Annotated in this window: 43 protein-coding genes and 1 riboswitch (1 of these 44 running past the window's edge); of the genes, 22 read left to right on the plus strand and 21 right to left on the minus strand. The window is 56.1% G+C overall.

Annotated elements, in window-relative coordinates; translation table 11 throughout:
• Positions 1-91 precede the first annotated feature (91 nt).
• The 8 genes from AL01_RS08630 to AL01_RS08665 all read right to left on the minus strand — a co-directional run bounded on the left by AL01_RS08630 (position 92) and on the right by AL01_RS08665 (position 9,048).
• Complete coding sequence (locus tag AL01_RS08630) at positions 92-514, minus strand: organic hydroperoxide resistance protein (protein WP_077397150.1); 423 nt, start codon at positions 512-514, stop codon at positions 92-94.
• A 172-nt stretch (positions 515-686) separates the two neighbouring features.
• Positions 687-2,849, minus strand: coding sequence for a glucans biosynthesis glucosyltransferase MdoH (mdoH, locus tag AL01_RS08635; protein WP_143280749.1), 2,163 nt, complete (start codon positions 2,847-2,849; stop codon positions 687-689).
• A 5-nt stretch (positions 2,850-2,854) separates the two neighbouring features.
• Entirely contained in the window at positions 2,855-4,390 is a 1,536-nt protein-coding gene (locus AL01_RS08640) for a glucan biosynthesis protein (RefSeq protein WP_077397152.1), read from the minus strand.
• 135 nt (positions 4,391-4,525) lie between these two features.
• Entirely contained in the window at positions 4,526-5,197 is a 672-nt protein-coding gene (gene bioD, locus AL01_RS08645; RefSeq protein WP_077397199.1) for a dethiobiotin synthase, read from the minus strand.
• A gap of 5 nt (positions 5,198-5,202) precedes the next feature.
• The gene (locus AL01_RS08650; RefSeq protein WP_077397153.1) at positions 5,203-5,979 is read right to left on the minus strand and encodes a methyltransferase; all 777 of its coding nucleotides are present in this window, start codon (positions 5,977-5,979) and stop codon (positions 5,203-5,205) included.
• A complete protein-coding gene (locus AL01_RS08655; RefSeq protein ID WP_241502789.1) occupies positions 5,976-6,614 on the minus strand; it encodes an alpha/beta fold hydrolase in 639 nt (212 codons plus the stop codon). The genes AL01_RS08650 and AL01_RS08655 overlap by 4 nt, the downstream gene beginning before the upstream one ends.
• Positions 6,611-7,795, minus strand: a complete 1,185-nt coding sequence (locus tag AL01_RS08660) for an aminotransferase class I/II-fold pyridoxal phosphate-dependent enzyme (protein ID WP_077397154.1) — start codon at positions 7,793-7,795, stop codon at positions 6,611-6,613. Before AL01_RS08660 ends, AL01_RS08655 begins: the two co-directional genes overlap by 4 nt.
• Complete coding sequence (locus AL01_RS08665) at positions 7,792-9,048, minus strand: adenosylmethionine--8-amino-7-oxononanoate transaminase (RefSeq protein WP_077397155.1); 1,257 nt, start codon at positions 9,046-9,048, stop codon at positions 7,792-7,794. The genes AL01_RS08660 and AL01_RS08665 overlap by 4 nt, the downstream gene beginning before the upstream one ends.
• Positions 9,049-9,305: 257 nt before the next feature.
• Here AL01_RS08665 and AL01_RS08670 point away from each other — a divergent pair, with 257 nt between their 5' ends.
• The 3 genes from AL01_RS08670 (at position 9,306) to AL01_RS08680 (ending at position 11,008) form a co-directional block, all read left to right on the plus strand.
• Positions 9,306-9,827, plus strand: a complete 522-nt coding sequence (locus AL01_RS08670; RefSeq protein WP_077397156.1) for a hypothetical protein — start codon at positions 9,306-9,308, stop codon at positions 9,825-9,827.
• A gap of 27 nt (positions 9,828-9,854) precedes the next feature.
• Positions 9,855-10,382: a DUF5384 family protein gene (locus tag AL01_RS08675; protein WP_077397157.1), complete on the plus strand. Its 528-nt coding sequence runs from the start codon at positions 9,855-9,857 to the stop codon at positions 10,380-10,382.
• A gap of 86 nt (positions 10,383-10,468) precedes the next feature.
• The gene (locus tag AL01_RS08680) at positions 10,469-11,008 is read left to right on the plus strand and encodes an invasion associated locus B family protein (RefSeq protein WP_158075965.1); all 540 of its coding nucleotides are present in this window, start codon (positions 10,469-10,471) and stop codon (positions 11,006-11,008) included.
• Positions 11,009-11,057: 49 nt separating this feature from the next.
• Here the strand turns inward: AL01_RS08680 and AL01_RS08685 are convergent, their stop codons facing one another.
• The gene (locus tag AL01_RS08685) at positions 11,058-12,542 is read right to left on the minus strand and encodes a protein adenylyltransferase SelO (protein WP_077397159.1); all 1,485 of its coding nucleotides are present in this window, start codon (positions 12,540-12,542) and stop codon (positions 11,058-11,060) included.
• Positions 12,543-13,000: 458 nt separating this feature from the next.
• Between AL01_RS08685 and AL01_RS08690 the strand changes: the two genes are divergently transcribed.
• From AL01_RS08690 to AL01_RS08720, 7 genes are all read left to right on the plus strand, one after another.
• The gene (locus AL01_RS08690; RefSeq protein ID WP_077397201.1) at positions 13,001-15,151 is read left to right on the plus strand and encodes a peptidase domain-containing ABC transporter; all 2,151 of its coding nucleotides are present in this window, start codon (positions 13,001-13,003) and stop codon (positions 15,149-15,151) included.
• Positions 15,148-16,653, plus strand: coding sequence for an HlyD family type I secretion periplasmic adaptor subunit (locus AL01_RS08695; protein WP_241502790.1), 1,506 nt, complete (start codon positions 15,148-15,150; stop codon positions 16,651-16,653). Before AL01_RS08690 ends, AL01_RS08695 begins: the two co-directional genes overlap by 4 nt.
• Positions 16,654-16,667: 14 nt before the next feature.
• Positions 16,668-18,473, plus strand: coding sequence for a tetratricopeptide repeat protein (locus AL01_RS08700; protein ID WP_077397160.1), 1,806 nt, complete (start codon positions 16,668-16,670; stop codon positions 18,471-18,473).
• 2 nt (positions 18,474-18,475) lie between these two features.
• Complete coding sequence (locus AL01_RS08705) at positions 18,476-21,460, plus strand: glycosyltransferase (protein ID WP_077397161.1); 2,985 nt, start codon at positions 18,476-18,478, stop codon at positions 21,458-21,460.
• A 114-nt stretch (positions 21,461-21,574) separates the two neighbouring features.
• On the plus strand, positions 21,575-22,474 hold the full coding sequence (locus tag AL01_RS08710; protein ID WP_241502791.1) for a hypothetical protein: 900 nt from the start codon (positions 21,575-21,577) through the stop codon (positions 22,472-22,474).
• A gap of 67 nt (positions 22,475-22,541) precedes the next feature.
• Positions 22,542-23,777 carry a glycosyltransferase gene (locus AL01_RS08715; protein ID WP_241502792.1) on the plus strand — a complete coding sequence of 412 codons (1,236 nt, stop codon included), beginning with the start codon at positions 22,542-22,544 and terminating at the stop codon, positions 23,775-23,777.
• Positions 23,778-23,779: 2 nt separating this feature from the next.
• A complete protein-coding gene (locus tag AL01_RS08720; protein WP_143280751.1) occupies positions 23,780-24,313 on the plus strand; it encodes a hypothetical protein in 534 nt (177 codons plus the stop codon).
• A 166-nt stretch (positions 24,314-24,479) separates the two neighbouring features.
• On the opposite strand, the gene dps is transcribed toward AL01_RS08720, so the two are convergent.
• Positions 24,480-24,986 (minus strand): DNA starvation/stationary phase protection protein Dps, encoded by a 507-nt coding sequence (gene dps / locus AL01_RS08725; protein WP_408735445.1) that lies wholly within the window; start codon positions 24,984-24,986, stop codon positions 24,480-24,482.
• 88 nt (positions 24,987-25,074) lie between these two features.
• On the minus strand, positions 25,075-27,579 hold the full coding sequence (locus AL01_RS08730; protein ID WP_077397165.1) for a glycosyltransferase family 2 protein: 2,505 nt from the start codon (positions 27,577-27,579) through the stop codon (positions 25,075-25,077).
• 261 nt (positions 27,580-27,840) lie between these two features.
• Between AL01_RS08730 and pstC the strand changes: the two genes are divergently transcribed.
• The 4 genes from pstC to phoU all read left to right on the plus strand — a co-directional run bounded on the left by pstC (position 27,841) and on the right by phoU (position 31,260).
• Positions 27,841-28,785, plus strand: a complete 945-nt coding sequence (gene pstC, locus AL01_RS08735; RefSeq protein ID WP_077397166.1) for a phosphate ABC transporter permease subunit PstC — start codon at positions 27,841-27,843, stop codon at positions 28,783-28,785.
• A gap of 86 nt (positions 28,786-28,871) precedes the next feature.
• On the plus strand, positions 28,872-29,690 hold the full coding sequence (pstA, locus tag AL01_RS08740; protein ID WP_143280754.1) for a phosphate ABC transporter permease PstA: 819 nt from the start codon (positions 28,872-28,874) through the stop codon (positions 29,688-29,690).
• Between the two features lie 20 nt (positions 29,691-29,710).
• Positions 29,711-30,517, plus strand: a complete 807-nt coding sequence (pstB, locus tag AL01_RS08745; protein WP_077397168.1) for a phosphate ABC transporter ATP-binding protein PstB — start codon at positions 29,711-29,713, stop codon at positions 30,515-30,517.
• Between the two features lie 17 nt (positions 30,518-30,534).
• Positions 30,535-31,260: a phosphate signaling complex protein PhoU gene (gene phoU / locus AL01_RS08750; RefSeq protein WP_077397169.1), complete on the plus strand. Its 726-nt coding sequence runs from the start codon at positions 30,535-30,537 to the stop codon at positions 31,258-31,260.
• A gap of 113 nt (positions 31,261-31,373) precedes the next feature.
• Here phoU and AL01_RS08755 read toward each other — a convergent pair whose 3' ends face one another.
• Positions 31,374-32,798, minus strand: coding sequence for an amino acid permease (locus AL01_RS08755; RefSeq protein ID WP_077397170.1), 1,425 nt, complete (start codon positions 32,796-32,798; stop codon positions 31,374-31,376).
• 171 nt (positions 32,799-32,969) lie between these two features.
• Positions 32,970-33,599: a TetR/AcrR family transcriptional regulator gene (locus AL01_RS08760; RefSeq protein WP_077397171.1), complete on the minus strand. Its 630-nt coding sequence runs from the start codon at positions 33,597-33,599 to the stop codon at positions 32,970-32,972.
• Between the two features lie 336 nt (positions 33,600-33,935).
• Between AL01_RS08760 and AL01_RS08765 the strand changes: the two genes are divergently transcribed.
• The 4 genes from AL01_RS08765 to AL01_RS08780 are packed head-to-tail and all read left to right on the plus strand — an operon-like array spanning position 33,936 to position 40,056.
• Positions 33,936-35,036 (plus strand): efflux RND transporter periplasmic adaptor subunit, encoded by a 1,101-nt coding sequence (locus AL01_RS08765; protein WP_229709369.1) that lies wholly within the window; start codon positions 33,936-33,938, stop codon positions 35,034-35,036.
• A 6-nt stretch (positions 35,037-35,042) separates the two neighbouring features.
• Entirely contained in the window at positions 35,043-38,186 is a 3,144-nt protein-coding gene (locus tag AL01_RS08770; RefSeq protein WP_077397172.1) for an efflux RND transporter permease subunit, read from the plus strand.
• A 2-nt stretch (positions 38,187-38,188) separates the two neighbouring features.
• On the plus strand, positions 38,189-39,676 hold the full coding sequence (locus AL01_RS08775; RefSeq protein ID WP_143280756.1) for an efflux transporter outer membrane subunit: 1,488 nt from the start codon (positions 38,189-38,191) through the stop codon (positions 39,674-39,676).
• A 26-nt stretch (positions 39,677-39,702) separates the two neighbouring features.
• The gene (locus tag AL01_RS08780; RefSeq protein WP_077397173.1) at positions 39,703-40,056 is read left to right on the plus strand and encodes a hypothetical protein; all 354 of its coding nucleotides are present in this window, start codon (positions 39,703-39,705) and stop codon (positions 40,054-40,056) included.
• 25 nt (positions 40,057-40,081) lie between these two features.
• Here AL01_RS08780 and pnuC read toward each other — a convergent pair whose 3' ends face one another.
• Genes pnuC through AL01_RS08795 form a run of 3 tightly spaced genes read right to left on the minus strand, consistent with a single transcriptional unit; the run spans position 40,082 to position 44,173 of the window.
• Positions 40,082-40,654, minus strand: a complete 573-nt coding sequence (gene pnuC / locus AL01_RS08785; protein ID WP_077397174.1) for a nicotinamide riboside transporter PnuC — start codon at positions 40,652-40,654, stop codon at positions 40,082-40,084.
• 4 nt (positions 40,655-40,658) lie between these two features.
• Positions 40,659-41,783, minus strand: coding sequence for a phosphotransferase enzyme family protein (locus tag AL01_RS08790; protein WP_077397175.1), 1,125 nt, complete (start codon positions 41,781-41,783; stop codon positions 40,659-40,661).
• Between the two features lie 2 nt (positions 41,784-41,785).
• On the minus strand, positions 41,786-44,173 hold the full coding sequence (locus AL01_RS08795) for a TonB-dependent receptor (RefSeq protein WP_241502794.1): 2,388 nt from the start codon (positions 44,171-44,173) through the stop codon (positions 41,786-41,788).
• A gap of 80 nt (positions 44,174-44,253) precedes the next feature.
• Positions 44,254-44,369: riboswitch (TPP riboswitch) on the minus strand.
• Positions 44,370-44,520: 151 nt separating this feature from the next.
• On the opposite strand from AL01_RS08795, the gene rpe reads away from it, so the two are divergent.
• Positions 44,521-45,198, plus strand: a complete 678-nt coding sequence (gene rpe / locus AL01_RS08800; protein ID WP_077397176.1) for a ribulose-phosphate 3-epimerase — start codon at positions 44,521-44,523, stop codon at positions 45,196-45,198.
• A gap of 36 nt (positions 45,199-45,234) precedes the next feature.
• Positions 45,235-46,845, plus strand: coding sequence for a heparinase II/III family protein (locus AL01_RS08805; RefSeq protein WP_077397177.1), 1,611 nt, complete (start codon positions 45,235-45,237; stop codon positions 46,843-46,845).
• Here AL01_RS08805 and AL01_RS08810 read toward each other — a convergent pair.
• The 5 genes from AL01_RS08810 to AL01_RS08830 all read right to left on the minus strand — a co-directional run bounded on the left by AL01_RS08810 (position 46,842) and on the right by AL01_RS08830 (position 55,029).
• Complete coding sequence (locus AL01_RS08810; RefSeq protein WP_077397178.1) at positions 46,842-48,068, minus strand: GIY-YIG nuclease family protein; 1,227 nt, start codon at positions 48,066-48,068, stop codon at positions 46,842-46,844. The genes AL01_RS08805 and AL01_RS08810 overlap by 4 nt on opposite strands.
• 4 nt (positions 48,069-48,072) lie before the next feature.
• On the minus strand, positions 48,073-50,151 hold the full coding sequence (locus AL01_RS08815) for a DEAD/DEAH box helicase (RefSeq protein WP_077397179.1): 2,079 nt from the start codon (positions 50,149-50,151) through the stop codon (positions 48,073-48,075).
• Between the two features lie 4 nt (positions 50,152-50,155).
• Positions 50,156-52,909, minus strand: a complete 2,754-nt coding sequence (locus AL01_RS08820; protein WP_077397180.1) for a class I SAM-dependent DNA methyltransferase — start codon at positions 52,907-52,909, stop codon at positions 50,156-50,158.
• A 126-nt stretch (positions 52,910-53,035) separates the two neighbouring features.
• Positions 53,036-54,286 carry a tyrosine--tRNA ligase gene (tyrS, locus tag AL01_RS08825; protein ID WP_077397181.1) on the minus strand — a complete coding sequence of 417 codons (1,251 nt, stop codon included), beginning with the start codon at positions 54,284-54,286 and terminating at the stop codon, positions 53,036-53,038.
• A gap of 47 nt (positions 54,287-54,333) precedes the next feature.
• Positions 54,334-55,029, minus strand: a complete 696-nt coding sequence (locus AL01_RS08830) for an alpha/beta hydrolase (RefSeq protein ID WP_077397182.1) — start codon at positions 55,027-55,029, stop codon at positions 54,334-54,336.
• Positions 55,030-55,351: 322 nt separating this feature from the next.
• Between AL01_RS08830 and AL01_RS08835 the strand changes: the two genes are divergently transcribed.
• A complete protein-coding gene (locus AL01_RS08835; protein ID WP_077397183.1) occupies positions 55,352-56,560 on the plus strand; it encodes a cysteine desulfurase family protein in 1,209 nt (402 codons plus the stop codon).
• Positions 56,550-57,671 carry the 5' portion of a cysteine desulfurase family protein gene (locus AL01_RS08840; RefSeq protein WP_077397184.1) on the plus strand. Its footprint extends 45 nt past the window's final position, so only the first 1,122 of its 1,167 coding nucleotides appear in the window; its start codon is at positions 56,550-56,552; the stop codon falls past the right edge of the window. Before AL01_RS08835 ends, AL01_RS08840 begins: the two co-directional genes overlap by 11 nt.

Raw genomic sequence — 57,671 nt, forward strand, 5'->3', positions numbered from 1 at the left:
TAAATCCAACTCGCTCCGTTGAATCGGTAAAGCGTGGGTGTTTCTATATGCAGAGAAGAAGGGCTCCATATTAGGAGCCCTTCTTTATGTCTTAGACCAGAGTAACAGTGGTCTTGATGTTACCCTTTGTAGCGTTGGCGTAAGGGCAGACGAACTCTGTCTTCTTTACCAGCTCAACAGCCTTAGCTCGATCCATCCCCGGCAGGGAGACTTCAATGGCAACTTCAAGGCCAAAACCCCCATCGGAGCGGGGACCAATACCAACCGTTGCCTGAACATGCGTATCAGCGGGAATTTCAATTTTTTCTTCGCCAGCAACAAACTTCATGGCACCAAGGAAACAGGCTGAATAACCAGCAGCAAAAAGCTGTTCTGGATTATTCCCCTTGCCGTTACCCCCCATCTCTTTGGGTACACCGAGATCCACACGGAAGCTACCGTCAGTGGTCTCGGCAAAGCCGTCCCGACCACCGGTTGCACGTGCAGTAGTTTTGTAAACAACGTTGATGGACATAAACCTACTCCCACCCCGTATATAGGGCCTGTTATGGTTACAGGAGCCCCCGGCCTTCGTAAGATTACCAGTCAGGACTTCTGTTCTAGAGATGGGCGTTATGTCAGGCCAGACAATGGGGCTGCCTCATAAAAAATATTAGGTCAGCCCCGCAAGTGGGAAAGAGCGGCTGTTAATGACTAGCCGGCTCGTCTGTTAGATTAGGAGAGGTAACAGGCAGGTCCGCTAGAATGGCAATGTCACTGCCACAGCTTAGGATAGCTGCCTTCTCGGCGAGTGTTAGTTGCGCTAGTGCGTCTTCCAGTGTTGCGCTTTCTTGGAGTTTAAGAGACCCCGTCAGCAGCGGTACGGAAATAGGCTCTCCAACTTTTCGGGGAGCTGGGAGCGTCCTTAGATGCGCATGCCTTAGTTCCGTATTGCTACGGAGCGCATGAAAGGCCTCTGCAATCACGGGGTGTGGATGGTTCCGCTCCTCAAGGGCGCGTTGAATGATGGGGGGTGGTGTCGTTTCTTCCGGAATGAGAAGAAGCCCCGCCTTACGCATAGCTTGTCCGATGTGGCTGCTGCTAGTGAAACCAACCAGAGGAATGGCGAGCAACAGCCCGATAAGAACAGGCAGCATCCACAGAAACAGGGAAAGAGAGACCGACCATGCTGCTGCACTTAGAATGATACCGAACAGGCTATAGAACCAATATTTCCGGATGGTATCTGCCCAAGGGAGGCTGCCATCATCACGGTTCTGTGCTTTCCAGCCGGAATCTCGCCCTAATAAAATAGATAGAATGGCGGATGTCTGGATCAGCATAGCAATTGGCGCAATCAACGCACCAATCAGAGTTTCTAGTAAAATGGACCAGCCAAGCCGCATTACACCTCCAACCTCTTTACGCCCTGTTGGGTCGAGACAAATGGCGAGGAAGGCCAGAGCCTTAGGTGCGAGAAGCACAATCATGGTCTGAATGAAGACCAATCGGGCCAGAATGGGATCCACATGCGGCCAATGTGGATAGAGGCTACGTTGAGTGCTGAAATATTCTGGATGATAGAAGTGCGCCTGTAGGGCAATGAGAATGCCAAACAGTAAGAACAGCAGCCAGAGAGGCGACATGATGTAGGAGCCAATACCTACTAACATGTGAGAGCGGCTAACCCAGTGCATCCCTTTGGTGAAGAGAATACGAGCATGCTGGAGATTCCCTTGGCACCAGCGACGGTCTCGTACGGCAATATCTGTTAGGGAGGGAGGGCTTTCCTCATAGGAGCCACTCAGGCCCGGGACCATATGGATGGCCCAGCCACCACGGCGCATCAAGGCAGCTTCGATGAAATCATGGCTCAAAATATGCCCGCCAAAGGGTGGTTTCCCGGGCAGGTGCGGCAGACCGGCTTGCTCGGCAAAGGCTTGCGTGCGGATGATGGCATTATGACCCCAATAATTGCCTTCAGAGCCATGCCACCAAGCAATACCCTGCGCAATTAAGGGACCATAGACACGCCCAGCAAATTGCTGCATCCGAGCAAAAAGCGTGTTCCCCCCCACAATGACGGGCAAACTCTGGATGAGTCCAACCTGTTCATGCTGCTCCATGGCGGCTGCTAAACGAACAATCAGCCCGCCATCCATCAGACTATCTGCATCAAGGGTGAGCATGGCAGGGTAGGCACCGCCAAAGCGGGTCACCCAATCGCCGATATTTCCTGCCTTGCGGTCCGTGTTTTGAAAGCGGCGGCGATAGAAAAGATGCTTGCGGGCATAATCCTGTTTGTGAAGGTCTAGAACAGCTTGCTCTTCCTGCACCCAGATGTCCGGATCCGTTGTATCGGAGAGGATGAAGATATCGAAATGTTCGCCCCGCCCTGTCTCCTGAAGGCTCTTGAGCATGGCCCGGAGATTGATCATCACCCGTTGGGGTGGCTCATTATAGGTCGGGAGGAGAATGGCAGTTTTACCGGAAAGCTCCGGCAGGGGGCCAGTGCGGCGGATGCCAAGGCCCAGCCCGCCATGCCGTAACATGGCCCAGAACCCGCCCAGTGCAGAGGCACAGGAAAGAGAGATCCAAAAGCTGAGGATGGTGAACAGCCCCAGCATGATGATGCCGAGCGTACTCGTTCCCAGCGAGTTGAAGACAGCATTAATCTTCACCACGCTGTAGCCAGTCAGTAGGAAGGCTACCCCAAAAACGGCCAGTCTCCGTAGCCAAAGCAAGGATGGCGTTGTTGGAAGCCGCCAGAAGGACCGACCATGGCGGTTCGGTGCTTTGTGCAGGTCCTGCACAGGCATGGCCAGTGGAGATTCAGGGGGGAGAAAGGCGTTATGCTGTGGCGTGGTCATCACTCTTACGGGGTCCAACGATATAGCCATGTTTCGGAAACAGGCCCTTGCGCATTAGCAAGCTGAACCTGAAGCTCGCAGAGTTTCGCCCCGCCCGGGTCAAGCTGGAAGAAGGCACGCATGCCGTTGATCTCTGGGTTAGGCATGATTGTGATGCCCTCGATACTGCCAGCTGATGTCTGGGCGATCAGATGATAGGCGGCGGGGTCAGAGACAGTGTGGAATGGTTCGCCGTCAAAATCCAGAACGAATTGTACCTTGTCGGGATGGTCCGTTACGGCCCCGGCCCGGGTATCATGGATGCGGGCCTGATGGGTCGGCCACGGCGTATCCCATCCCCAGTACATGCGATAGGTGAAATTATAGGTCTGCCCGGCTTTCATAGGGGTTTGGGGACGCCAAAATGAGACAATGTTATCGTTGACCTCACTGGGTGTGGGGATTTCCACTAGGTTGACACTGCCTTTTCCCCAGTTGCCGACTGGCTCTACCCACAGGGAGGGGCGTTTCTCATAATGCAGAGCAAGGTCTTCATAATCATGGAAAGACCGTTTGCGCTGCATCAGCCCGTAACCATACGGTCCTGCATCGCTGAAAGAGGAGAGCTGAAGGTCGGTCGGGTTTGTTAGTGGGCGGTAAATGTTCTGGCTGGCACCTGTCCATATCTGGAGGGCTTCACTGTCATGAGCGGCAGGCCGCCAGTCATTCACATGCACCCGGTCATTAGCATCGAAATAATACATACCCGTTAGCGGGGCGATCCCCCCTGCCGATATGTCCGCACGGGGGAAAAAGGAGGATTGTACATCAAACAGGGTTGTTTCACCCGGCCGGATGGTAAAGCGGAAGGCCCCTGTTAGGGAGGGGCTGTCCATCAGGGCGTGCAACACAAGGGACTGGCTGCCTGCGGCTGGTTTTTCCAACCAGAAGGCACGGAAAACGGGGAACTCCTCCCCAGTCGGAGTGCCTGTATCCTTGGCAAAACCACGGGCGGATAGACCATAAGTCTGCCCCTTGGCAACAGCTCGGAAGTAGGAAGCCCCGAGGAAGACCGCACATTCTTCCATGACGCCGGGTTGATTGAGAGCATAGCGGATACGCAGGCCAGAAAAGCCCGCCTCGGTGCTGATGTTTAGCGAGGCATCCCGGCTGCTAAACGTGTCGGGCGTACATGTGACGGGGTGGGCCGAACCGTTTATGACCTCAAAAACATCAACATTCTGTTTATAGAGATAGCCACGGGGAAAGAATTGGACATCAAACGCCAGATGGTCCTGCCCCCAGAGGGTCTTTTCATTATTGAATTGGACGGATGAAAACTGGTCAAACGTCATGTGTGCTAGAGAGTCGGGCAGGTCTTTTTGTGGGGCATGGTAGCTTTTACTGGCCAGATTCTGGGCCAGAGAGCGGACGGTGCCGTCATCAAAACGTGTCGGGGCTACGTCCACGGTCTGCGCCTTCAGGGAGTGTCTTCCTGCAAAGGTTAGTCCAGCTCCAAAACCCAGACCCGCTTTTACAATGTCACGACGATGCAGTTTCATAATAAGATTTAAAAACCCTGTCAGTCTGTAATGTGGACTCTGTCTACCCCGTCATCGAAGGGCGGGGGAAATGGTATTTTCATGGCAGACTACGTTAGAGAGTGTAGTTTCTGCACCATTGAGAGGCCCAACATCTTACCACAGGCTGTCCCATGAAGGAATCTGTGCGGCTATCTGGCTGATATCATCCGGCCCTGGTGTTCCGGGTAGGAGAGGGATGTGATGGAGGGCGCGGCACTGGCCCAGTTTCTCTAATGTTTGGCTATTTTCCGGGGATTCCGGCCCATTGGTGATAAACCCTAGGACGGGAATCCCCCGCTGATACAGTGCTTCAAGGCTAAGCAGCGTATGGTTGAGCGTCCCCAGCCCGCTGCGTGTGACAAGAATAACGGGTAGCCCCAAACGAGCGATGAGGTCGATCATCAACATGTTATCTGTCAGGGGCACCATGAGTCCGCCCGCCCCTTCTACGATCAAGGGAGAATGTGTTGTTTGGGGTAGGGTGATATGTTCAGGCTCTAGCGTGACACCTTCCAGAGCACTGGCAGCGGCAGGAGAAAGGGGGGCCTGTAGGGCGTAGGTTGGGGGCAGGATGTGATCTGCGGATAAGCCTGTCAGGTGCCCAATGGTGGGCGTGTCCCCGGCTTCTTCCGCAAGGCCGGTCTGAAAGGGTTTCCAGTATGTTCCCTGCCACGATTTCGTCAGTATAGCACTGGTGAGGGTCTTGCCAATGCCGGTGTCTGTCCCGGTGATGAAGACGCCCTTAGGAGCGGTCTGTGGTAGAGTGGGTGGAGCCTGAAGCAGCATGGGAATCAGCATCCTTTCAGGAAGATACCAAAGGCAGTTTGATAGGTTACATGGCTAAAATTGGTGTCAAAATGATGCATGGCCCTGCGCAGCCCGTGGGCGGGTCGGTGTCCGTCCCGTGGTAGGGAGGCACCAATCATGCGGAGGCCTTTTAAGAAGTGCCGTGCCGAAGGTGTAGGATCATGAAGCGTGCAGACGTCCCATTCTCCACGCCCCCCAGTGGGCCAGTCCTCTTGGAGTTGGGCAAGGCTGGGGTAATCGGGCACACCGCAGGCTATAGCGGCGTTTTTACAGCTTTCTTGCCATTCATGCAGGCTACCCGTCAGGAGGGTGCTGACTATCATCTCTCCCCCGGGGCGTAATAGAGCGGCAAGGTCACGGAACGCTGCGGCCCGGTCTTCAAACCACTGCAGGCAGAGGCTGGAGGTGATGAGGTCGAATCCTTCTGTTGCCCCCTGTGGCTGCGGATTTTCCCCATCCATGACATAAAGGTGCACGGTTGCCGGGAGAGGAGCCAGATGCTGACGGGTCCGTTCCAGCATGGCAGGGGAAATGTCCGTGAGGTGAAACTCTGCCTTTGGGAAGGCAGAGACCAGTTCTCGGCTTAGCAGGCCCGTGCCGCAGCCAAATTCCAGAATCCGGCGGGGTGGGTGCGTAGCCAGATGCTGGCGGATGCGCTCGGCCAGCATCCGGGCGCATTGCTTCTGGATGAAAGCAGCCCGTTCATAGTCGTGGGCGGCATCAAAACGGGCGGCGATGATGGTCTTGCGGCTGTCTGTCATACAGAAGAAGCGTTCTTAATGATGCGTGTCAGAAAGGTGGCGCAGTCCTGTGGGTGAGTGCGTGGTAGCAGGTGCCCGCCGGGCAGGGTAATGCTGGGTACATCCGCCCCCATCCCATTTCTAGCAGGAGAAAGCGGGTCATCTGGGCTGTGTAGGCTGTGTAGCCGTCCTTTCCAGCGGGGTAGGAGAGGGCGGTGTTCCATCTCTGCCAGTGTGGTGAGGCCATTTTTCAGGGCGTCACGATCCAGAGTGCTGGGAAGAATGGGGGCAGCCTCTCCGCACATTTGGCGGAACTGGTGAAGGACTGGGGCTGGTTGACGGTCTAATTGTCGGATCATGCGATGCAGGATGCGTTCTGGCACGCCTTCCGGAAAATCCTCGGCCTTGGTGAAGCGGGCAAAGCCATTGATGCTGATGATGCCAAGGCAGTGTGGTGCCTCCAGAGCCAGCAGAGAACAGGCCCCGGCAGAGTGCCCCACCGCCCAGAAGGGGGATTGAGGCAGGTCAGACCGTGCCTCCGCCCCAAGATAGCCCGCATCGGCACAAACATGCTGGAACTCCGGTAGGTGGCTCTGCAAGGGCATCCAGAAGTCGGCATCATAGCCCCAACCATGTTGAAAATAGAGTGTCATCATTGGGGCGTTACACTCCGCAGGCTGTCCAGCAGGGCATCACCGAGCTGGTCTATGATCGTGGCGGAAAGGCGACTTTCTAGGGCAATTCGTAGGCGGGCCGTGCCGGGTGGGACGGTCGGCGGGCGGATAGCGATGCTGAGGAAGCCTTTCTCTTCTAGAGAGCGGGCAACATGCAGGGCCGTTTCACTATCTCCAATCATGATTGGAATGATTTGCGTGCTAGAAGCCCCGGTCTTCCAGCCTGCGTCATTCAATCGTTGGCGCAGACGGTTCGCTTGATGCTGGAGATGCTGGCGTTCAGCCTCTAATGAGGGGACAATCTCAAGGGCAGCATCTAGTGCCCCGAGGCAGGCAGGGGGCAGGGCCGTACTGTAGATGAAACCGGAGGCCTGGTTGACCAGATAATCGCAGAGAGCCTGACTTCCCGTGACGAACGCTCCCATGCCACCAAGGGCTTTGCTGGCGGTACTCATGGTGATGTCCGCCAGTCCGTTGGAAAGGCCGCATCCCCCCGGTCCCAGCACGGCAGTGGCGTGGGCTTCATCAACATAGAGGAAGGCACCGTAACGGTCTGCCAGTGCCCGCAGGGCGGGGATGTTGGCCCGGTCTCCATCCATGGAGAAGACACTCTCGGTGATGATGAATTTTAGGCCCTTCTGATCGGCATGGCGGTCTAGCAGGGTTTCGAGATGGGCAAGGTCATTGTGGTGGAAGCGTACCTGTCGCAGTCCGGCTGCCAGACAGCCATGATGCAGGCTGGCGTGGTTTAGGCGGTCCATGAAGAGGGTGGCCGGGTGGCCCATCTGTTGGCGGGACAGGTGGTTCAGGGCAGGCAGCAGGGACGCATTGGCTTGCCACCCGGTGGCGAACAGCAGGGCGGCCTCGCTTTTTTTAAAGCGAGCTAGCTTTTCTTCTAGCCGCGTATGTAGGGGCAGGGTGCCGCTGACAAGGCGGGAGGCCCGTGCGCCCGTGCCGTAGCGTTCTGCCCAGTCTGCCGCTCTCTGGCGTAGCAAGGGATGGTCCGCAAGGCCCAGATAGTCGTTGGAGGTGACATCAATCAGCTGGCGTTTCTGACGGAGCAGTGAGCCGGTCTGTCGTTCCACGGGGACGAGATGGCGGCGGGCATGTTGGTGGTCCCGCTCATGCAGGGCTGCCCGGAGGGCCGATTGGAGGGCGTTCATCCCAGATGGTCCTTTAGGACCTGATGGATGCTGCTGGTGAGAGTGCTTAATTCATCGGGTGTGATGGTGAAGGCAGGTGTGAGATAGACAATGCGCCGGAAGGGCCGCACCCAGACGCCTTTTTCGATAAAGGCCCGCTTAAGGGCTTCTGGGTCATCCAGTGTGTCCAGTTCCACAACGCCAATGGCTCCCAGAACGCGGACATCCCTGACGCCGGGCAGGGAGCGGCAGGCCTCTAGTTCGGTGGTCATTTGGGCACTGATGGCCCGGACCTGTTCCAATCGTGGCTCTTGATCGAATAAGTCGAGCGAGGCATTGGCCACGGCGCAAGCTAGCGGATTGGCCATGAAGGTTGGGCCATGCATGAGGGCATGGAGCGGATCATCCGACAAAAAGGCCTCGAACACATGTTTCCGGGCAATGGTGGCAGCAAGGGGCAGGGTGCCGCCTGTCAGAGCCTTGGAGAGGGCCACAATGTCCGGCGTGATCCCTGCCTGCTCGCAAGCAAAGAATGTCCCTGTCCGTCCAAAGCCGGTGAAGATTTCATCAATGACGAGCAGGATATCATGGTCATCACAGAGGCGGCGGAGATGGCAGAGGGTTTCCGGCTCATGGAAGAGCATGCCACCCGCTCCCTGCACGAGGGGTTCGGTGATGATGGCGGCAATCTCGTGCCCCCGTTTGGAGAGTAAGGCTTCCAGTGCTGCCAGTGTCTCGGGCGTGGTGGGGAGGTCGGCAATAATTTGTTGCGGTAAGGCGTCCCCGAAGAGGCGGTGCATTCCTTCTTCCGGGTCGCAAACGGCCATCATGGCTAGCGTGTCGCCATGATACCCACCTCGGAAGGAAAGTAGTTTGTGCCGTCCCTCCCGTCCCTGATTGAGTTGGTATTGGATGGCCATTTTGGCCGCTACTTCCATTGCCACCGACCCTGAATCGGTGAAGAAGACCCGTTCCAGATCGCCCGGTAGCCGGTCTGACAGACGCTGGGCTAGTGTTAGGGCGGGTTGATGGACCATGCCTCCGAACATGACATGAGGCATGGCCTCAGCCTGTTGGATGAGGGCCTGCCGGATATGGGGGTGATTATAGCCGTGGCAGGCTGTCCACCATGAGGCGATGCCATCAATAAGGGTGCGTCCATCCGCAAGAGTGATCGTGCTGCCAGAGGTGGCGGCAGCCTCTACGGGCATGGGAGCGGTCTGCATCTGGCTGTAGGGTAGCCAGAGATGGGGAAGGTTGCTGGCAGTGGTCATGTCTTGAATGTCAGCCTGACAGTCATGGAGGGAGAACCCTCTCACTATCGAACAGGGAGTGTTCCGTAAAGTTGAGGCTGGGGCAAGGGGGACAGCCGCCTTGCGAAAATCTGACTTGACGATGAGGTATCTATTTCTGGAAAAAGGATAGGTTATGAAGCCTGCGGGAGGTCATGACATACGGGCCTAGAAGAAAGGCTTTTTCATGTGGTGCCGAGTGTGCCCGTGGTGGATTGTTCTGGAGATATGGAGAAACCATGCTGAAAACTCGTGGCCTGATGGCTGTCATGATTGTGCCTTTTCTGACACTTGGCGCCTGCACGACGCCCGGGCAGGAATCACGGCCTGATGTTTATGACCAGTCTCAGGTCAATACCGTGCAGAGAGGCCGTGCAGTGCAGATCATTTCCGTATCTGCCGCTCGGGTGAATGTGGATAATTCCACTAATCACGACACCGCAAGGGTTGTTGGTGGCCTTCTGGGGGCTGCCCTCGGCACGGGTCTGGCCGTTGGGGCTGGTCATGCAGGCTGGGGCGGTGGTCTGGCAGCCGGTGCTGGCGGTGCTCTGGGTGGTACCCTTGTTGGGGGACAGATTGCGGGTGGCCATACACTCGTTAGCGGCGTGACGATCGCTTATCAGGACCGTGCTGGCGGGGATGTTCTGCTTTCTACGCAGGTGGGCAAAACATGTGAATACAAGCCCGGTACAGCACTGCTAGTATCAACTGGTGGCAATGGAACTCGTGTCCAGCCTAATGCGGCCTGCCCGCAGCGTTAAGAAAGCGGCCTTCCGGAGGAGGATGGAATGATACGTCCAGATAAATGGCATGTTGGGCTATTGTGTTTGACTCTGGGAGGCATCAGCCTGTGTAGGGTAGTACCTGCTGCCTATGCACAGGCAACGGACCCTGCCCAGCTCGAAGCACTGGCTCATGTTCAGGATGGTCAGGACCAGCGCCGTGTGGCGCTGGAGGCCGCCCAGCAACAGGCTGCCCAGCAGGCGCAGCAGCAGGAGAGAAGGCTGCAAGCACAGGCTTCAGCTAATGCGGCCCGTATTGCTGCGGCTCGTAATGCTCAGAATGAAGCAGATTGGCAGGATGACCGGCGTTACAAAGAAGCCAGCCGTGAGCTTGAGCTGAAAGAACAGCAGCTCAAGCTGAAAATGTTGGAGGCCCGTGCCAGCCGGGAGGATGATCTCATCAAAGCCGAGCTTGCCCACAAACAAGCGGAAACGGATAGTCTGCTTCAGAGTTCGCAAGGTGATGCAAAGCTGAAAGCGGATGTGGGTGAGGCAACCAAAATGAGCCAGCGGCATTGGTGGGAAGGGAACTGAACAGGCTGGTGACCAGTAGGTTCCAATGGTCTATAAGGCCGGACGGCAAAAATAGTGCAGGGGCAGGAAAGAGCATGGCAAAATGCATGAGGATAGTGCAGCTGTTGGGAGGTCTCTGGGGGGTTGTGCTCCTGTTGGGAGGGTCCGCCCATGCAGCAGCTAGCCTACCGAATGGGGCGAGCATCCTGCGGGAACGCTATCAGGACTGGGAGGTTATCTGTCAGGCCCCGGCTGAAGGTGCGGCTAATGGCGGTAGTGTGCGGTGCGCCACGCAGCAGCAGGCGTTGGAACCCCGTACACGCAGGCGGGTCATGACCATCCATTTTGAACCCGATGGCACGCAGGTGCATGGTGTGGTGACGGTGCCTTTCGGGCTGGACCTCGTCCGGGGTTTAACACTGACTAACGCTTCCCAGCCTGTAGGGGATGTCTATTCCTTCTCAACGTGCCTCCCGGCTGGCTGCTTAGTTCCCCTGACATTTGATGATCAGCAGTGGGCCACTTTGCTGAAAGAGCCAAAGGCTGTTTTCACGGCCATGACATTTTCTGGCAAGCCGATGAGGCTCATTTTCTCGACTAAAGGGCTGAGTCAGGCCCTGCAGCGTATCCAAAGCCTGACGCATTGATGGTGCCTCTGCCCCCTCTGTATCGATGGGGGCAGAGAGATGATTGGTCTTATGTGCCACAAAATGTATGGTGGATTTCCTCCTCTTGTTTAGGTGCGGCAGCAAGTCCGTCATTGGCTTCCGCAAAAGGGGTTTTCAGAGCGTCATGCAGGGTATGGAAGAGCCAGCAATCGCCTTCGATCGCCTGTGATAGAGCCGCTTCGACCTGATGGTTTCTGGGGATGATGCGGGGATTGGTTGCCTGCATGGCTTGCTGGCGCACTTCAGCGGGGCGTTTTTCGAGTGTTAGGCGATGAAGTATTTCTGTCCGGCAGAGGTCGAAATGGCCCTTATTGCCAGGGAACAGCTCCCGCAGGGCTGAATAATCGTCCCGGATGGCAACGTCTGGCGAACTCAGCATACGGAAGGCATTAGTAAAGTCTGCCTGCCCGGTGTGCATGGTTTCCAAAATATGTTCTAGCAGGCGGATATCGTGCTCGTCTTGCTCCTCTAGCCCCAGCTTGCGCCGGAACCCCGCCAACCAGGCGTGATGGAACAGCTGATCGTAGCCTTGTAGAGCGTCTTGTGCTTTCTCGATGGCTTTATCTTCATCGTCATCAAAAAGTGGGAATAGACATTCCGCTAAGCGGCTGAGATTCCACAGGGCTAATGCAGGCTGGCGACCATAGGCATAGCGGCCGTCCTTATCGATGAAGCTGAAGCGTTTCATCGGGTCGAACCGGTCCATGAAGGCGCAGGGACCATAATCCAATGTTTCACCGGAGAGAGCGCAATTATCGGTATTCATGACCCCATGAATGAACCCAACTTCCATCCAACGGGCTACCAGCTGTGCTTGTTGTCGGATGGCGATTTTCAGCAAGGACAGATAGCATTCTGGCCCTTCGTTGGTGAGGGCGGGGAAGAGGCGTTGGATGGTGAAATCCGCTAACTGGCGGACATGGTCTAGGCCGCCATGTGCTGCTGCATATTGGAAACTGCCAACCCGAACATGACTGCGGGCTACCCGGACGATTTGAGCCCCGGGGGTAGGTCCCTTATCCCGCTCTACCATGTCCCCGGTGGTTAGTACGGCGAGTGCTCTTGTAGTGGGGATGCCAAGGGCGTGCATGGCCTCACTGATAAGATACTCCCGTAGGGCTGGCCCTAGTGTGTTTCGACCATCGCCGTGGCGGGAGAAGGGCGTGGGGCCTGTTCCTTTTATCTGAAGTTCCAGCTGGTGGCCGTCTTTAGTCTGGCAGTCAGCAATGAGGGCCGCCCGACCATCCCCTAGAGATGGTACAAACTGGCCGAATTGATGCCCGGCATAGGCCGTAGCAACGGGTCCTGATGAGGCCTCATCCCGGTGGGGCAGTATTCCGCGGGAGAGAAAGGCCAGCCCTTCGGCAGAGTGCAGCCAATCCACATCCAACTCTAATTGCTGGGCTAGCTCTGTATTTAAGGCAACGATGCGGGGTGCAGGCGTAGGAGGTAGTGTAATGTTGCGGTGGAAAAAACTTGGTAGGGATGAGGCATAGTGCGGGGTTGTGAGCATGAAGAGGCCTTTTGCTGTTAGATATTTCTCGGGAGGCTGTGGCGGGCCTTGTCTGGTTTTTTCCAGATGGGAAGCAGATAGATGGAATGGAAGAGGATGAGGTAGAAAGTGTACTGTGTGTGTCCTAAAACCTTGAAAGGCCCTGCTGTAAAGGGGGCGTTCCCCGTGAAACGAGCAAAAAGTAAAGGGGAAATTATATTTGTGCCCTTGCTGTGCCTTGTAACTGCTTATAGATTCCCGGAAGGCATAGTGTGAGCGGGGTATCAGGCAGCAGGATGCCTGATGCAGATGACGAGACAAAGTAAGGATATTCTGTGGAGAACCAGCCTCCAACTGGCGAACAGTCTTCCGGGCAGGGTGCTGGAGGTCGTAAGTCCGACGCCCCCGGGGTAGATCATAACAGCACTGGGCAGAAGCCGCAGGGTGTCAGTCCGATCTATATCCGTTTGAGGGCCGTCATGGCCGCAGCACGGTATCACGGGATCGAACTGGACATACGAGATTTTGCGGCGGAGCCCGGTGAAGCATCACCATCTCCCGCAACCCTTGTCCGCTGGCTGAGGGATTACGGTGCCGTTGCTAAGGGCATGCGTCTGCGGTGGCGGTATCTCGTCAAGTTGGGGTATACGCCGCCCGTTGTGCTGCTGTTCCGGGATGGATCTGCCGGCTTGCTGGTTCGCACGAACCCCGAAAAGGGTATCGTTTGGCTGCGTGATCCTCTGAAGGGTGAGGGTGAGCCGCCCGTTCCCATTGATGAACTAAGGTTGATGCAGCTCTGGACGGGTGATGTCGTCCTGATCAAGCGTCGCAGTGATGAGTCGGAAGCAGATGCTAATTTCGACTTTTACTGGTTCGTTAAGATGGTTCTGCGGGAAAAGAAGGGCCTGCGGGATATCGTCTTTTCCTCTATGGTGCTGAGTGTCCTAGGGCTATTCCCTGCCATGATCGTCATGCAGGTGGTGGATCGGGTCATCAACTATCATTCCATGGCGACCCTTGTTTCCCTGACGGGATTTGTCGTCATTCTCAGCCTCTATGAAGTTTTGCTGACGTATGCCCGGCAGGAGCTGACACTGGTTGTTAGTACCCGGCTGGATGCTCGTATTTCCCTCCATGCCTTTAACCGCCTTCTAGCGTTGCCGTTGGAGTTCTATGAACGTCAACAGGCTGGTGAAGTGCTGGGGCGGTTTAACTCCATCTTCAAGGTGCGTGACTTCCTAACCGGACAAGTGCTGAATACCCTTCTGGACGTGTTTATGCTGCTGGTTGTCATGCCAGTGCTGTTCTACATGAGCCCCTCTCTGGCATGGCTGACTCTTATCGCTGCCGGAGCGATTGGTCTGATTGTGGTCATCATGCTGCCTGTGGTCAGTCGTGTGGCTGGTAAGATGGTCAGGGCGGAGATGCAGCGTGGGGCTGCGCTTTACGAAACCGTAGCCGGTATTCGGACAGTCAAGACATTGGCGCTGGAGAATACCCGGCGTGCTACATGGGATAACCGTACGGCCGTTGTTATTCATTGGCGTTTGGCATCTCAGCGTCTGGCCAATTGGGTCAGCACGATGGTGCAGCCGCTTAACATGTTTATCAACCGGGGCATTATCCTTGTTGGTGCCTATCTGGTGCTGACAGATGCTAACACCATGCAGGGTGGTGCGCTCATGGCCTTTATGATGCTGGGTGGGCGTGTTGCGTCCCCTCTGGTCAGTCTGGCCAAGATTATGGAATCCCTCAACGAGGTAACTGTGTCTCTGGGTGAAGCCGGTGAGGTGCTCAACCAGCCGACAGAAACCTACGCTCTGACTCATGGTATGCGTCCGCCTATCAAGGGGGCACTGAGCTTCAACAACATCAACTTTACCTACCCCGGGGCTGCGAATAGAGCTCTGACGGATGTAACCTTTGATGTGCCTGCGGGGACCATGCTTGGGCTTGTGGGGCGTTCGGGGTCTGGTAAATCGACTATCACGCGTCTTCTTCAGGGTGTTAGCCGAGAATATCAGGGATATCTGCGCCTTGATGGTGTCGATCTGAGGGAAATTAACCTGCATTATTTGCGGCGGTCCTTTGGTGTTGTGTTGCAGGATAACTTCCTCTTCCGTGGGACTATCCATGATAATATTACCGCCGGGCGACCGGGGCTGACGCTGGATGATGTCATCCGGGCGGCTCGTCTGGCCGGGGCGGAAGAGTTTATTGAACGTATGCCCGCTGGCTATGAGACGTGGATTGAAGAAGGCTCGACCAATATTTCCGGTGGGCAAAGGCAGCGTTTGGCTATTGCCCGTGCTGTGATCTCCGATCCTAAACTGATGATTCTGGATGAGGCGACATCCGCACTAGACCCAGAATCCGAAGCCCTTGTTAATGCGAATCTCAAAAATCTGGCAAAAGGCCGGACGATGGTGATTGTCTCGCACCGTCTGTCCTCGCTGGTGGATTGTGACCAGATTGCTGTGATGGATCAGGGGCGTGCCATTGATATCGCACCACATGAAGTCCTGCTGGAACGTTGTGACGTGTATCGGACGTTGTGGCTCCAGCAGAACCGTCATCTTGCGCCGGAAACGCAGGCGGGCGGTAATCCGTCGGCAGGAGGACAGGAATGATGAGCGAGAGCAAGCCCACCGGGTCCGGCCCTGCACAGGAGAAGGAGCAGCGGCAGGCTGCCCCTGACGCCGTCCCCAACATGGATGAAGACAACCATAAGGGCCCTCGTAAGGCGGATGATCCGTTCGCCCCGGAGGATATGCCCCTAGCTTTGTTGGAGTTCCATTCTCCCACGCTGGGTATGGTCAATCTGCCCATGACCGCCTCAGCCCGCTATATCACGTGGCTTGTTGGGTCGCTGGTGCTGGCGAGCGTGGCGGCCATGGCGCTGTTTCCGCTCAACAAGGTTGTGACTGTTACGGGACGAATCATCTCCACAGCACCGATTGTTGTAGTGCAGCCTGTCGCTGCTGGGCGTGTTCGGTCGCTCAACGTCAAAGTTGGTGAATATGTCCGTAAAGGACAGATTCTGGCCCGACTGGACCCGACATTGAGCGATGTGGATATGGACAATCTGTCCGCTCAGATGCAGTCCCTACAGGAGGAAGTGAGCCGACTGAAGGCGCAGGCATCAGGTGCAGAATATCGCACGGATATAAGTGTGCCAGCGTCTATCCAGCAGGAGCAGGTGTTCCTCCAGATGAAGGTGGATTACCAGTCCCACATCGAGGATTTCGACCGCCGTATTGCTGGGATGCAGAACGACCTTCAGCAGGCTAGAGCCAATGCAGCTATGTATGCCAGTAAGTTGAAGGTCACACAGGCCGTGCTGGATATGAGAGAGCGTGAGCAGAAGGAGGCCGTGGGGTCCCGTCTTTCCACTCTCGGGGCGCAAGATGCCGTGATGGATACGGAGCGGGCATTGATTTCCGCTCAGCAGGTGGCTGGTGCTACGCAGAACCGTCTAGATGCCCTCAAGGCTCTGCGGGAAAGTTTTATCCAGTCATGGAAGACAAAGATTTATGAAACGCTTGTCACTGGTGAGAGACGGCTAGACCAGCTGAAGAGCGATTATCGCAAAGGGCGTGTGCGGCAAAAGGAGATTGACCTCCGGGCCCAGCAGGATGGTGTTGTGTTGACCATTGCTCCCATTTCCGTTGGGGCGATAGTCGGGCCGACCATGCGGGTGATGACGCTGGAGCCAACCGACAGCGGGTTGGAGGTGGAAGCCCTCATGAGCCCGCAGGATAGTGCTTATGTACGGCAGGGGCACCACGCCATCATCAAGTTTGCCAGCTTCCCTTACGTCCAGTACGGGGGTGCGAAGGGTACGGTCAGCCTCATCAGTGCTGATACGTTCTTGCCGCCTGAAATGGTCGAAGGGAACATCAGAGCCGGGATTGATCCATCCGCTATGGTAAAACAGGGTAATTCTGTCATTTTCTACCGTGTCCGGTTGAAGATTGATAAATACACCCTGCATGGGCAGCCGTCTTTCTTCCATCCTAGCGCAGGTATGCCAGTGACGGCGGATATTGATGTGGGTAAGCGGACTATCCTGAAATATCTGTTCAGCCATGTTGTGCCCGCAGCAACAGAAGGCATGAGAGAGCCCTCTTAAGGCGGAGGCCGGTCATGGTGGGTAGGTTTACCTTTTTTTCCTCCAAGTCCCGTAATCTCGCCCGTGCGCAACGGTTGCTGGAGGAAGGGAAGGTACCGCAGGCGTTTTCCCTCTTTGCAAAACTTGCAAAAGCGGGCGTGCCAGAGGCGGCGTATCGGGTAGGGCAGTGTTATCTGTCCGGGCAGGGGACACCTTCTTCTCTGGAGGAAGGTGCCCGCTGGACACGGGTTGCCGCAGAAGCTGGAATTAAGGAAGCGAGCTTCACACTGGCCACCCTCTTCGCCATGGGGGTGCCGGAGGGGTTCGATTCCAGCCTATCCGCCTCGGCAGGCAAGAGCCTTTATGACCGGGCTCAGGCTGATGAAGTAGAATCCTATAAACCGGATTTCGCCCAGGCCCGTATCTGGGCAGAGAAGGGCGCTGCTGAAGGATCGGTCGAGGCTCAGGCCCTTTTGGGGCATATCTTCAATCATGGCCCAGAAGGGATTCAGGACAGGCAGGCCGCCCGCCATTGGTACGGGGAGGCCGTGCAGGGTGGCTCTCTACAGGGGGCCTTAGGTCTTGGCCTTATTCTGCTGGATGAGGCAGAGGATGATAGCCAGCGGGCGCAGGCCATGGAGCTGCTCCAGCGTGCGGCAGAGGGCGGTCTTGGTTTGGCTAATGCCGCCATGGGCTGGATCTACGAGCATGGTGCTAATGGACAGCCTCGGGATGCCGAGATTTCTGCCCGTTATTACCAGAAGGCCGCTGAACAGAATATTCCCTCTGCACAGGCTCGTTATGGGTTGATGCTCCTGAAGGGCGTTGGGGTAGAGGCCAACGTTATTCAGGGTGAAAGCTGGTTGCGGCGTGCTGCGTATGGCGGCGATGCCGAGGCTGCGGCTCTTCTGGGGGACCTGTATATTCGGGGAGAGGAACTTTTCCGTCGCCCTATGGAGGCCGCCCGCTGGTACCAGTTTGCTGCTGAGCAGGATCATACACCGGCTGCCCGTGTACTGGCTGTGCTGTATCTGACGGGTACCGGCGTCCCACGGGATGAGCGGAAAGCCGCATACTGGTTCAATCATGCAGCCATGCTGGGGGACCATATGGCTGATGCAGACCTCGGTAATCTGGTTCTTGCCGGTGTGACACGGCCAGATGAGGAGCAACACAGCCTCCAGCAGCGTCTCAGGCAGCAGGCAGAGGGTGGGAATCCTCTTGGGGCTTTCAATCTGGGCGTTTGTCTGGCGCAAGGTGTTGGCGGTACGGCTGATGAGACAGAGGCCTTTTATTGGCTCGGTCTGGCACGAGAAGGTGTCGTAAATGCTCAGTATTGGTATGGCCGACTGCTGTTCGAGGGGCGTGGCGTAGCGCAGAACATGCAGGATGGCCTTTCATGGATGGATAAGGCCGCACGGCAGGGTATGCCAGAGGCCTGTGTCAGCGTGGCGCAGATGCTCGTCACGGGGCAGGTAGATGGCGTCCGAAATCATGCCCGTGCGTTGGAGCTTTATCAGCAGGCTGCCGATGCAGGGTTGCCAGAGGCGTATTTTTCTCTTGGGGCTATGTATGGTGGGGGGCACGATGTGCCAGCCGATCTTCCACGGGCCCGTGAGTGTTTTGAGGAAGCCGCACAGCGTGGTCATGGCCTTGGGCAGATGATGCTAGGGCGTTATCTGCTTAGAGGGCTTGGCGGTCCAGAGGATAACGAGCAGGCCCGTTATTGGTTGGAGCAGGCAGCTGGCCAGGGGCTGGGGCAGGCGCAAAAAATGCTGGATAGTTTAACGGCGACCTCGCAGCGGGAGCCCGCTTTGGTGGAGGCAGGACCTGATCTGTGAGGATGCAGGCCAGTTTTATTCCGGGGTATGGCCGTGTTCTTCGGGCGGCGGATGAAGCACGCTGGACGTCTCGGCGTCTGGAGGCGATCCAGACAGCTTTTGACAAGGGCAGAGATTGTTTAAAACAGGGGCAGCAAGCGGATGGCCTCTTCTGGTTAAAACGGGCTGAAGCATTATCGGGGCGTGACGATAATATCAGCTTCACTTGCGCTATGGCTCTGTTGGACAGTGGAGCTATTCCGCAGGCCCTGCCACGGCTTGAACGTTTATGGGCGCGTTATGGCCTGCGAGAAGCTGGACTGGCCTTAGCAGGGGGGTATCTGCGGTGTGGGGCTGTTGCACCTGCGGTTCGTATCATGGGGCAGGTTCTGTCCCGGAATAGTTTGATACATGAACATTATGCGTTAGCAGATAGCCTCTCCTTTCCTGTCGGGTTGCCGGGTTGGGGTGTGTTGTCCAACACCGGAGACTTACGCCTGCGTGTTGCTGGGCCGGTGGAACTGGTGCTGGATGGCAGACCGCTCGGCACCGTGCCGGCAGGTGTGCATGATCTGGCCCAGTTGATGCCGGATGAGGCAGGGTGTTGGTGGCAGGGGCAGCAGCTTGTCATGTTGTGTGATGGCCGCCCACTGCTGGGTAGCCCGATCGACATACAGGGCTTGATACGGTTCCAGTCACTCGTCATGGCGGAGGCCGAAGGCGTGCGGGGCTGGTTATGGTATCCCGGTGAGCCTGATTTTCTGCCCTCTTTGAGGGTAGAGGGGTATGATGAGCCCTTGCTGGTGGACTATTCCGTAGAGGGTTTTAGCAGTACCGCCTTTCTGCAACGGCCTAGGGAGTTTTATCTGCCTTATGCAGATTGGCCCCGCCCATTGCACAGCTCAACTGCTTTTTACGATCAGTATGGACGTTTGCTCAAAGGTGCTCCGCTTGACCCCGCTCTGGTAAGTCTGATGCGCCAGCCTGAGGTCAGCGGGAGCAGCCGTAAGGGCTGGACGAAGCAGGGGTGCCGTATGTCCCGGAAGAACGGTGGAGCCTCTGGTGGGCAGCGGCAGGTTGTGGCCGCAGGTTGTGCCGTCATTGTACCGGTCTATCGAGGGGAGAGTGAGGTACGGGCCTGTTTGGCGTCCGTGCTGGCGAATATTCCGGAGACCTGCCGCCTGATTGTCGTGGATGATGCCTCACCCGAAGCCGGAATCCGGGTTTATCTGGATGAGTTATCCGAAGCAGGGCGTATTGTCCTGCTGCGTCATGTTACCAATCAGGGATTTGTTGGTAGTATTAATGACGGATTGGGCCTCGTGCCAGAAGGGTGGGATGTCATCCTACTCAATAGTGATACGCTCGTTTCTGGAAATTGGATTGAACGGCTGTGTCGCTGGCTGCGTCTTGAAAAAGCCGGGACCGTCACGCCATTTTCTAATGCGGGTGGGCTGACGTCTTATCCTGACCATGAACATGATAATCCGGCGTTGCCCCTCGTTGATGTAGCGACTATGGACCGGCTCTTCCAACATCAGGCGGAGGGCTTCAGGCCGGTGGTGGAGCTACCAACGGCTAATGGTTTCTGTATGGGTATTGCGGCGGCCTGTCTGGCAGAGGTAGGCCCTTTGAGAGAGGCTTATTTTGCTCAGGGTTATGCTGAGGAAAATGATTTTTGTCTTCGGGCGAGCGAGGCAGGGTTTCGCCATCTGGCCGCTGTGGATGTCTATGTTCTGCATCATGGGCATGGTTCTTTTGGGTGGGAGGCAGCCCCCCTTTTGCGCCGCAATTTGGAGATTCTGAATCGTCTTTATCCCGGTTATGACGCTGCTATCCAGCGTTGGAAGAAAATTGATCCGTTAAGGAATTATCGGAGAATGTTGGACTGGCGACGGGTCCGGCAGTACCGGGAGGCCTTTACCGGGGCGGTGGTATTATTCCAGCATCGTGGAGGCGGAGGAGTCGCTCGTGCTGTGAGGGAGCAGGCGGCTCTTTTGAGGCAGGGAGGGCTCCTGCCTGTCGTTGTAGAGCCAACAGAAACAGGGTGTCGGGTTGTTAGCTCGATAGTGGGATTAAAGGCCCCTAATCTGGTGTTTACCCTACCGGACGAGCAGCCAGAATTTTTATCATATATGCGGCAGTTAGGGGTACGCCTCGTTATCTGGCATCACATGTTGGGGCATGAGCCGGGGTTGAGGGAGTTGCACCAGCAGTTGGGCGTTCCCTATGACGTGCATGTTCATGATCATATCTGGTTTTGCCCCCGTGTTGCTCTGTTGGACGAGCATGGCCGTTATTGTGGGGAACCCTCCATAGAGGGATGCAGGGCCTGTTTGGAGCGAGGCCATGTGCTGGCAGATGATGGTCTGACATTGTCTGATTTTCTAGCACGTTCAAAGAAAGAGTTGCACCAAGCACGCCGGGTTGTGGCTCCCTCTATGGATACTGCTCGCCGGCTGACGAAGCACATACCTTGCCCTGCCCCTATCAGCATCGAACCTCTAGAAGATGATCGGAAGATCAGGGCCGAAGCATCTCCTCTGCTGGATGATAGCGGCCCGACACGGGAGTGGCCTTTGAAGATACTGGTTCTGGGGGGAATCAGCCGCTGGAAAGGTCATGATGTACTTCTGGCATTAGGGCGGTACATTCAGAAGAATGAACTACCGTTACAGCTTGTTGTTGTGGGAAGCACGCATGACGATGCCGCTTGTCTAGAAGTGGGTATCAAGGTGACGGGGGCGTATGAGGATAGCAATGTCCTAGCCTTGATAGAGGAGGTGCAGGCTGACGTTGGCTTTGTAACATCCATCGCTCCAGAAACATGGTGCTATGCGCTGGGCTGGTTGTGGAAGGCTCGTCTTCCCGTAGTGGGATTTGATATTGGTGCCTCTGCAGAACGCATCCGAAAGGCTGGCCCTGCATGGGGGCAGCTCATCCCGCTGGGCCTTCCAGTGGACCAGCTGGCGGATGTTTTTATGGCCATTAAGCATCTTCGTAGATGATGAGATGGATAAAAATGTGCGTAGGTTTTGCAGAAAATTTTGAAATCGACTATAATTACAGAGATCTTTTAGATTTTTTTGTGCAGTGCATGCACCTCATCCTCAGGCAGGAAAATGGTAACCGGAGTTAAGATGCCAGAAACGGACGCAGGACAGCCCCGTCATCGTGTAGTGGATCTGAAGGCAGGAGCTCACGTGATGACGTTGGACGCCGGCGTCTTTTGTGTGTTCCATGCGCCGGGCCAGATAGAAGCCGGCCCCAGCGGATTGCCGGGTGTGCGGATTTCCCGGGCACCGGGTGTACCAGAGGATGCCGTTGAGGTTGTCACCTTTGCAGCGGATGGCTGGATGGGTGCAGCTAATAGTGCTGCGCTGGTACGCGTCCGGCGCGGTCCGGCCGGTGTGATGGTAACCACCTATCAGGACGGGCAGGTCGGTAGTGAAGCTCCCCGCCTTCAGGTGATTCGCCTCATCAGTGGAGTTCCAGCGGACCCAGCGTCTGCGGAGAAGACAGCCGAGGCAGGCCAGACTAGCGGTGGTAAGGCGTCTGTCACCGGTGCTGTTGATGGTGCTGCTCAGGAGGTTGTCGCCCATATTCAGCGTCGTGGTGACGTTGGTAGTGCCATCGGCGAGTGGGTCGGGCAGGAAGGCAGCAAACGCTGGATAGAGGGCTTCTCTATTCGTCCTGAAGGCAAGGTTCGGGCTGAGGATATTGAATATCAAGCCGTGCTGGGGCGTGGCTGGCTTTCCCCGTGGGTTGAAGGGGGGCAGTTCTGTGGGTCGCGGGGTATGTCCCTGCCGATCTTGGGGCTGCGGGTCCGCTTGAAGGAAGAGGCTGCCCGTAAATGGACAGTCCGTTTGACGGCTAGCTTCACAGACGGCACGAAAGTGGGCCCCTCCGAAGGTGGGGAAGAGGCACTTCAGGCGGAGAACCTTGCCCCGCTTGAAGGCTTCCAGTTGGAGATTGTTCCCGTGAAAAAGCGGGGAAAAGAGGCAACTGCTAAGCGCGGGTAAGGCTGTAGAGGGGAGTTACGGGCAAGGGCTCTGATAGAGAGCCGGGGCGACAGGCAAGCCGGGGGAAGTGGTGCGTTTTCTTTTTGTTCATCAGAGCTTCCCTGCGCAATATGCCCATATGGTGGCCCATCTAGCCCGTAAGCCCGAACACGATGTCGTGTTCATCACGGCAGGCAAGGGGCCTGATATTCCGGGCGTTCGCCGTGTGTTGTATCGCCCGCCGGAGGTAAACCGGGAAGGTCCCCATCCATTTGTCCGAGAGCTGGACCACGCTATTAATCGTGCCGAAGCTATTGCAGTGGTGGCCCGCTCCCTAAAGAGCCTCGGCTTTCAGCCGGATATCATCATTGGGCATCATGGTTGGGGAGAGCTGCTGAATATTGATTCAGTTTTCCCCGGTGTGCCTGTGCTGGGATACTTTGAGTTCTATTATGGGCTGGAAGGCCGGGATGTGGGGTTTGACCCAGAGTTCCCCATGCCGAAGGAAGCAGGACTTCTGATCCGCTGTAAGAATGCTGTCAATCTTCAGGCTCTGGCTGGGCCGGGCGTGGGGCAGACGCCGACACGATTTCAGCGAGGGACGTATCCTTCATGGGCGCAGGAAAAAATTACCCTCTTGGATGAAGGGGTGGACCTGCAAAAATATCGGCCCAATCCTTCAGTACGTCAGAAGCCATTCCAGCTGGGTAAGATCACCATTGCTCCTTATGAAAAATTGGTGACGTATGCCGCTCGTAACCTAGAGCCATACCGGGGTTTTCATAGCATGATGCGGGCTTTGCCTGCTTTGATGAAGGCTCGGCCGGATTGTCAGGTTATTTTGATGGGACGAGAGGACGTCAGCTATGGCCTCCCTCCAGCAGATGGCGGCACATGGCGGCAAACCATGCTGAAAGAGCTGGAAGGGAAGCTAGATCTGTCTCGCATCCATTTTGTTGGCTGGTTGGAAAGAGATGAGATGATCCGGGTCCTGCAACGTTCGGATGCTCATGTTTATTTGACGTACCCCTTCGTTCTGTCATGGTCTTTGAGAGAAGCTATGGCAGTGGGGTGCCCGCTTGTGGGGAGTGATACAGCACCGGTGAGCGAATATCTGACCCACGAGGAAACAGCTCTTATGGCTCCGTTCCTTCAGCCGGACGCCATAGGCGATGCTATTCTGCGCCTGCTGGAGAGCAGGACACTTGCAGAGACACTGGGGCATAATGTGCGGCAGCGGGCGGAGAAGCTGCTGGATATGCAACAGTATCTTGCCCAGTATGAGGCTCTGATAAGCAGAGTGACAGGTCGTGAGGTGATATGAATATGGCAGAGATGGATAAGGCTGCGCTCCAGGCGTTGGTGGCAGGTTGGATTGTCAAGAAATCGCCTTCCTCTGCCCCGCAGAGGCTAACAGCGGAGGATCGTGCCCAGCTGGAGGATGCCGCATGGCGGAGCTGGTGGGCCACGCAGGCCGGCCCCGAGGGTGACCCCGCCGAGAAGGCCATGTTGCAGACTTTAACAGAAGGCTGGATTGTTCAGCGTGAGCGGGGCGGGATGCCCGGGCATCTGCTGGAAGATGATTTTAAGGCGATCACGAATAGCCTGAAGCCGGAGAGGGTTCCCCCCGCCGTGCCGGAGCCTGTTGTAGAGAGTGAGCCAGAAGCCCCGGATGAGCCAGAGCAGCCCATCACTCCGGTTCTACCGGCTGATGCTAAGGTTGAGGATTGGCGTGCCGACTATATGCCCGATGATCTGGGAGCAGGGAATAATGTGTTACCGGATGGGCGTGCCGTGAAGGACGTGCTGAAGGAAGACCCTTTCTATTTCGCACGGCTCCATCTGGCTTTGTCTCTTTGATAGCGACAGGCCATCATACGGGAGGGAGGCGGTTATTCCTGCCTCCCTTTTTTATGGCTGGAGCATGGGAGTGGGGCATAGCGTAAAAGAAAAGGCATACCCCCGTAGAGGGAGCATGCCTTTTTCCATTTAGCTGAAGGTCTGAAGACCCTCTGCAAGACCGCTCTTAGCGCGGGCCAGCTTCAGCCTGGAGGTGGGCCTCAAGGAACCAGAGGTTCTTGTCCAGCCCGCGGGAGATTTCGGTGAAGATGTCGGATGTGTCTTCATCACCGGCTTCGGCTGTCACCTTGATGGCTTCACGGACCTTGTTAGCCACAACGCCATAACGCTCTGCCAGAGCCTTCACATGGTCGTGAACTGTGTAAATGTCCGTGGGGTACGGAGCACAGTTTGTGTGCTTCTGCACGGTCTGAACAGTGCCGAGAGCCACACCACCCAGCTGAACAGCACGCTCAGCAGCGGTATCAACAAAACCATCAAGCCCGGTACGGAAGCCGTCCAGCATCTCGTGAACACCGATGAAGTTGACACCCTTGAGGTTCCAGTGTGCCTGCTTGGTCACCAGAGCCAGGTCGATAAGGTCAGCCAGACGGGCATTCAGGGTTTCGATGGAAACAGCCTTTGTGTTGTCCGGGGTGTTGTTGCTGGTGTGATAATGATTGATCTTGCTCATCATGATACTCCTTCGTCTTCTCCCCTCCTTTATGGAAGGGAGAAAAACCTTTTAGAAACCGGGAGGGACTCCCCCAAACTTCCTACCCTCAGGACCATAAATCTTCTGGGGCGCGGAGGTCAAAGAAGGTCCGCAGATCCTGTCGGAAATAATGTGGGTATGCCGGATCTTTTTTAAAGAGCGGATTGTCCTTCCATCGCTCCAGCATGACCTGTTTTTCATTGAAAAAGCGGGCTTCATGCTCTGGGCGGTCGTCACTTCCTCGGGAGTAGCTTTCATGGTGGACAGCCTCTGCCTCCGCACAGAAGATGATGCGGTGTCCGCTATCCCGGATTTTTAGGCAGAGATCGACATCATTATAGGCTACGGCCAAGTTGGCTTCATCAAAGCCGCCGACTTCATCAAAGAGTGGATGGGACACCAGCAGAGCAGCCCCAGTGACAGCCGTTACTTCATGGTTGAGGCGCAGCCGACCGATATAGCCGAAGTCCTTGGATGACTGGAGGCGATGAACATGCACCCCGATGACATCCGGCCCGACAGCCACGCCAGCATGCTGGATAGTCCCGTTAGGATAGAGCAGCCGTGCCCCTACGGCACCGACATTCGGTGTGGCCAGTGTTTCCAGCACCATTTTTTTGATGAAGTCGGGCTGGGTAATGATGACGTCATTGTTGAGGAAGAGCAGCAGGTCGCTCTGGCTCTGTTTGGCGGCCAGATTGTTGAGCCGGGCATAATTGAAAGGCTCTTCTACATGTAGAACGCTGACCTGCTGGTGTGCGCTGATCTCCTCCAGCCATGCCAGCGTGTCCTTCTGAACGGAGAAATTATCCACAAGGATGATGTCAAACTGGCTGTAGGTCTGTGTTTCTAGAAGAGACTCGACACAGTTTCGTGTCATGTCCAGCTGATCCCGGAATGGGATGATAATGCTGACAGACGGCCGTTCGACAAAAGGCCAGTCAACGGTATAGAGGCTCAGACGCTCCACAGAGGAAACAGTAGCATCAATTCCTTTGCGTTTCAGGTGGTCTGTAACGCAGCTTATGCCAGCTTGGACGGCATAACCTTTATTGCCGATATTGCTGGCAGTGGAATTGGGTGTCTTGCGCCAGTGATACAGAATCTCCGGTACGTGATGGATAGCCTCACGCGGGATGATCTCTACGGCACGGAGGATGAAATCATGATCCTGCGCCCCGTCATAACGGCTTTCCAACAACCCTACCTGACGGACTGTCTCTGCCTCCATAAACGTGAGATGGCAGATATAGTTGCAGCCTAAAAGATAGCGGTAGTCATAAGCCGGTTTTAGGTTCGGCTCGAGGAAGTGGCCACCGGCGTCTATTTTGTCTTCATCGCAATAGAGTAGCTTAGCCCCAGTTTCCAACGCAGCACGCACCATGCGTTCTAGAGCCACATCGACCAGCAGGTCATCATGATCGAAGAAGGCGATGTAGTCACCTTTGGCATGGCTAATGGCCTTGTTGGTGGCCCCGGCAATGCCCCGGTTCACCTTTAGTGAGAAGGTGCGGATCCGTGCATCTTTTTTGCGATATTCTTTAAGCAGGTCTCTGGTCTGCTCACACTGACTACCGTCATCAACAAGGATAAGTTCCCAGTTTTCATAGGTCTGATTCAGGATGGATTCGATAGCCGCCCGGAAATCAGCCTCATCCGGCCGCCATGTCGGGCAGAGGACGGAGACGAGCGGTGCTTTCTTCAGCGGGTGAGCCTTGCGCAGTAGAGCTGTTTGCTCCCGCAGAAGGGGGTAATAGCTTTTCGCCCATCTGTCATAATGCTGGAGATTAAGCGGCTTGCGGGGGATCAGCGAGCGTGTGGTGTTTCGCAGGGCTGTCAGCTGCTGGTGCAGAGCGGCAATGCTGTTTTCGATCTGCACGAGTTTGGTGGTCAGCTGGTCGTCTGCCAGAGATGTGAGCAGCGGGCTACCAGATAGCGGGATGTCATCCGGCATGCTGGTAACGGTGATCTCGTGGGAGAGGCCGTCATGGTACCGCTGAGGGATGGGCAGCTCGAAACCGCAGTTAGGTGGTCCTTTCAGGGCCTCGGCAACATCGCCCCGGTAGCAGTTGGCCCGGATGGTCCCAACGGGCACACCATCAATTCGGACAGACACGACAACATTGTCTGACCAGTCAGCGTTCGGATGGTTGCGGGAGATGACCCACCCCCGCAGAAGACCTTCGGAGATGCCATCTACGCAGCTTTGATACTCAGTATGTGGCGTGAAGGAGAAGGGAAAGGATTCGTGGCCTTCTTCAGGCTTATCCTCATTGGGCAAAAGGAGAGCAGTGCGGTCAGCAAAGCGGATGGAGATGTCATGAGACTCGCCATCAAAAGCCTCTTGAGGGAGTTTAAACCGGAAGCCCAGCTTATTGCTGGCAGTCCGCAGTACCTGGCGGACATCATCCCTAGGTAGGTCACAGAGAACCTGCATGACTTCCTGACCATCCATCAGGATATGAAGGAGGGCAACACGAGCCGGGTTGTGCAGATTGACAGCCCAGCCACTTATGATGCCGCTCTGGCTGTCTATAGTATCAACAAAACCGCGGAACTGGTCTGTAGGCAATGTCTTCTTCTCCTCCTCAACAAGGCCCGACGAAAGAGAGGCGTTTCATAATTATGCAATATTTCTATGCCAGGCACATGGCGTTTTCTGTTCCAGAATGGGGAATATAGAAAAAAGCGGGCAGTTCCACCCCTTAAAGTGGGATAATCGCTTTTTCTGACGGTTGTTCTTTGCGAAGAGGGGCGGTAATGCACGAAGGCGGAGGCATCCTGCATCAGTAAGGAATGTCGCTGCAGTTGAAACGGTCAAGGCTTCGGACACATGCGCATGACGCCCGTATCGCGTTCATCACACCGTAGAGCGGGGTTTGATACCGTTTTTCATGGGTTGCTTCTGCTCTGCTCGCTACTGGTGCTAGCCATGCTGGGCGGGCTGATCCTGCTGATGGCGACAGGAGGCTGGCAGGCTTTTACCAAGTTTGGCCTCTCCTTTTTCACCACGGCATCGTGGAATCCCGTAAAGGATGTATATGGGGTTCTGGCTCCTCTGCTGGGAACCCTCGTTAGTACGCTCATTGCCATGTTGATCGCCGTCCCCATGGCCTTCGGGACAGCTTTTTGGCTGACCTACATTGCTTCAGGGCGGTTTTCTTCCATTGTGGGAACCACCATCCAGCTTCTGGCCGCTGTGCCATCCATCATATTCGGTATGTGGGGATTCCAGACGATCGTCCCTTTCATTGCCCGTGATGTGCAGCCGTTCCTTAATCACCATTTCCGCCACACACCCATCGTGGGGTCGCTTTTGTCCGGCCCGCCTGTGGGAACAGGGCTTGTAACATCCGGCATTATATTGGCGGTGATGATCGCTCCTTTCATTACGGCTGTCATGGTGGATGTGTTTAGTGCTGTTCCCCCCATGTTGCGGGAAAGTGCCTATGGGCTGGGAGCAACGCGCTGGGAGATGATGCGCAAGATTGTCGTGCCGTGGTCCCGCAATGGTATGATCGGGGCCATTGTGCTGGGCATGGGGCGTGCGCTGGGCGAGACCATGGCGGTGACCTTTATCATTGGTAATGTGACAACGGTTGGTTGGTCCCTGTTTGCGCCACGCAGTACCGTAGCTTCCTTGATCGCCCTTCAGTTTCCGGAAAGTCCGGAAGGCTCTTTGCGTCTTTCCTCTCTTATGGCGTTGGGCTTCATTCTTATGCTTCTTTCCTGTGTCAGCCTGATTCTGGCACGCTGTCTCAGAGGGAAACGTCAATGACGGCACCTGTAATCTCTCCGGCCTCTGCTGGTAAGGAAGGCAGTACCGGCTCCGAACCGGGACAATGGCGTCCAAGCCGTAAGGCCATGCGGCGACAGTTGCTGGATTATGTAGCAACGGGTGTCAGCATTGCAGCGGGGAGTATCCTGCTGCTGGTTCTGGCCTCCATCCTGTGGACATTGCTTAGCCGTGGGTTGGTGGGCCTTTCATGGGCGACGCTGACGCATAAAATGGGGCCGCCCGGCTCTGGCGGCGGGCTGGCTAATGCCATTGTGGGCAGTGTGTTGCAGACGGGCCTTGCCCTGCTGATGGCCGCCCCGGTCGGGTTGATGTGCGGCATCTATCTTTCCGAATATGGGCGCAAAGGGAATCACTTTGCCAGTGCCGTGCGGTTTGTTGCCGACATGCTGATGTCCGCCCCATCTATCTTGATCGGCCTGTTTATCTATCAGCTCTTTGTTGTGCCGTTTGGTCATTTTTCAGGTTTTGCTGGAGCGGTGGCCTTGGCTGTTCTGGCCCTACCTCTCATCGTACGGACAACGGAGGATATGCTCCGTCTAGTTCCGACAGCCATGCGAGAGGCCGGGGCGGCTCTGGGTGCAGCTCGTTGGCGTGTCATCCTGTTCCTGTGTCTGCGGTCTGCCCGTAAGGGAGTGACGACTGGTATCTTGTTGGCTCTAGCCCGTATGGGAGGGGAGACAGCCCCGCTGCTTTTCACCTCTCTGGGCAACCAGACCATGTCCACAGATATGACCCGCCCTATGGCTAGTCTGCCTATTGCCATCTACCAGTATGCTGGTGCCTCTTATGAGGATTGGGTGCAGCTGGCCTGGACAGGTGCCCTGCTGGTGACTTTTGGTGTGCTGATCATCAACATCACCGTGCGGCTTTCATCCCGTCACTGAAATCAAGGGAAGAGATTTTCATGACTCCTGCTTCGATGTCGTCTGCCGAGCCGTCAGGTAAGGCACCTGCTCAGGATGTGGCCCTTGCAGTGCGGGACCTGAACTTCCACTATGGCAGCCACCATGCCCTGCATGGCATTTCGTTGGATTTCCCCGCCCGTTGTGTGACGGCCATGATCGGTCCCAGCGGTTGCGGTAAGTCCACTTTGTTGCGTGTCTTCAACAAGATATATGATCTTTATCCCGGCCAGCGGGCCACGGGTGAGGTGATGTTTGATGGTCGCAATATCCTTGATGATTCCATCAATCTAGACATGTTGCGCTCCCGCATCGGGATGGTGTTTCAGAAGCCTACGCCGTTTCCCATGTCCATTTACGACAATATCGCTTTTGGTGTGCGCTTGCATGAAAAGCTGAGTCGGACGGAAATGGATGAGCGTGTGCAGGATGTGCTAACCCGTGTGGCCCTCTGGAATGAGGTGCGGGACCGGCTCAATGCCCCGGCAACAGGCCTTTCTGGCGGGCAGCAGCAGCGTCTCTGCATTGCCCGTAGCATTGCAACTCGGCCGGAAGTCCTTCTGCTAGATGAGCCGACTTCTGCACTGGACCCGATCTCCACAGCCCGGATTGAAGAACTTCTTGATGAGCTGAAAGAAGAGTTCACCATTGCGATCGTAACGCATAATATGCAGCAGGCCGCACGTTGTGCCGATCGTGTCGCCTTCTTTTACCTCGGCAGGCTGGTGGAGGTGGATACGGCGGACCGTATCTTCACCAACCCCCGTGAAAAGCAGACGCAGGACTATATTACCGGCCGGTTTGGATAAGCGAAGGGAGAGAGCCTATGCCTCACGAGCGTTCTCACATTGTCTCAAGCTTTGAGCAGGAGCTAGAACAGCTTCGGGCGATGATGGTGAAGATTGGTCGTATTGTGGAGGAGCAGGTGGAACTTGCCCTTCGTGCCATTTCTGACCATGACGAATCAGCAGCCGAGGAAGCCACACGCCTCGACCCGGAAGTGGATGAGCTAGAGCGGGAAGTGGAAGGGTTGGTTATCCGTCTTCTGGCATTGCGTAGCCCGATGGGGGCAGACCTGCGGGAGATTGTTGCTGCTCTCAAGATCACAGGGGATCTGGAACGCATTGGCGATTATGCTGCGTCTATTGCCCGTAAGGCCATCAAGGCAGCTTCAGGCGATGGGCAGATTTCCTTGTCCGGCCTGCGGAGTATGGGGCGTCTGGTGCGGGATAATCTGGGCCGGACGGTGGATGCCGTTATTGAGCATGACGCTCATCAGGCCATGGAGGTGTGGCACGCTGACAGAGGTGTGGACGAGCATTATGTAACCGTGTTCCGTGAACTGGTAACGTACATGATCGAAGATGCCCGGAACATCCGTGCTTGTACGGAGCTTCTCTTTATTGCCAAGAATCTGGAGCGTATTGGCGATCATGCTACTAACGTGGCTGAGCGTGTTTATTACGCTGTGACAGGTGAGAATCTGCCAACAACCCGCCCTCGTGGCGGCAGCCCGACCCGGAGCGGTGGATTGGGAGAAGATGCCGATTGATTCGCTGTTGGAGCGGATCAAAACGTAGGATCATCATTCCTTTATGAATGTGAAAAACCCCCGGCAGGCATCAAAGCCTGTCGGGGGTTTTCTTTAGGGGACTTTGCTTATTGTTAGTCCTCGGAGTCGCTCTCTTTATCGTTGCGCTTGAGGAGCATCCACCCGCCATAGAAGACCAGTGCTAGAACGGGGATGGACCCAACTGTGATGGTGCCAGATGGATAATCAAATGCCATCATGACCAGTACGAGCAGCAGGAAGGCTAGAGTCAGCCAGCCGGTATAGGGTGCTCCCGGCATGGCAAACCCTGTTCTGGCAATGCGACCTTGCCGGATGGCTTTGTGTAGGCGTAGCTGGCAGAGCAAGATAGTGGCCCATGTCCCCAAAATCCCCAGAGAGGAGATGCTCAGCACGATCTCAAAGATCTGTGTGGGGTACAGATAATTCATCAGCACGCCAATGAGGTAGATGAAGAGTGTTGCACCAATCCCCACATAAGGGACGGCGTTACGGTTCAGCTTACCCATAGACTGTGGGGCGGAGCCACCAAGGGCCAGAGCCCGCAGAATACGCCCAGTGGAGTACAAGCCAGAGTTGAGGCTGGAGAGGGCTGCCGTCAGCACCACAAAGTTCATGATGCTGTCTGCTGCAGGCAGGCCTAATTTGTGGAAGAAGGTCACAAACGGGCTTTCACCGGCATGATAGGCCGACCACGGCATAAGGCAGACCAGCAGGGCAACAGAACCAACATAGAAGACGACAATACGCCAGATCACGCTGTTGACAGCATTGGGGACGACCTTGCGTGGGTTTTCACATTCCCCGGCGGCAATGCCGATGAGTTCTGTTGCGGCATAGGCAAAAACGACACCCTGAATCAGCATCAGGGACGCTACAACCCCATGGGGGAATATGCCGCCAAATTCGGTAATGAGATGGGCACCCGGTGCATAGGGGCCGACATGTGTGCCGCTGAGCAGGACATAGCCGCCCACACCTAGGAAGATGAGCAGCGTGAGGACTTTAACCAGCGAGAACCAAAATTCAATCTCGCCAAAATAGCGCACGCCAGTAAGATTAACGGCCCCGACTACAAGCAATGCGCCCAGTGCAATCAGCCATTGAGGGATATCGCCAAAGATCGGCCAGTAATGGATGTAGAGCGCAATGGCCGTAATATCGACAATGCCGGTCATGGCCCAGTTGAGGAAGAAGAACCACCCTGCCGCATAGGCGGCTCCCTCGCCAAGGAACTCACGCGCATAGGTGACAAAGCTGCCACTGCTGGGGCGGTACATCACCAGCTCCCCCATGGCCCGAAGGATCATGAAGGCGCACAGGCCACAGATCGCATAGGTGATGGCAAGGGAGGGACCGGCAATTTGGAGGCGGGACCCCGCTCCCAGAAACAGCCCGGTACCGATGGCGCCACCAATGGCGATCATCTGCACATGCCGGCGGCTCAGGTCTTTTTGATAGCCTTCATCTGCCGCATTGGCCTGTTTGGGGAGTTTCTGGTCGGGAGGAGAAGTAGTCATGCGATGATCCTGCAATGGTCGGTCTGGAGGGCCGTAGCCCGGGCAGGTGGTACCTTTTCGCTTCTGTCTGGTCTGCCATGTGTTTTACGAATAGATTCTATAAACAACGCTCAAGGCTTTGCCAATGCGCAGTGCCCCGAAAGCAGTTCTTAACAGGTTATTATTGTGTTGTTACTGGTCTGCCCTGTTTTTTATGGGGGGAGTTGTGCGGCAGCCATGCAGAAAAATACGCAAACCCTCCTCGAGATAGTGGTGCAGGCTGTCCTTATCTCGTGCGGGGCTGCAATGGGCGAGTCGGCTAAGCATCGGTGCTCCAATGGTTAGGCCGAAGAGATGGTCGGCCGCATCAGCCGCATTGTCGAAGTGTAACCGCCCGGCTTTTTTCTGCTCATCTAGCCAGTTTCGCATGCTCGTTTTGCTATCAGCCGTGTGAAATAGTTCAGTCATGAGCTGCTGAATGGAGGGTGAGCGGTTCGTCTCACCAATAATAGTCCGCAGCAAGCCAAGGCGTTTCTCGCAAAGGAGTATGTCCGCCATTTTGAAGATCATGGCCCGGAGCTGTTCTTCCATTCCGATTTCTGGAGTGAGCGAGGGGGTTAGCGGTACAAACAGCTCGGAAAGCAGAAGCTGCTCTACCAAAGCTCGTTTGGAAGGGAAGAAAAGGTAGAGCGTCTTTTTGGACATGCCCGCATGGTGGGCGATGTGATCCATCGTAGTGCGGTGGTAACCCTGTTGCTGCAACAGGGTGCAGGCTACCCGGAGAATGGTTTCACGGCGGTCCGTGCCATCATGAGGCTGCATAGTACCACACTCCCTGTGAGATGGATAAAGAAAGCCAACTTCTTGCCCGATCTTTGCATGGGGCTGTCAAGCCTTAATCAGAAAAGATGTCTCCAGCATGAGATTTTCGGCCTAGTTAGGAGGGGGAGGGATTGACCGGCAGATAGGAAACTAAGTAGTTTCCGTCTCCACTTGTTTTTTATGATGATACATGGTGCAGGTTGGCTTAGTTGCTTCTAGCCCCATTGTCCCATGTTTATTTTTTAGAGAGCCTGCCTGTCTATGCCCATGATCCGCCCAAAATTGGCTGTCTGCCTGTCCCGAACGGTATTTTATGGCGGCGTGTCTTTGCTGGGCATGAGTGTTCTGGCGGGATGCCAGAAAAAAGCTCCGCCCGCCCCGCCGCCGCAGTCCGTAGCGGTTGTGACCCTCCATGCGCAGAGTGTCCCGCTGGAAACATCCCTTCCGGGGCGGACGGATGCCTACGAGCAAGCACAGATACGCCCGCAGGTCAGCGGGGTTCTGGTCGCTCGTATGTTTGAGGAAGGCAAGGACGTTCAGGCCGGGCAGCCTCTTTATCAGATTTATATCGCACCATTTCAGGCCGCCTATGATCAGGCTCGTGGTCGGCTGATGGAAGCGCAGGCTAGTGCTATTCGTGCCCATGCTCAGCTAAAGCGGTATAAGGCATTGGTCGGGCCGAGGGCGATTAGCCGTCAGGATTATGATAATGCTCTGGCCACATCCCGGCAGGCGGATGCTGAGGTAGTGCAGGCGCAGGCCGCTGTAGAAACGGCTGCGGTCAATCTCAATTATACTCATGTTCAGTCGCCGATTGATGGGCGTATCGGTAGAACGCTTTATACGGCGGGGACGCTGGTGACGGCCAACCAGAGCACGCCTATTGCGGTGGTTACACGGCTGGACCCGATTTATGTGGATGTTAATCTGGCCGCTGAAGATATGATCCGCCTGCGGCGTGAACTGGCATCCGGCCAGTTGGAACGTAAAGGCAACGAAGCGGCTGTAACGTTGGAGCTGCCTGATGGGTCTAGTTACGGTCAGACAGGCCAACTGAAACTTTCCGAAGTTACGGTCGATCCCGGTACAGGGACGCTGGTGATGCGGGCTGTCATGCCCAACCCGGATAAGCTGCTTCTGCCGGGTATGTTTGTTCATGCACACATCAAGGAAGGAAGTGACCCAAATGCGCTGCTGCTTCCTCAAATTGGCGTGCAGCGGACCCCTAAGGGTGAACCATACGTTATGGTGGTTGATGAGCAGAACCATGTCCATATGCGGCTGGTTTCGCTGGGGCAGACGGTTGGTTCTAACTGGATGGCCACCAAAGGGGTGAAAGCCGGGGAGAGGGTGATTGTAGAGGGGTTGCAGAAGGTCAGGCCGGAAGCGTTGGTCAAGCCCTATGAGGCCAATTTGGCCGAGATGGGGTTGGAGTAACAGCGGATGTCACTTTCACGTTTCTTTATTGACCGCCCCATTTTTGCTTGGGTGGTCGGGCTAATCATCATGCTTGTGGGTGGCGTGTCCATCACTCGCATGCCTATTGCCCAATATCCGACTATCGCCCCGCCGCAGATCGCCGTTGCCGTGGATGACCCCGGTGCTTCGGCAGATACGGTCAATAATACGGTGGTACGGCCTATCCTTCAGCAGATGTCCGGGTTGGATCATCTGGAATATCTGTCTGCCCAGTCTTATGGCAGCGGTCATATGGAAATTGACCTGACCTTTGAGCAGGGAACAAACCCCGATATTGCTCAGGTGCAGGTGCAAAACAAGTTGCAGCTTGCCCAGCCGCGTTTGCCGCCAGAAGTAGTCAGCCAAGGGCTGAGTGTCACCAAGGCCGCTAAGAACTTCATGCTTGTTATTGGCTTCATCTCCACAGATGGCAGCATGAACGGGAAGGATATTTCCGATTATGTAGCGTCCAACGTGATGGACCCGCTCTCCCGTATTTCTGGTGTGGGGGATCACACGCTCTTCGGGTCTGAATATGCCATGCGTATTTGGATGGACCCGGACAAGCTATACAAATATGGCCTGACCGTAGGGGACGTGCAGAGTGCCATCCAGAGCCAGAACATTCAGGTTGCATCTGGTGAGTTGGGCGGTCTGCCTGCCCGTAAGGGGATTGGTTTTGATGCAAACATCATCGGGCCTGTTCGTCTGACAGAGCCAGAACAGTTCAACAGTATGCTGCTGAAGGTCCAGCAGGATGGCAGTCAGGTCCGCATGAAGGATATCGGGCATGTAGAGTTGGGCGCACAGAGCTACAATTTTACATCCCGCTATAACAACCAGCCTGCCACGGCCATGGCGTTGAAGCTGGCCCCCGGGGCTAACCAGATGGTGACGGAAGCGGCTGTGCGGGCCAAGATTGCCCAGTTGTCTCAGTTCTTCCCCAAGGGGCTGAAGGTTGTTTATCCGTTGGATACGGAACCTTTCATTACCCATTCCATTGAGGAAGTGATTGAGACGTTGCTGGAGGCCATTGCATTGGTCTTCATCGTAATGCTCGTATTCCTCCAGAACTTCCGGGCTACGCTGATTCCAACCATTGCCGTGCCGGTGGTGCTGTTGGGGACGTTCGGTATCCTGTCAGTGTTGGGTTACAGCATCAATACGTTGACCATGTTGGCGATGGTGTTGGCCGTGGGGCTGCTGGTGGATGATGCCATCGTGGTGGTGGAAAATGTCGAGCGTGTGATGAGCGAGAAAAAGCTCTCACCACGGGCGGCAGCACGGGAATCTATGGATGAGATTTCCGGTGCGTTGGTGGGTATCGTGCTGGTTCTTAGTGCGGTCTTCCTGCCGATGGCCGCTTTTAGCGGGTCCACCGGGGTGATCTATCGCCAGTTTTCTATCACGGTGGTGGCGGCCATGTGGCTTTCCGTTTTGGTTGCTATGGTCATGACACCGGCCCTTTGTGCCACCATGCTCAAGCCGACCCAGCATGAGGTCCATTTCCGTCCGGCTGTCTGGTTCAACCGTCAGTTTGAACGGCTGACGAACCGCTATATCGGCGGGGTACGGCACATGCTGCGCTTGCGTGTTCTGGCGATGGTCATTTTTGCTGGCCTGACAGTTCTGGTTGGTTTCTTGTTCATGAAGGTACCAACCGGCTTCCTGCCAGATGAGGATCAGGCTCTCATTTTCGGGCAGATCAGTATGCCCGCCGGGGCTACAGATGCGCAGACAGGGGCTGTTAACCGCCGGGTTACGGACTATGTGCTGAAGACGTATGGCAGGGATGTTGAATCCGTCTTTACCATGAACGGCTTTAGTTTTGCCGGGCAGGGGCAGAATGCCGGTGCGTTCTTCATCCGTCTCAAGCCGTGGGATGAGCGGCCGGGGTACGAACATTCCAGCATGGCCATTGCCAACAAGATCATGAAGCATTTCTGGGGGGACCCTGCGGCGCAGATTTACGCACTGAACCCTCCCGCTGTGATGGAGCTTGGCAATGCCACGGGGTTTGATCTGGAGCTAGAAGATAACGGCCATATCGGTCATCAGGCCTTCCTTGCTGCCCGTAATAAGCTTCTTGCTGCGGCATCCAAAAATCCACTTCTTTCTGCTGTGCGCCCGATGGGGCTGGAGGATGCTCCGCAATTCGTGTTGGACCTCAATCGTGAGAAAGCCAATGCACAGGGCATTAGCAATGCGGATCTCAATACGACCATTCAGGGGGCATTTGGGTCGATTTATGTTAACCAGTTCACCCGGAATGACCGTGTGAAACAGGTTTATATTCAAGGTGAACCTTTCTCTCGCATGACACCAGAGGACCTGAACCGTTGGTATGTCCGCAATAATGTAGGGGACATGGTGCCCTTTACAGCCTTTGCTTCAGGGCACTGGGTTGTTGGCCCGCAGAAGGTGGAAAACTATAACGGCCTGAATTCTTATGAGATTCAGGGTGTGCCTGCTGTGGGTGTCAGCTCTGGTAGGGCGGTGGAGGAGATTGAGAAGATCATCAAGACTCTTCCGCCGGGTGTTGGGCATGAATGGACAGGTCTGACCTTCGAGCAGCTAGCTTCTGGCAATGCTACGGGGCCGCTTTATGCGCTGGCTGTTATCGTGATCCTGCTGTGCTTGGCGGCCCTTTATGAGAGCTGGGCTATTCCGTTTGCTGTGTTGCTCGTGCTGCCGCTGGGCGTGCTTGGGGCCATTGGCTCGACACTCTGGCGTGGGTTGAGCAACGATGTGTATTTTCAGGTCGGGTTGCTGACAACGGTCGGCTTGGCTGTGAAAAATGCCATCCTGATCGTGGAATTTGCCAAATTCTTTTACGATCAGGGCGACACATTGGAGGATGCCGTGCTGAAGGCCGGGCGGGAGCGTCTACGCCCTATTCTGATGACCTCCATTGCCTTTGTCTGTGGTGTGTTCCCGTTGGCGATTGCAACAGGTGCGGGGGCGGCTTCTCGTGTGGCTATCGGTACCTGCGTAGTGGGTGGGATGGTTACGGCTACCGTGCTGGCCGTTTATTTTGTGCCGCTGTTCTTTGTGGTTGTGCTGCGTCTCTTCAAGGTCAAGCGACTTTCGGAACGGCACGAGGCAGAGCAGGAAGGAGACCACGCATGAGCATGAAGCAGCATAGCAGGAGCAGGGCTGTCCTTGCGGGGGTGATGGGGCTTGGCAGCTTACTTCTGTCCTCTTGTAATTTAGCACCTAAATATCATCGGCCAGACCCGGCCGTCTCAAAGGCGTATCCGGCTGATGCCGAGATTAAACCGGGCCAGCCGGTTCATCAGCAGGTGTCCGATCTTGGTTGGGAAGATTTCTTTACGGACCCACGGCTGAAGGCTCTCATCGGCCTATCTCTTGCCAATAACCGGGACCTTGCCGCCCAGATGGCCGCTGTGGCTGCTGAACGGGGGCAGTATCAGGTGCAGAATGCGGCTCTGTTCCCGACTATCTCGGCTGGAGGAGGGGCCCAATATGCGGGGCCTTCCGATACTGCGGGGTTCTCCTTTGCGCCGGGAGCGGGTGAATCCGTATCTACGTTGCGTTTTTATCAGACCTCCATTGGGTTTTCATCTTACGAGATCGACCTCTGGGGCCGTATCCGCAACATGAGTCAGGCCCAGAAGCAACAAACATTGGGCACGGCAGAGAATCTACGGAATCTGTGGATCACGACCGTGTCGCAGGTGGCGAGCACCTATATTCAGTGGTTGGCGGACCGGCGTTTGCTGGACCTCGCCCATCATACGGCCCGCACGAGGGCGGATACATGGCGTCTCAATAAGCTGGAATATGATCATGACGAGCTGGATGCTCTGACGTTGGCACAGAGTGCGGCGGAACTTGAGCAGGCTCGTTCGGATGAGGAAAAGGAAACACGGGCCGTAGCGGATGACGAACATGCGTTGCAGCTGCTTGTCGGCGTCCCACTACCTGCGGATTTGCCGCCTCCCTTGCCTATGGGGCGGCAGACGATGATTGCCGACCTGCCGGCTGGTTTACCGTCTGATCTGCTGCAACAGCGGCCTGACATCATGGCGGCTGAGCATAGCTTGCTCGGGGCTCATGCCTCTGTGGGGGCGGCACGGGCGGCGTTTTATCCCCGTGTGACGCTGACAGCGAGTGAAGGGACCAGCTCCCTGCAGTTCCGCCGCCTGTTCACTCGTTTGGCAGAGACATGGGGTGTGTCCCCCAATATCAGTATTCCGCTACTGACATGGGGTGTTAACGAAGGGAACCTGCGGACTTCTAAGGCGAAGCTGCGTCAGAGCGTTGCGGAATATCAGAAGGCTATTCAGTCGGCTTTCCGGGAGGTTTCCGATGCTTTGACCGCTCGGGAAACTTATCGCAGGCAAGATGGTCATATGATCGTGTTGGAGACACAGGCTCAGCGGGCTTACGATCTCGCCCGTATGCGCTATCATGCTGGAATTGATAGTTATCTGACCACATTGGTGCAGGAACGTCAGCTTTATCAGGCCCAGCAGACTCGTATCATGGTCGAGGCGGCACGGTTCCAGAACATGGTGACCCTGTATCGTGCACTCGGTGGTGGCTGGAGCCGGAAAAGCCGGGGTGTAACCGACACGTCCCCTGGCCATTTATAAGAGGTCGTGTCGAAGGGAGAGGGCATATGCGTTTTGTGAAACAGGCCGGTCTGCTGGCGGGAGCTGGCATGGTGCTGGTGGGTGTGGTCGGACTAGCCCCGGCGCAGGCTGATGACATTAATACCATCGTTAGGAAGCCCATGCCCCGCTCCAGCCTGCCCCGTGTTCATGCTGATTACAGCATGTTTCATTTCGTGCCACGGGGTGATGAAGTGACCGTGCAGCCCGAGCGTGACCGCCTTCTTTTTCGCAAGAAAAGCGGTCAGCCAGATGGCTATGCGGAACGTCGTGGGGCGGCTATTGTTTATTATGATGCCAGCGGTAAGCCTATTCGCATTCAGCATCTGACCCCGGAAGAGCTGGACCGGATGAATCAGTAAGGAGATAGCGGCCCCTTGTTGGGCGTTAGCGTTTCCACTTCCAGTAGCCGTAAAGGCCGAGGCCGGTATAGCCTGCATACAGCAGGGCCGTAATGGTGAGTGAGCGGTTGAGGAACAGGCCCGTATAAATCACATCAATGGCGGACCAGAGCAGCCAGCTTTCCCGGTGACGGCGGGCCGTCCAGAGCTGGGCGAGCAGGCTGGCCCCGCTTAGCCCACCATCTAGCAGAGGGGTTGGGTCATCACTCCAGCGTTTCAGGGTTAAAATCCAGAGGATGGAGAGAAGCAGGAAGAAACCTGTTTCCAGTACGGCCCGACTGAGGGGAAGAGGCCGGGCCGGAAGAGTGTCTGCCGGGATGGTGGGGAGGTGCCCCGTCCCGTTGATGCGTTTTTTCCGTTCCCTAGCCCATAAGGCCCAGCCATAGAGGATGGCGATGCTGAATACTCCTTGCAGCACCGTATCCGCATAGAGATGGGCCTGAAAGAATACTGTGCCATAAAACAGCGTTGCCAGCAGGGAAATGGGCCAACCGATCATGCGGCGTTGTGCTGTTAGCCAGACGCCAGAGGCACTGAGAAGGGCGGCGATCAGTTCCATGAGGTCAGCTTTCTTTCAGCAAGGTGAGTAGAGCCTGTCCTCTGGCGGTATGGAACCATTGGGCATGACCAATGAGATAGTCCCGCCGGGAAACTTCAGCAGCCTCTTTATTGCCCAGGACATCGCTGTAATAGGCGATCTCCGAGAGGGCGAAGGTAACATGGCAGAGTGGTAGCCAGCAGGCGGTGAGGTGCTTTTCAGCGGTGCTGCGGGGCCGCTGGGCATCATAAGCATGTATGAAGGCCAGAAGCTGCTCCTCATGCACCGCTGGGGTGCCGTCTGGGTCCAGCCAGTTGATGAAGCTGCGTTCTATGGCGACAGCGAGGTCAAAGGCGGCACTGGTCTGGTCACACATACCAAAATCAAACGCACGGGCAGCCGTGATGTCTTGTCCTTCTATGCGCCAGAGTAGGTTGGCACCGTGCCAGTCTCCATGTCCCCAGAGTGGATGATCATCTGGAAGTAGAGGATGCAGGGCCTCATGAAAGGGGGTCAGTAAAGGTAGGATATCCCGTTGTAGTGAGGCAGGTGTGTAGAAGGCGGCTAGTCCGCTCTGTTCTGCGGCCCACGGGATCAGACTGTCGGCTAGCTTATCACCCAGCAGGGGATGTCGTGCTGAGATGAGTGGAGGATTGTGGCGTGGCGGTGCTTGATAGGCCTCACTAGCTTGATGCAACTGCGCTAGAAGCGTGCCGCTGGACGCCGCTTGGTGCGTGCTGTGATAAGGCCGCCAAGAATCCAGCCCTCGATAGGCGTCTTGCTCGGTAAAGAGGGGGAAGGCCTCGTAAGTATAATCAGGTGTGGCGAGAGCTGTCTGTCCATCCAACATGGGTAGAGGGGCAGAGACGGGCAGGCCCTGCCTAGCCAGATGGCGAGTGAAGCGGTGTTCTTCTGTCAGTGTATTTGCAGAGCGCAGGGCCTGCCCGTGTCGTTTGAGAAACAACCGTCCGCCATCGTCCAGTGCTATGATGGCCGAGGAAGAGAAAGGACGGCGGCTGTGCCAGAGCAGCGGATTACGGTCCGGCTGGACGCCCCAGCGTGGCAGAAGTGTGGTTATGTCTTTGTCTGTCAAATAGGGCCAGACGCAGCCATTATAACCACTCTCCAGACCAAGGGGGCGTGCCGACATACTTAGAATCCAGCTGTCAGGCTAGCGAGGGCGGCGAAGGGGGCACCGATATAATAACCCGGTGCTGATCCGCTAATTCGTGTGCCATGTAGCCCGGTAGTGTCATGTGCGTTCAGAGCGGTGGAGTTGACGCCAGAGAGATAACGCTGATTGCTGATGTTGCTCAGGTTCAGTCGTAATGTGGGTTGATGAAGGAAGCCCACATTGTTGAAGCGGTAACCAAGGCTTAGATCGGCCGTCATAATGGAAGGGATACGCTCGTCATTCATGAAGGTAGAATATTGGTGGCTCATGTAATGCATGGTGATCATGCTGAAGAAGTGTCCATCATCATAGCGTAATCCGGCTCCAACCTGAAAATGGGGGCTACGGATCGCCGTCTTACCTGCTGTTGGTAAGATGTCCCCTCCGGTGGCGATATTATTATCAATACTCGTATGGAGATACTCGAAGGACGCATAGGGGCTAATATGATGCCAGGGCCGTGTACCCAGCTCCACATCCACGCCACGGGAGGTCTGTTTCCCAGCATTGATGGTTGTGATGATGTTGGGGTTGTTCGCTTCGCCTGTTTGTATCTGCCGGTTGCGGAAATTATAGTTGAAGAAGGTCAGGCTTGCTGTCAGCCAATCCCCCGTGCGGCGGTATCCGAATTCCTCGGCGACTGAATATTCATTCTTCAGGTGGTTGGTCCCGGCCTGACTGATGGCGCCATTGGCTGCTCCATTCGCATCTACACCAGCATAGCTGTTATAATAGGCAGAGACAGCCGGTGCCCGAAAATTGGTGTTCACATTGAGGAAGATTTGATCCTGTTTTGTGATGTTCCAGCGTAGGCCGAAGCGGGGGAGGGGTTCTTGCCGGTTGCTGGTAACGTTGCGCTGCGAGCCGGGTACATCGTTCGTTCCCCAGCGGTGCAGCATGACTTCCTTAAAGCCAATATCCATAGCTAACCTGTCATCCATTAAGGAGATATGGTCGCCAATGTAGAGGGCATTGGCCTGCGACATGGTGTGAAACGCCCCGGCCAGATAAGGGTTGCCATCTGACATGAGGATGCGGTTGCGTCTTTTGTCGGCCCAGATGTTGGTAGCAGAGCCATCATCACCCACGCTCGTGAAGGGCTGACGCTCATTATCATCGGAGTAGTCGTACCAGTAGCCCATGACGAAATCATTCCATTTGTAATGGGCATGGAAGGCCATGTTCACACCGGCCCGATAACTGCGCTGGGTGTAATCAGCCCGGACGGTCTGGCCGTCTTTAACGGGTAGGGAGGCTACGGGTTGGGAGCCGTAATAATTCCCCGTGCTGGAGAGCGTGGAACCATAGGGGAAGTTGCCGTAGGCACTCTGGGCATAAGGGGTGATGTCGAAGGAAAAACGCTGGTTGAAGCGCAAATGCACCGGTGCGCCGACATAGAGCGTTTCTTCTGGGTCGCGGGCAAGACGCCAGTAGTTGGTGCTGTTTTCACCGGGCTGGAAATGCTGGGTTAGCTTGCCGCTATGGGTGCCGTAGGTTTTCCAGTCCGCAAGGGAGGTAAAGGGGTAATAGCTGGTATCGGCTTTGTTCCATGACCCCAGAAGGCTGGCATGGCTTCCTTGTCCCCATTCTTTGAGAAGCCTGAAGTCGATGTGCTGACGGGTGTCGTACCCTCCGCTGCGCCAGTTGTCCGCATGAGTGTTGGAATAGGAGACAAACCCTCTTACACCGCTATGGCCTATTTCACCTGTTTCCAGCCGGATGAAGCCACGCCTTGTATTGAAGGCCCCATAAGAGAAGGAGGCAAAGCCGCCGGGCTTTAGGGCGGGGTCAAGAAAGGAGAGTTTCATCAGCCCGCCTGCGGCGTTGAGGACGGGGCTGTCCAAATCGGCTGATCCCTGCTGGAGGCCGATCTTGCTGTAATTTTCTGTATCGGCAAACTGGTTGGGGTAGCCATTGTAGGCGGCAATGTCGTTAAGGGGCATTCCCTCCAGCACATAGCCCAGCGCATCGCCATTTAGGCCACGCACGCTGATGTTGGTGTTAGGCGAAATTCCGAACGGGTCGGATGTCATGACATTAGCACCCGGCAGGATGGAGACGAGCTGAAAGGCCGAGGCCATAGGGGCCTGAATGTCCATGTAGCTGCGGCCCACCTCACTGATGGACTGCGTACCATGCTGGGGGCGGATCAGCCCGCCGCCACGTTGGACAACCTCCGGGGTGGCACGGGTGGTGATGTATTCCACCTGTTTGGCCTGCATGGCGTGGGGTGCCTGATGTTCGGCAGGGTGGTGGGGCGTGGCGGATTTGTGGGCCTGCTTCTCGGAGGTTGCAAGTGCCCAGCCGGGGCTACAAAGAAGCAGAAAGAAAGGAGCTGTTTTTCTACCGGAGAAAAATGAACGCATGGAATCTTCGCCTTCGGGATACGATGGTGAAGGTTCGCAGTAGGGGCGTCAGTTCAGGGGGAGTAACGGGGGATAAACCCGCTCTATGCTGTTTCCTGTCCCTTCGCCGGTACGAACCGGATCAGGTTCAAAGGGTTAGATGGGCTAATAGCCATCTTCTCAGCCTTACATCGCAAAGGCACCCCTCGGAACATATCCCTCCGTTAGCAGAGAGGGCGGCTTGTGTCTATTTGCTTTCCCGTTCGCCGGGGCGGTTCCTACAGCCTGTGGGATTCCCTTGTAAAAAAGCCGTATTCTGCCAATATCGCATGTAAATATGCACTGTCGGTTCTTTATATGGAGGTTACATGCCCATCATTGCACCAAGCCTGCTTGCTGCTGATTTTTCCAATCTGCGTCACGAGATGGGCGCTGTTGCGGAAGCACCGTGGCTGCATCTTGATGTCATGGATGGACATTTTGTACCGAATATTTCCTTTGGTATGCCCGTCATCAAGGCGTTGCGCCCCCATAGTAAGGCCCGTTTTGATGCCCATTTGATGATTGAACCGGCCGACCCTTATCTGGCCGCCATGGCGGAAGCCGGTGTGGATCATATCACCGTGCATGTAGAGGGAAACGCTCATCTCCATCGTACATTGCAGACCATCAAAGCACTGGGCTGTAAGGCCGGTGTGGCTATCTGCCCTGCTACACCGCCAGAGGCTTTGTCGGAGGTGATGGACATGGTCGATATTATTCTGGTTATGACGGTTAATCCCGGTTTCGGGGGGCAAAAATTCCTGCATGGTCAGTTGGCTAAGATACGAACCCTTGCTGAGATGATTCGTAAGAGCGGGCGTGACATCGTGCTGGGGGTTGATGGTGGTATTGATGAGACCACTACCCCGCTGGTGACAGAGGCTGGGGCAACCATGTTGGTAGCGGGTTCTGCTATTTTTGGTAAGGATGATCGCAAGGCAGCGATTGAGGGTATGCGTGCCGCTGCCCGGCCAGCCCGACTTTCAGCCTCGGCAGGGGAATGATGGTTGTTTAGGGCTTGCTGGCGGTATTTCAGGCTGATGTTAGTCTCCATGCCCCGGCGACGGCGGCATGAGGGAGTAAGTCCTGTCTGTCTTTATCAAGACAGGGAGGAAGGCGATGTAGATCAGGGTGCCCTGCTGACAGGGGGCGTATTTCGCTTCGGCCAGAAGACCTACAGCCTGCCCTTGCGTGGTGTCTGGCAGACTAATAGCTGGCCGGATGATGTCCGCCGCTGGTTCTATGGCTTCGATTGGTTGCGGGATCTGCGGACGCTCGGGACGAATGGGGCTCGGCTTTTAGCCCGGTCTATGGTGGCCTCATGGGCGGATCGCCCGCCAACTGACTCGGTCGCACGGGAAAGTGGCGTGATGGGGCGGCGGCTGGCTAATTGGTTGGGGCATTATGAATTTTGCCTCTCCACCGCCACGGAGGGGACACAGCAGCTGGTTTTGGATGCCGCCGTGCGGGAGGCTCGTCGCCTTTCAGCTATGTTGCCTCTGCCGCCCACGGGGTGGGAAGGGCTGGTCGCCTTGCGGGGGCTGCTGGCTGTTTATATGGCTGTGCCGTATTATGATGGTTTCTTCAAACGGTTTGAGCAGCAACTTCCGCTGGAATTAAAGCGTCTGATGGGTGAAGACGGCATTACCGCCGAGCGCAGCCCGGAGGCACAGTACCGGTGCGTGCAGGAGCTGACAGCCATTCAGGGTATGTTCAGCACCTTGCAATGGATGCCGCCGGATTGTGTGCCGGTGATGTTAGGCCGTGCCTGTGCTGTATTGCGGGCGTTTTGTCATGGTGATGGCGGGTTAGCCCTGTTCAATGGCTCGCAGGAGCGTGGCGCAAAAGCTGTGCAAGACCTGCTGGAACAGGCAGAACGCTATAGGGTTGTTGCGTCTAGCATCAGCAAAGGTGGGTTTGCTCGTCTGACAGCAGGGCGGGCATTGTTGCTGGTGGATGCCGCCGCTCCGCCCTCTGCTGGGATGGATCGTCTGGCTCATGCCGGGACATTGTCTTTTGAATTTTCCCATTATCGGCAGCGGTTGTTTGTCAATTGCGGTGCAGCGGAGGGGGGCGCTTGGCAGCGGGCCCTCCGTGGTTCTGCCGCCCATACGATTCTGGTTGTGGATGGGGAATCTTCGTCTGATTTTGGGGAGGATGGCCATGTGACCCGCCGCCCCTCACAGGTGCGCTACGAAGAGAAACGACAGGGCCGCACGCAAGAACTGCACTTATCACATAATGGATATTATCCATCTTATGGGGTCATCTGGTTCCGTTCCCTGTTTCTGGCTCCGTCTGGTGAGGAACTCAGAGGGCAAGAGGTGGTGGAAGGTGAGCGGGATGTGCCCTTTACGTTGAGGTTTCACATTCATCCCGATGTCCGTGTGGAGCGGGAGGATGATGAGATTCTACTCCATGCCCCGTCAGAGATATGGCGTTTCCATCAGGTGGGTGGTGTGCTGGCTCTAGAAGAAGACCTGTATATGGGCCGTGGTGTGCCAGAGCAGACATCCCAGATCATTGTTCAGTCTCTACCGGGCCGGACTGTGCCAGTGGTGGGGGGTGCAGCCGATGCTAGTAACAGGGCCACAAAGCCCCCCAAACGCCAGCAGAGGGTGGAATGGGTGCTGGAGTATGTGCCTCTTTAGAGGGATTGCTGGGGTGTATTCTTGCGGATGATGGTCTTCTGGTGGGGGTCATACTCGTAAAGGTGGAGTGTGCCTTCCTGTATGAGGTGGGCTGCCTGACCAATCAGGGCAGCGGGTAGCAGGAACCATTCCTGGGGGTAGATCAGCTTCCCCATACGGTCATGGACGTGCAGTTTCGCCCGTGAGGGAGCGAAAAAGCGATGAAGGCAGTCTTCCACCTTGCGATAGGAGAGATTGACCAGCGTATAGGTGGCCACAATATCCACCGGTGCCATGAGGAAGGTAGGGTCATTGCGGGCATCGGCAACCCGGCGGCGAACATCACCGCTGGTGACACCAATCTTATAAAGTTCTCCACGTAGTTTACGGATGGCCGGAATATCGGAGAGAGAGCGGGCAACATAAATGGTACCGGTGGCGTTGGTGATAGTTTCGCTACCGGCGAGTGGCCCAAGGCCGATGCGGGATATGAGGCGGGCTGTCTTATCTTCTGTTAAGGACTTGCGGAAGGACGACATAAGCGGGTCACTTTCCGTCCCATTGGAGAAGATAATGCGCAGGCGATGTTCTCGGTCGCCGTGGCGATAGGTCTTTTCATATTTCTCGGCGACATAGGCAATGAGACCATTACGGATGAAGAAGTCGCCTTCCGCAGGTTCAAGAATCTGGTTCTTCTTTATACGCTTTGCTTTGCGGGTGCCGTTGGCTATTTCCTGCTGCACAGCCTCGAACAGGGCCTCATAATCTTGAAAATTGGCGCAGGGCGTGATGAAGGCTTGATGCTCTGGCACGGCCCGTTCCGCAGCAGGGCTGGAGTGCCGGAGTGTGAAGAGGCTGTCATCTATGTCCAGGCTATCATCATTGAGGATATCATCCAGTGATTGGGGGATATCCGTAAAGGCCTGTTCATCCCGCCAGTCGGGTAGGGTTGGGGAGGGGGGGGTGGACTCGGCAAGTAGCCCCAGCTTGTCAGCCTCCTTCATGGCTGGGGATGGGGTTTGCGCCATACGAGTCCATGCCGCTGCAAGGCACATTTCGTCGTGATCTTCTGCCTTGTTATCTGGGAACCTGCCGTGCTCTTCGTAAAAACGGCTCACCTGTTCTAGAAGATCCAACTCTGTTTTGCGGGTACCTCGCCCCTGTTGAGATGGTGAGGCATCGTCCATAAGTAGGCCGAGTTCGTCATCCTCAGCGAAAATATCTTCCAGTGTGAGGCGTTTCATAGGGTTAGTCCTGCCGCTGGCGTGCTTTGGCTTTGGCTTTGCTAAGATAAAGCCGTACGATAGCAAGGCGTTGTTCTAGTTCGTCGGGTGAATGGGGGTCGGGGTGGCGACCTTCCTGTAAGCAGAAGGCCCGGAAACGGGGCCAGAGGATTAGAGCTTCCTCATCTGTCATGGGGTAATTCTGGGCGGTGAAAGCGGTCTTGATCTGCGCTAGCAGGGGGGCGTCCATATCACGGGAGATGATCTCAAACCGTTCCTGAAAACAGTTGACGCTGTCGATCAGCTCCATGTCGATATCTTTTACATTGATGAGCCGCCTGACGAGGCTGAGCAACGTGTTAGGCGCACTGGCTGTCTTTTCGTCCTCTGTGGTGGGGCTTGGGCCAATGTCGGGTGAAGGCCTGTTCTCATCGGGGGTGGGTGGAGTGATGTCTTCCTCCGGGAGGGTTTGCCGGGCCAATGTGGAAAGATTGATGCGAGCAGAAAGCTGTTGCCGGACAGATTCCGTCTCATCTTTTGTTAGGTCGGGGTAGCGTTTCTCGATGATGCCAGTCAGCATGGGCTGGTTGAGGACTTCCGGGGCTGTGCTGGGGTTTAGGGCACGGCTGGACATGTGTTGATGGGTGGTAGCGACGAGGTCGTTCATGTCCCGTTCGCAGATGTCACGGGCCCGCTGGGTTGGGGGTTCATCAAGATTGTGGATGCCAATGGTGACATGCCCCTGTGCATCCGTGCTGACAGGCGCACGGATATCGCTATCCTCCCGCCTGTAGAACTTGAAGTTGGGTGCCAGAACCTGCTCCATGAGTAGAGAGCCTGAAATGGCCTTGAGCATGTCATTTACGGCATCCTGCACGGCCTGTGTTTCCACTCCCGGCTCGGCGACCAGATTGGTAAAGACAGCCCGTGTTTTGGCGGGTGCGTCCCGTGTGGCTCGGCCGATAATCTGGACGATCTCCGTCAGGGAGGAGCGGTAGCCTATGGTCAGGGCATGTTCGCACCAGACCCAGTCAAACCCTTCCTTAGCCATGCCGAGGGCGATGATGATGTCCACCTTGGCCCGGTCGGCTTCGTCATCCCGTTTGCCATCTGGCCCGGTGATGGTTTTGGCAAGGCTGGCCTTGATGAGGTCCCGGTTGGGGCCATCATCCACAAGGTCAGCCACTTTGAGCAGCTGGCCATCAGGCCGGCGGACCAGATCAAACCCGGTTTCTGGGTCCCGTCTCTCAATCGTGCCGATGAGGTCGATGATCTGCCCGACCTCATTATATTTATCGTCAAAGGCCTCGGATGACCCACGGTGCGGAATATGGATGATGGTCTTACGTGTGGGGTCCAGAACATCCTTTAGCCCGTTGATGTAGGTCCCTTTATAGAACTCGTAGGAGATGCCCAGTTTCTTGAGGAACTCATACCCCTCTAGCTGTTCGTAATAGCTGTAGGTAATGGGGGTGAAGCGGCTTTCATCTTCCGGGCGGAGAACGGGGATGGAATCCCCTCGGAAGTAGCTGCCCGTCATCGCCATGAGGTGGCAGCGGTCCCGGCTCAGCAATTCCCGCAGGATGAAGCCGAGGCGGTTATTATCCCCCGCTGAGACATGATGAAACTCATCCACAGCGATGAAGCAGGAATCGAAACGCTCCACACCATCTTGTGCGATGACGGCATCATACCCAAAGCGGAAGGTAGCATGGGTGCAGACGAGCACCTGCGCCTTGTCATCCTGTAGAAAATCTTGAAAAGCCCGCACCTTGCGGGGGGAGCTTTCGTCACTGTCGAGGCAGAGATTCCAGCGGTCTTCCACCACCCAGTCACATTCAAAACCGGGGAGGGATGTACTGCGGAAGGAGCCGCCGATGGAGGTCTCCGGCACGCAGATGATGGTTTTTTCCACGTGCTGATGGCGCATCTTGTCCAGCGCGACGAACATGAGGGCACGGCTTTTCCCGGCGGCGGGCGGGGCCTTGAGGAGAATATGCTGGGCCTGCCGAACATTATAGACACGCTCCTGCATGGGGCGCATCCCCTGTGCGTTGGTGCCTGCCTTGCTATGGCCATAGGTCATGGTGAGCATGTTTGCCATCGGGTCAGCCCTCCTGCTTTTTTGTTGTGGAGCGTTTTTTGCGGGCAGTCTGTTTCTTCCGGCTTTGTGCCACACGGGCAGCATAGCGGCGGAAGAGATGTTCAAGCCGCTGTGTATCGTTAGTGAAGGGCTGGCCCTTGTTATACAGCCCCTCCAGCAGGGCATCATTGGCCTGATGGGCCTCCCAGAGATCGGCAGGCATTTTGTCCGGGTCGTACAGTTCGGCCAGAGACTTGTCGAAATAGGACGCCCGTACCCGCATGATCGCCCGCCCGGACTGCTTCAGGGCCTCTTTGTCTGCCTCCGTGAGGGCAGGCACGGGGAAGGTGTGCCAGCCGAGCGTGTTGGAATAGCGGAAGTCTGTTTTCAGTTTGCCGCAGATTGAGGCCGCCCATGCCAGATGGAGGCGGGAAACCAGAAGGGCAAAGCACCATTCCGGCGCATCATAGAGGACGAAGTTGAGGTTGGAGGAAATTGTGTCAGACTTGACCCGTATGGTCGGAAGATAGGGGCGGCGTTCCGAGCTGACACTGGGAATGAGGTAGGCGTGGTTTTGTGGGGCGTCATGCTCCCTGAACTGCCAAGGGCGGTCCAGCAGTTTGGGATTTTTTTGAGCTTCTTTGATTTTAAATGTACGAGCTTCAAGAGTGGCATCTATGCGATCCGCAATAAGGCTGATCGATTTGGCTTCTTCAATATCTCTATCATCAATCCAGAGGCAATAACGCTCAAGGTCGTTGATTGCTTCTTTAGACCCCATGAAACGCCGGATGAAGGGCGCAGCCTGTGGGGTCTGTTGCAGGAGCTTGTCCTTCTCTTCTGGTGAGAGGATGAGATGGCCGTTATCAACGGGCATGTTGCCTTTTACCATTTCAGGAAGGCCGAAGAGGCTTTTGCTAGCTTTTTCTACGAAGACATCCGGAGCATCGAGCAGATAGGCATTGATGTTTGTGGCCTGATGCTCCGTCTCCCCGGTGAAGAGGCGTTTTAGTATTGTTGTGGTCTTGGTTTCCGGGCGGTTTCTCAACCCGACAATGATGCAGATGACAGCGGCATTATGGCTGGCATTATTGCGCCATTTAAAGGAGGTATGGGCGAAGCTGATTTCTAACGCTTCTCCCAACAAATCGGGCCAGAGAGCATTGACGGCTTGCCCCTGGCAGAGCGAGTTGGTGGAAACTAGAGCGGCCTCTGCCTGTCGTCCCTGAATATAGCGGGCAGCTTTGAAGAACCATGCTGCCACATAGTCCAGCCCCTTATAGTTTTTTACGGAGCCGGAGAAGGTGATGGCCATGTCGGCTTTCTGCTCTGCATTCTGGTAGTTCGAACCCAGAAACGGCGGATTGCCGATGATGTACACCAGCTCACCATCCCCCGGTGGCGGGCAGACGGCCTCCCAGTCGAGCCGCAGCGCATTACCGCAGACAATATGGGCGGCCTCCCGCAGTGGCAGGGGGGCAATGGCCCGGCCAAAACGCTCGGCAAAGAGGGCATTGGCCTGATATTCCGCAATGAACAGGGCCAGCTTGGCCGTTTCTACGGCAAAATCGGCACATTCTATGCCATGAAAATTGGCAATCGGGATGGTAGAAAATAGCTCCATCGTGTTATTGCCGTTCAGCGTGGCCAGCCGTTGCAGGATGGTCATTTCCAGCTCTCGCAGCTGGCGATAGGCAATGACAAGAAAATTCCCGGAGCCACAGGCGGGGTCAAAAATATGGATATGACCGAGCTTATGCAGGAGTTTCTGTAGGGCTGCGGGTTTGTCCCAGTCCTTCTGGATCTCGCTGCGCAGACCATCCAGAAAAAGAGGGTCGATGACTTTGCGGATATTGGGGACGGATGTGTAATGCATCCCCAGTTCGGCCCGGATGCCCGTATCCGCAACAGATTGGATCATGGAGCCGAAAATATCGGGGTTGATGTCCTTCCAGTCCAGCGCGCAGGCATCTTTCAGGTAACGGAAGGCCGTAACATCAAAGGTTGGTATGGTGATGTCACCAGCAAATAGCCCGCCATTGACGTATTCCAGCGGGGCTGTCCAGTCCGGCAGGTGGCTGCGTTCATCTTTCGGCAGGTTCATGGCTTCAAACCCGGCCTGAAGGACAGTGTGCAGGGCCTCGCCTTCTTTCCCGCCATAGTCCAGCACCATGCGGCTGAACTGGTCTTTAGGGAAGATGCCGACATCCTCGGAGAATAGGCAGAAGATCAGCCGCATCATGAACTGGTTCATAATGTGTGTATGGCTGGGGTTCTTCCACTCCGGATTATGCCGGATGAGGGCATCATAGAGCTTGGCCAGCTTGCCCGTTGCCTGCACGTCAACGGGGTTTTCCTCTACGGCCCGGTAACGCTCCTTACCAGCAGCGGGGAGGAAGAAGCCAAAATGTTTGGCCATTTCATCCAACTGGCAATGCAGGCTCTCCCCGCTGGCAGGGTGAAAAGCGGCCAGCATGGTACCATCTGTTGTGAGGAGAATGGCCGGCTTTGCCTGCTTGTTGCGGGGCGAGGCCTTCAACTGGTCCAAAACGGCATCAACTGTCGCCTGTTTCGTTCCCCCCGCAGGGGCAAAGTGGAAGCGGCGGCTTAGCAGCACGCCACCGGGGAGGTCGGAACGGTTGGTCGCACCTTTGCGGAGCTTATCTACGGTTGCTTTTGCGGCGTCCGTAGCGAGTGCAAAGTCGTAGGGAAATATACTGCCATCAAAGGGCTGAGATGCGAGGTCCGAGAGAGCATCATAGATTTCGGTCGGATTCATAGCATCAGTCCTTTAGTAAGAATAAGGAAGAAGCGAATCACATACCGTCAGTTTTGTCCAGATACGCTACTGCATAGCATGTAGTCGGAGAGGGCGGTAATGCCTCTCCGACTGTATAACGTGACTTTACCCAACCCGGACGAGGATATGCTTCTTCTTGCCAGAGGAAAGTTTTAGCGTACCATCCGTTAGGTCGGCAGATGTGATGATTTGGTTCTCATCCTTAATGACCACATCATTCAACCGGGCACCACCCCCACGGATGAGACGGCGGGCTTCGCCACCGCTGGCGGCCAGTCCGGCTTCTGCAAAGAGTTTGAAGGCCGGCATACCCTCAGCAGGTAGGCCGGAAGAGAGCGTGACTTCCGGTAGGGCTGCCTGCACGCTCCCCTGTTCAAACACTTTGCGGGCCGTCTCGGCAGCTTCCTCGGCGGCTTCCCGACCGTGACAGATGGCCGTGGCCTCGGTGGCCAGAATCTTCTTGGCTTCGTTGATCTCTGCCCCTGCCAGTGCACCGAGACGCTCACATTCTTCCACGGGCAGGTCTGTGAACATTTTGAGGAAGCGGCTGACATCGGCATCCTCGGTATTGCGCCAGAACTGCCAGTAATCAAACACAGGCCGGCGTTCCTTGCGGACCCACACGGCCCCGTTGGCGGACTTGCCCATCTTGGCACCGGAGGATGTGGTGACGAGGGGTGTCGTCAGCCCGAACAGGCGGGCACCGTCGGTGCGGCGGGCAAGGTCGATGCCGGAGACGATGTTGCCCCACTGGTCAGAGCCGCCCATCTGGAGGATGGCCCCGTGGCGGCGGTGCAGCTCCCGGAAGTCGAACGCCTGAAGGATGGAGTAGTTGAACTCCAGGAAAGTCAGCCCCTGTTCCCGGTCTAGCCGCTGCTTTACGCTCTCAAAGGAGAGCATCCGGCTGACAGAGAACTGCACACCGACATCCTGAAGCAGGCCGATGTAAGATAGTTTATCCAACCAGTCCGCATTATTGACGAGACGGCACTTATCATCATCAAAGTTCAGGAACTGCCCAAGAGAAGCCCGCAGACCGGCGAGATTATGGGTGATAGTCTCATCCGTCATCAGGGAGCGGGCTTCATCACGGAAGGACGGGTCACCAATCTTTGCCGTGCCGCCGCCAATCAGGGCGATGGGGTTGTGCCCGTGTTTTTGGAGCAGCCGTAGCATCATGATCGACATGGCATTGCCCACATGCAGGGAGTCTGCCGTGGGGTCAAAACCGATATAGGCCGTAATGGGGCCAGCCAGCATGAGTTCATCCAATGCTTCGAAATCTGTGCACTGGAAGATCATGCCACGGGCTTTTGCTTCCCGCAGGAATGGGCTTTTAAGCGTTATATCGGTCATGAAGGGCCTTCTTCCTGGTAGATGTCCTGTCGGCAGGGTGTGGGTAGTTAGCCGACAGCTTCTGCAGCGGGCTCGGGCATTAGGGTGTCTTCGGGGGCGAAGAGATTCCGCTGCCGGGTTGTCACGTGGTCTTCCAACGCATCGGCAATCAGTTCTGCCTGTTGGGAGAAGATGTGATCGGCCTCGGGGAAGACCCGGTAATCAACCGTGACATTCTTCTGCGTGTTGAGCTTGTCCACCAGTTTATGGATGACAGGCTCCGGCGCCATGCTGTCCTTGCCGCCAGCAATCATCAAGCCGCTGCACGGGCAGGGGGCAAGGAAGTTGAAGTCATAATCATCAGCCGGAGGAGCAACGCTGATCCAGCCACGGATTTCCGGGCGGCGCATAAGCAGCTGCATTCCTACGAAGGCACCGAAGGAGTACCCGGCAATCCACAACTCGGAGGAGTTGGGGTTGATCATCTGCATCCAGTCTAGCGCAGCGGCTGCATCGGAGATTTCCCCGATTCCCCCGTCATAACGCCCCTGAGAACGACCAACACCACGGGAGTTGTAACGCAGGACAGAAAAGCCCATTGTCTGGAAACGCCGATACATGGTGTAGGCGATTCGATTGTTCATCGTCCCCCCATGCAACGGATGTGGATGGATGATCAGGGCAAGCGGGGCGTTTGGGTCTTCAGAGTGATGGTAATGGCCTTCGAGCCGCCCGTCCGGGCCGGCAAACATGACTTCAGGCATGCGTCTCTCACCTTTTTGTCCACCCATTGCCCGTTGAAGGACCAGAGTGGTTGTGCAAACCGATAATGCCCGGGTCCTGTCCGGGGCCCGGGCATAATTTTACGCCCCGGTCAGAAGGCACAGCCCCAGTCCGGGAGGAACATACCGGCGTTGTATATCGGTTCCACCCTCGCAATTTCTACCAAAATCGACTCTTCTCTTCTGGTTTTTTCAAAATGGTAAAGAAGATTGTATCTATCATCGGTCATGAGCATGGCTTGTTGTAGAGTGTTTAGACAAGGCATGACTCTATGCGTTTCAGGCAGAGCAGAAGGGGTTTTTCATGATTCAGGAGGCGGCTTTGCGGCAGAGTCCTGTCTATCTCGATGCTAATGCAACCGAGCCCCTGCGCCCTGCTGCTCGGGAGGCTGTATTAGCCGGGTTGGAGCAGACAGGGAATCCGGCGTCTGTTCATGCGGCAGGGCGTAAGGCCCGTATCATGCTGGAAGAAGCCCGCAAGCAGATGGCTGTAGCGTTTGGCAGAGAGGCTGACTGCTGCGTTTTTACATCGGGGGGAACAGAGGCGGATACGCTTGCCCTGCATGGTTTTGGGCGTGCGGAAGGCCGTGCCATTCTCATCGGTGCTACCGAGCATGATGCCATCCGTAAAGCCGCCCCTGATGCTGCCCTTATCCCAGTAGATGGGCAAGGTGTGATTGATTGCACGGCATTAGAAGAGATGCTGGCGACCCGTACCGCCGGGGAGGGAGTACAGCGTGGGCCATTGGTCTGCATTATGGCCGCTAATAATGAGACGGGGGTATATGCGCCTTTGCAGGATGTGGCCGCCCTTTGCCGCCGCTATGGTGCGTTTCTTCATGTGGACGCTGTACAGGCTGCTGGCCGGATGCGGGAACGGGATGAGTTCTCACAGGCTTTGAAGGATGGTTCGCTGGCCGGGGCTAGTTTAGCCCTGTCCGCCCATAAGATGGGTGGCCCCAAAGGGGCGGGGGCTTTGATTCTGCCAGAAGATAGGCCTCTATCCCCTCTGTTGCCCGGTGGTGGGCAGGAGAGGGGACGGCGGGGCGGTACGCCAGCTCTTGCCCTGCATAAAGGCATGGTCGCCGCCTTTGAGGAAAGCCAAAAGCAAGATTGGGCCATGTTGGAATCCCTCCGGGATGAACTGGAGTCCATCATGGCGCAAGCCGGAGCCCTCATCATGGGGCGCGGTGTGGCCCGCTTGCTCAATACCATCAGTGCTGTTCTTCCCGGTGTAACGGCCCAGATGCAGCTGATGGCGTTGGATATTGAAGGGTATTGCGTGTCTGCTGGTTCGGCTTGTTCGTCTGGCAAAGTGTCTCGGTCTCATGTGCTGGAAGCCATGGGGCAGGGGGAGGCCGCCGGACAGGCCATTCGTGTATCTTTGCCGTGGAATGTGAGGGCTGAGGATGTCAGGACATTTGGGCACGCTTATGCACGTATGGCACAGCGTTTTGCTGAACGTGGCTTGTTGAAAAGGCCTGCTTCCTTGGGAGGAGTAGATGATCGGTAAGGGGCAGTGTCCGTCTGATGGGGTGATCTATTTGGACTATCTCGCCACAACCCCTTGTGACCCCGCTGTGGTGGAGGCGATGCTACCGTGGTTTATGCAGCATCCTGCCAATGAGGGGAGTCTGCATGTGCCGGGGCGGCGGGCAGAAGAAGCTGTGGAGCAGGCCAGAGCAGAGCTTGCCGCAGCACTTCACGTTAGTCCGCAAGAACTGATTTGGACCTCCGGAGCCACAGAATCCAACAATCTGGCTATTAAGGGGGCGGTTCGTTTTCTGAAAGAACAGGGTGATAAGCGGAGGCGCATCATCACCGTGGCAACGGAACATAAATGCGTGCTGGAGAGTGTTCGCTCTCTGGCGGATGAAGGGTTCGAACCCGTCATCCTGCCCGTGGAGCCGGATGGTCGCTTGTCGCCTGATTGTCTGGAAGATGCTTTGAAGACGCCCGCCCTGCTGGTCAGCATCATGGCGGCGAATAATGAGACGGGCGTGGTACAAGACCTTGCCTCTCTCATACCGCTGGTAAAGCAGGCTGGTGCTCTACTGCACGTGGATATGGCCCAGATGTTCGGTAAGCTGCCTTGTATGTTGGAGGGAGTCGATCTCGCTTCAGTCTCGGCACATAAGATATATGGTCCCAAGGGGATTGGTGCCTTGTATGTCCGGCGGCGGCCCCGTGTGCGGCTTGCCCCCCTGTTTTCTGGCGGAGGGCAGGAGCGTGGCATGCGCTCTGGCACGTTGCCTGTGCCGCTGATTGTCGGCATGGGGACGGCTGCCCGCCTCGCCGTGGAGACACAGCTTGCGGAGGCAGACCGTCTTGCGGGCTTGCGGGATAGGCTGTGGCAGGGTATGCGGCAGCTGTTCCCGGTGGTGTATCTTAATGGTGCACCGGCCCCACGGCTGCCGGGCGTCTTGAACATATGCCTGCCCGCTGGGCTGGAAGCACGGCAAGCTCTGGCCCTTGTGCCGGGGGTTGCTTTTTCATCAGGTTCGGCCTGTTCGGCAGCATCCGGGGCCCCGTCCTACGTTCTGAAAGCGATGGGGTTGACGGATGCAGAGGCACGCAGGAGCTTGCGCCTGTCGGTAGGACGTTTTACCTCGGCAGGTGATGTG

It is taken from the genome of Bombella intestini, assembly GCF_002003665.1.
GTDB lineage: Bacteria > Pseudomonadota > Alphaproteobacteria > Acetobacterales > Acetobacteraceae > Bombella > Bombella intestini.

What these genes read in the sequence shown, in the direction of transcription:
- AL01_RS08630 (WP_077397150.1), bottom strand. Translation starts at nt 514, where the DNA reads ATGTCCATCAACGTTGTTTACAAAACTACTGCACGTGCAACCGGTGGT.
- mdoH (WP_143280749.1), bottom strand. Translation starts at nt 2,849, where the DNA reads ATGACCACGCCACAGCATAACGCCTTTCTCCCCCCTGAATCTCCACTG.
- AL01_RS08640 (WP_077397152.1), bottom strand. Translation starts at nt 4,390, where the DNA reads ATGAAACTGCATCGTCGTGACATTGTAAAAGCGGGTCTGGGTTTTGGA.
- bioD (WP_077397199.1), bottom strand. Translation starts at nt 5,197, where the DNA reads ATGCTGCTTCAGGCTCCACCCACTCTACCACAGACCGCTCCTAAGGGC.
- AL01_RS08650 (WP_077397153.1), bottom strand. Translation starts at nt 5,979, where the DNA reads ATGACAGACAGCCGCAAGACCATCATCGCCGCCCGTTTTGATGCCGCC.
- AL01_RS08655 (WP_241502789.1), bottom strand. Translation starts at nt 6,614, where the DNA reads ATGATGACACTCTATTTTCAACATGGTTGGGGCTATGATGCCGACTTC.
- AL01_RS08660 (WP_077397154.1), bottom strand. Translation starts at nt 7,795, where the DNA reads ATGAACGCCCTCCAATCGGCCCTCCGGGCAGCCCTGCATGAGCGGGAC.
- AL01_RS08665 (WP_077397155.1), bottom strand. Translation starts at nt 9,048, where the DNA reads ATGACCACTGCCAGCAACCTTCCCCATCTCTGGCTACCCTACAGCCAG.
- AL01_RS08670 (WP_077397156.1), top strand. Translation starts at nt 9,306, where the DNA reads ATGCTGAAAACTCGTGGCCTGATGGCTGTCATGATTGTGCCTTTTCTG.
- AL01_RS08675 (WP_077397157.1), top strand. Translation starts at nt 9,855, where the DNA reads ATGATACGTCCAGATAAATGGCATGTTGGGCTATTGTGTTTGACTCTG.
- AL01_RS08680 (WP_158075965.1), top strand. Translation starts at nt 10,469, where the DNA reads ATGAGGATAGTGCAGCTGTTGGGAGGTCTCTGGGGGGTTGTGCTCCTG.
- AL01_RS08685 (WP_077397159.1), bottom strand. Translation starts at nt 12,542, where the DNA reads ATGCTCACAACCCCGCACTATGCCTCATCCCTACCAAGTTTTTTCCAC.
- AL01_RS08690 (WP_077397201.1), top strand. Translation starts at nt 13,001, where the DNA reads ATGGCCGCAGCACGGTATCACGGGATCGAACTGGACATACGAGATTTT.
- AL01_RS08695 (WP_241502790.1), top strand. Translation starts at nt 15,148, where the DNA reads ATGATGAGCGAGAGCAAGCCCACCGGGTCCGGCCCTGCACAGGAGAAG.
- AL01_RS08700 (WP_077397160.1), top strand. Translation starts at nt 16,668, where the DNA reads ATGGTGGGTAGGTTTACCTTTTTTTCCTCCAAGTCCCGTAATCTCGCC.
- AL01_RS08705 (WP_077397161.1), top strand. Translation starts at nt 18,476, where the DNA reads ATGCAGGCCAGTTTTATTCCGGGGTATGGCCGTGTTCTTCGGGCGGCG.
- AL01_RS08710 (WP_241502791.1), top strand. Translation starts at nt 21,575, where the DNA reads ATGGTAACCGGAGTTAAGATGCCAGAAACGGACGCAGGACAGCCCCGT.
- AL01_RS08720 (WP_143280751.1), top strand. Translation starts at nt 23,780, where the DNA reads ATGGCAGAGATGGATAAGGCTGCGCTCCAGGCGTTGGTGGCAGGTTGG.
- dps (WP_408735445.1), bottom strand. Translation starts at nt 24,986, where the DNA reads ATGAGCAAGATCAATCATTATCACACCAGCAACAACACCCCGGACAAC.
- pstC (WP_077397166.1), top strand. Translation starts at nt 27,841, where the DNA reads ATGCGCATGACGCCCGTATCGCGTTCATCACACCGTAGAGCGGGGTTT.
- pstA (WP_143280754.1), top strand. Translation starts at nt 28,872, where the DNA reads ATGCGGCGACAGTTGCTGGATTATGTAGCAACGGGTGTCAGCATTGCA.
- pstB (WP_077397168.1), top strand. Translation starts at nt 29,711, where the DNA reads ATGACTCCTGCTTCGATGTCGTCTGCCGAGCCGTCAGGTAAGGCACCT.
- phoU (WP_077397169.1), top strand. Translation starts at nt 30,535, where the DNA reads ATGCCTCACGAGCGTTCTCACATTGTCTCAAGCTTTGAGCAGGAGCTA.
- AL01_RS08755 (WP_077397170.1), bottom strand. Translation starts at nt 32,798, where the DNA reads ATGACTACTTCTCCTCCCGACCAGAAACTCCCCAAACAGGCCAATGCG.
- AL01_RS08760 (WP_077397171.1), bottom strand. Translation starts at nt 33,599, where the DNA reads ATGCAGCCTCATGATGGCACGGACCGCCGTGAAACCATTCTCCGGGTA.
- AL01_RS08765 (WP_229709369.1), top strand. Translation starts at nt 33,936, where the DNA reads ATGAGTGTTCTGGCGGGATGCCAGAAAAAAGCTCCGCCCGCCCCGCCG.
- AL01_RS08770 (WP_077397172.1), top strand. Translation starts at nt 35,043, where the DNA reads ATGTCACTTTCACGTTTCTTTATTGACCGCCCCATTTTTGCTTGGGTG.
- AL01_RS08775 (WP_143280756.1), top strand. Translation starts at nt 38,189, where the DNA reads ATGAAGCAGCATAGCAGGAGCAGGGCTGTCCTTGCGGGGGTGATGGGG.
- AL01_RS08780 (WP_077397173.1), top strand. Translation starts at nt 39,703, where the DNA reads ATGCGTTTTGTGAAACAGGCCGGTCTGCTGGCGGGAGCTGGCATGGTG.
- pnuC (WP_077397174.1), bottom strand. Translation starts at nt 40,654, where the DNA reads ATGGAACTGATCGCCGCCCTTCTCAGTGCCTCTGGCGTCTGGCTAACA.
- AL01_RS08790 (WP_077397175.1), bottom strand. Translation starts at nt 41,783, where the DNA reads ATGTCGGCACGCCCCCTTGGTCTGGAGAGTGGTTATAATGGCTGCGTC.
- AL01_RS08795 (WP_241502794.1), bottom strand. Translation starts at nt 44,173, where the DNA reads ATGCGTTCATTTTTCTCCGGTAGAAAAACAGCTCCTTTCTTTCTGCTT.
- rpe (WP_077397176.1), top strand. Translation starts at nt 44,521, where the DNA reads ATGCCCATCATTGCACCAAGCCTGCTTGCTGCTGATTTTTCCAATCTG.
- AL01_RS08805 (WP_077397177.1), top strand. Translation starts at nt 45,235, where the DNA reads ATGTTAGTCTCCATGCCCCGGCGACGGCGGCATGAGGGAGTAAGTCCT.
- AL01_RS08810 (WP_077397178.1), bottom strand. Translation starts at nt 48,068, where the DNA reads ATGAAACGCCTCACACTGGAAGATATTTTCGCTGAGGATGACGAACTC.
- AL01_RS08815 (WP_077397179.1), bottom strand. Translation starts at nt 50,151, where the DNA reads ATGGCAAACATGCTCACCATGACCTATGGCCATAGCAAGGCAGGCACC.
- AL01_RS08820 (WP_077397180.1), bottom strand. Translation starts at nt 52,909, where the DNA reads ATGAATCCGACCGAAATCTATGATGCTCTCTCGGACCTCGCATCTCAG.
- tyrS (WP_077397181.1), bottom strand. Translation starts at nt 54,286, where the DNA reads ATGACCGATATAACGCTTAAAAGCCCATTCCTGCGGGAAGCAAAAGCC.
- AL01_RS08830 (WP_077397182.1), bottom strand. Translation starts at nt 55,029, where the DNA reads ATGCCTGAAGTCATGTTTGCCGGCCCGGACGGGCGGCTCGAAGGCCAT.
- AL01_RS08835 (WP_077397183.1), top strand. Translation starts at nt 55,352, where the DNA reads ATGATTCAGGAGGCGGCTTTGCGGCAGAGTCCTGTCTATCTCGATGCT.